Origin of the sequence: Pseudomonas sp. N40(2020), from assembly GCF_014472415.1 — a bacterium.
Taxonomy (GTDB): Bacteria; Pseudomonadota; Gammaproteobacteria; order Pseudomonadales; family Pseudomonadaceae; genus Aquipseudomonas.
Genome location: NZ_JACSZV010000046.1, coordinates 1 through 51,651, shown reverse-complemented (window position 1 = coordinate 51,651; position 51,651 = coordinate 1). Strand labels below are relative to the sequence as shown.

Genomic DNA, 51,651 nt, shown 5'->3' with positions numbered 1-51,651 from the left:
TAGTCCATTACTGTGTCCCATGACTAACTCGTCGTATCGTTTTGTCAGTCGGGCATCTAGCCCGGTCATTTGATATCCATGCCGTCCTTTTATAGACCAGGATCGGGAGATGTGTAGATACCAATGCTTATCGCGGGCAAGCCCGCTCCCACAGGTTTATCGTCGGATGCAAAATATGTGTACGACACAAAACACTGTGGGAGCGGGCTTGCCCGCGATGCTTTTAGAATCGAGTTTGCACTGCTAGCTCAAAGGTTCGCGGCGTACCCAAATAGTACGCCGGCGAAACATGCGCAAATTCGGCATACACCTCATTGGTCAAATTGCGCACTCGCCCGGTAACGGTGGTGTGCGAATCAACCTTGTAACTGAGGAAACTGCCGAACAGCGTGTACGACGGCACGGTCATGGTGTTGGCGTTATCGGCAAACACCGACGCCACGTAACGCGCATCGACCCCGCCTTGCCACTGCGGCGAGAAATCATAGGTCAGCCACAGATTGCCGACCCGGTCCGGAACGTTGGTCGGTGTGTTGCCTTTGCGCGACACGATCACGCCAGCCGCATTCTTTTCAGTGAAGTCATCGTACTGCGCGTCGACCCAGGCGAAGTTACCCTCGGCCAGCAGTTTGTCGGTGATCCGCAACGAGCTGGCAATCTCGATCCCTTTAGACGTCTGCTGACCGACCGGGATGCTGCTGGTCGGGTCCAGTGGGTCGGTGACGGCAAAGTCCTTTCGTTCAATCGTGTAAGCCGCCACGGTCGCCGAGCCACGCCCGTTCAGATAATCGAACTTGCTGCCGATTTCCCATTGCTTGCCGGTCGAGACGTCGAAGTCTTGCGTGCCGTTGGGCTGCTCGGCGGCGGTGCTGTATTGCACGTAGACGTTAGCCGATGGGATGAACTGATAGGTCAGACCCGCGCGACCGGTGATTGGCTCCCAACTGCGCTTGAGGTGCCTGGGATTGGTGGCGGTCACGGCGCGGTGGTTGGTCACGTCGAGATCGATGTCGTCATAACGCAGGCCGGTGAGCAGTGACAGTTTGTCGGTGAGCGCCAGCCGGTTTTCCACGAACAGCGCTTTGGTGGTGACCTCGTTGGTCTTATCGCTGATCAGCTTGGGATTGGTGCCGGGAATGCCATAGAAATGCCCCGGCCGGTAGTTGTTCGGGTCAACCGTGCTCGCGCCTTTGATGTTGAGCGGCGAGTTGGTGGTTTGATTGACCTTGTACTCGAAGCCGCCTGACCACGTCGTATCCAGACCCAGCAGCGTGTTGTCGTGGCGCAGTTCGAACTGGTTGCCGTTCTGCTCGCCCTGATGCCGTACCTGATACGCCGTCGAGCGATTCACCGCCGTGTTGTCGGCGTTGTACTGGTAGGTTTCCAGGTTGCGGTAATCGCGCTGGCTGTCGAGGTGATACAGGGTATTGCGCAGGGTGGTGTTGTCGTTGATCCGGTAGTCGATGATCGAGCGCACCCAGATCGTCCGCTGTTCATATCGACCGTCTTCGACGTTGTAGTTGTTGAAGCGATTGTGTTTGTCGATCTTCAACTCGCCGGCCTTGGGGTTGAGCACCGGGGTGCCCCAATACGGACTGTCTTCGTGTTCGTCCTGATATTCCAGCGCCAGGGTGTGCGACAGGTTCGGCGTGAGGTCGCTGAGCAATGAGAACGCCACGCTCCAGGCATCGCGTTCCTGACGGTCGATGTAGCCGTTACTGGTGTTGTGGCTGACGTCGAGACGTGCGTAGTGCTGCATCTCGCTGCTCGGGTCGGTCAGGGCATGGTTGAGGCCGAACGCGGTTTCGGTGGTGTCGTAAGTGCCGTAGCTGACCCTGCCTTCAACAGCCTGTTCGTCGCGGGTTGCCAGTTTGGTCACGTAGTTCAACGAACCACCCACGGAGCCTGCGCCGTTGATCAGCGATGAAGGGCCACCGACCAGTTCCACTCGATCATAAATCCACGCATCTACCGGGCGGGCGAGTCCGCCGGACACGTTGATGCCGTTGAACATCTGGGTGATCTGGCTGCTGGTGAAGCCGCGATAGGAGACGAAGCCGCCAAAGCCTGGCGGTGCGCTGGCATTGACGCCGGGCAGGGTGTTGGCGGCGTCCTGGAAGTTCTGTGCGCCGTGGCGTTCGATGTCGTTGCGATTGGCAATGGCCACCGAGGCGGGCGTATCGCGCATGCTCAAGCCGAGGCGCGAGGCCATGCCGCTGGATTGGTCGAGGCTCAGGCCCGGTTCGGTGCCGGACTCGCCGTCGATGGTGATCGGCGCCAGATCCAAGGTGGATTGCGCCCAGACGTTAACGGACAGGCAGCCGCACAGGCTCGCCAGCAGAGTGAGTTGTTTCATTGTTGAATCCTGAATGCTTGTCTAGGAGTCAGCGCACAGGCGAACGCCGCGCGTTGGCGCAGTGGGCTGACAAATCAAAAAGGCAAGAACACTCAGGCGAGCGGTGGGGCGCGAGGGTTGGCCGAGGGCCAAGTGGAGCGGGCTGGGAGGTCGGCGCTGACGATCGGCGCCAGTGGCGGGCTGTGTTGTTCCGGCAGGATCGCCAGGGTCAGGCTGGAATTGAACGCCGGGCCCATGCCGCCTGTTGAGCAAAGTGGGCAACCGAAGGCTTTGGACAGGGTTGGCAGTTTTTCTTCGGACGGGTTGGCGGCGAGCGGCGCTTGCGTCGCCGGGTCCACGGTACAGAACTGGCCGCCGATACCGTTGAGCTGCATGCCGACCATTTGCCCGTGTCCGATGCTGCAGACGAACACGTTGAACAGGACGCAGCAATAGAGCATCCAGGCCAGCAGTGAGCGATCGGAACGGGAGAATTTCATGGGGCGGCACTTTACCGTACCGCTGATCGGTCGTGCACTTGAAAAAAATGCGACTAGGATGATTTGTTCAAATCCCTTTCAAGGATTTCAACCATGACCTTTGTGTTGGCTCAATGGCTGGTGACAACGTTCGCGGTAATCGCCCTGGTACATGTGTATTTGGCGCTGGGTGGGCAATGGGCGGCGGTGGCGGCAGTGCCGCAAGTACCGGTGGAAGGTTTTGTGAAAACGGTGCGACCGGCGTTCAAACCGTCGGGCTGGATTACTTTGGTGGTGGCGGCTGCGTTATTGGCGATTGCCGCTTTGGTGTGTCTGCGGGTCGGGTGGGGAATGCCGGCGGTGCATCACAAGGCGCTGCAATGGGTGATCAGTGCGATTGCGCTGTTGATGTTTGCCCGGGCGATTGGTGATTCGAATCTGGTGGGGTTCTTCAAGGAGGTGAAAGGCTCGCGGTTTGCGCGGCTGGATACGTGGGTGTATTCGCCGTTGTGTCTGGCGTTGGGGGCGGGGTTGTTGGCCGTGGCTTGGGTTTAGGGTCGCCTGGAGAATGCTTTGGCGAGCAGGCTCACTCCTACATATGAAATGCGTTCCCCTGTAGGAGTGAGCCTGCTCGCGATAGCGTCAGTTCGGACAACTTAAATCTTCAGCTTCCGCTCTCGGTTCGCCGACTGCTGACCTCGGCCGGCACATCATCCCCAGCCATGCGCTTGCGGAACAACGCCGCCCGCGCCAGCAGCAACGTGGTCACCGGCACCGTGATCGCCAACAGAATCGGAATCAGCCATGCATGTATCACCGGCCCGGACTTCAGCGCCGAGAAGCAGATGATCGAAGCCAGCGCCACGCACCACGCTCCCAGCGTCGAGGCCAGTGCCGGCGGATGCATGCGCTGGAAATAGTCCTTCATTCGCAACAATCCGGTCGCGCCGATCAGCGCAAAAATGCCGCTCAGTACCAGCAGGATCGCCACCGGAATCTCAACCCACAGAGACAATTCAGCGTTCATTCGATCACCTCGCCACGCAGCAGGAATTTCGCCAGGGCAAACGAGCCGACGAAGCCGAACAGCGCAATCAGCAGCGCCGCCTCGAAGTAGGTGTCACTTGAATAACGAATGCCCAGCGTCAGCATCATCAACATGGCGACGATGTAGAGGTAATCCAGCGCCAGAACCCGATCCTGAGCCGAGGGTCCTTTGAACAGCCGAACCAGCGTCAGCACCATCGCCAGCGAGAACAGAAACAGCGTCAGCAAAATTGCGTTCGACAGTAATGGGCTCATTCGAAAATCTCCATCAGCGGTCGCTCGTAAGCAGTCTTGAAGTGCTCAATGAACTGCGCTTCGTCATCCAGATCCCAAACGTGCAGCAACAAAATGCTGCGATCCAGTGCCAATTCCGACCACACCGTGCCGGGCACGACCGTGCAGATCATCGCCAGCGTCGCCAGACCGTGAGCATCGCGCAGGTCGAGCGGCACTTTGACGAAGCACGAACGAGGTGGGCGGCGGCCGGCATTGAGCACGCCCCAGGCGACGATCAGATTGGACATCACCACGTCACGACCGACGAGGAGGAACAGGCGCAGCATGGTCCCCGGGCGGCGGATGCGCACTTGTTTCGGGCGTAACTTGCGCATCATCAGCGGTGCAGCAAAACCCAATATCGCACCGAGCAGCAGATTGCCCGGGCTGATCGACAAATTCAGCGTCAACCACAGTGCCCATAGCGCCAACGACAGTAACGGTGCAGGAAATACACGCTTCATGGCTGTACCTCCAGTTGGGCTGTCTTGGCTTCCGGACTCGGTACGGCGCGGGTGCCGAGCACCGCCATCACGTACTGCTGCGGGTTATTCAGAGCATCGGCGGTGGCCTGGGTATAGCGCAGCAGCGGTTCGGCCTTGAAGGTCAGGGCGATGCTCAATCCCAGCAGCAGGAAGATCGGTGCGCATTCGAGTTTGCGCAGCAACGGCGATGGGCGCTCCTCCGGTGTCCAGAAGCGTTGGATACCGAGGCGCGAGAACGCCATCAACGAGGCCAGTCCGGACAGGATCAGCAGTGCCAGCAGCGCCCACGCCGCGTTGGAAATTGGCGCGTCGGTACCGAGGCCCAGTGGATTGAGCAACGCACCGATCAGGCTGAGTTTGCCGATGAAGCCGGACAGCGGCGGCATGCCGATGATCAGCAGGGCGCAAGCGATGAAGCTCAAGCCAAGAAATGCCATCGTCCACGGAATGACCTGACCGACCACGGCTTTCTGCTCGTCGTCGAGGTTGATGCCTTTGGGCGGTTGCAGTGATTCCTGCGGACGAGGCAGCAATTCGCTTTCGTCTTCCAGCGGGATCTCATTGGCCGAGCGCGAACGTTCGATCAACTCGGAAAGAAGAAACAGCGCACTCAATGCCAGTGTCGAACTGACCAGATAGAACAGCGCGGCGCCAATCAGGTTCGGCTGGGCGAAACCAACGGCCGACAGCAGAATCCCCGCCGACACCAGAATGCTCAGGCTGGCCATGCGTTCCAGGCGTTGTGCGGCAATAATCGCCAGTGCCGCGCAGGCCATGGTCGCCATGCCGCCGTAGATCAGCCAGTCAGCACCAAAGAACGCCGAAGCTCCGGCTTGCCCTGAGAACAGCAGTGTCCACAGGCGCAGCAGGGTGTAGACGCCGACCTTGGTCATGATCGCGAACATTGCCGCCACCGGTGCGCTGGCCGAAGAGTAGGCCGGTACCAGCCAGAAGTTCAGCGGCCACATGCCGGCCTTGGCCAGGAACGCGACCGCGAGAATTCCTGCGCCCGCGTGCAGCAAGCCTCGGTCGGCTTCCGGCACCAGCGGAATTTTCAGCGCCAGATCAGCCATGTTCAGGGTGCCGGTCACACCATAGATCAATGCCGCGCCGATCAGAAACAGCGACGAGGCGAGCAGGTTGATCGAGATGTAATGCAGCCCCGACGATACCCGTGCCCGACCGGAGCCGTGCAGCAACAGGCCATAAGAAGCGGCGAGCAGCACTTCGAAGAACACGAACAGGTTGAACAGATCTGCGGTCAGGAACGCTCCATACAGACCCATCAACTGAATCTGGAACAACGCATGGAAGCTCGATCCCGCACCGTCCCAGCGCGCCATCGCAAAGAGCAGGGCACTGACGCCGATGATCCCGGTCAGCACCAGCATCAGCGCCGACAGGCGATCGACCACCAGCACAATGCCGAACGGCGCCTGCCAGTTGCCGGGCAGGTATACGCCGATGGAGCCGGGCACGCCGGTGGTCTGCGTCCATTGCAGCAGCATCACGGAAATGAACAGGCCGATGAGGCTGGAGAACAGATTGATTTTCGCCTTCAGCGGCCGGTGCTTCTCGCCGAGCATCAGCATGATGGCGGCGGTCAGCAGCGGCAGCAGAATCGGTGCGGCGATCAGGTGAGTCATCGCCATCATTCTTTAGGCTCCCGGCCGTCGACATGGTCAGTGCCGGTCAAGCCGCGCGAGGCGAGCAGAACGACTAGGAACAGCGCGGTCATGGCGAAGCTGATGACGATTGCAGTGAGTACCAGTGCCTGTGGCAGCGGGTCGGTGTAGTGCAGCAAGTCTTGCGTCACGCCGTCCTTGATCACCGGTTCCTTGCCGATGAACAGGCTGCCCATGCTGAAGATGAACAGGTTGACGCCGTAGGACAGCAGGCACAGGCCCATGACCACCTGGAATGTCCGTGGCCGCAGGATCAGCCAGACGCCGGATGCGGCGAGGACGCCGATGGCGATTGCGATGACTTCTTCCATCAGACGGCTCCTTTGCTGGCGACGGACTTGGGCAGCGCTGCAGTCTTGTGACCACGCACCGATTGGTGGGCGAGGGCGGTGAGGATCAACAGCGTCGAGCCCACGACCACCGCGTACACGCCGATATCAAAGAACAGCGCACTGGCGATATGGATGTCGCCCAGCAGTGGCAGAGTGAAATGCCAAGTGTGGGTGGTGAGGAACGGGTAACCGACGGCCATCGCACCGAGACCGGTGGCGGTAGCGAACAGCAACCCGGTGCCCATCCAGCGCAGGGGCCGTAGACTCATTTGCGCCTCGACCCACTGCGTGCCGGCGACCATGTATTGCAGGATGAACGCCACCGACATCACCAAACCGGCGACAAAACCGCCGCCCGGCTGGTTGTGCCCGCGCATGAACAGATAGCACGACACCACCAGCGCAATCGGCAGCAGCAGGCGAACCAGTACCGCCGGCACCATCATGAAACCGAGCGCGGTGTCGCTGGCCGAGCGCGGGTTGACCAGATCGGTGACCACGTCCGGCGCCAGCAGGCGTTGCTGGGCTGGCAGTTGCAGGCTTTCTTTCGGCGGGCGGAAGCGGCGCAGCAGTGCGAATACAGTCAGCGCCACGGCGACCAGTACGGTGATTTCACCAAGGGTATCGAAGCCACGGAAGTCCACCAGCATCACGTTGACCACGTTGCTGCCACCGCCCTCGGGCATGGCGCGGCTGAGGTAGAACGAGGAGATATTGTTTGGCGTCTGCCGCGTCAGCATGGCGTAGGACAGCAGTGCCATGCCGCCACCGACCGCAATAGAAAGCAGCAAGTCGCGCAGACGGCGAATGCGCGCCTTGCGCAGGCTGCTCGGCAATGGCGAGACTTCTTCGATCCGACGTGGCAACCAGCGCAGACCCAGCAGGATCAGCACGGTGGTCACCACTTCGACCGCCAGCTGCGTCAGCGCCAGATCCGGTGCAGAGAACCAGACGAACGTCACGCAAGTCATCAGCCCGCAGACACTGACCATCGTCAGAGCGGCGAGACGGTGATACTTGGCCTGCCACGCGGCGCCGAGGGCGCAGGCAATTGCCAGCAGCCACAGAGTCACGAAAACAATGGAACCAGGAATCTTCGGCCGGTCGCCCCAACTCAGGCTGCTGTGCAGCATCGGAATCAGGCCGGCGAGCACGGCAGCCAACACCATCAAGAACAGCTGCATTTGCAGGCGTCGGGTGCCGAGTCGGCGTTCTACCCGACGGGCCATGCGCATCATCACTACCAGGCTGCGCTCGAACAGGCGTTTACCGTTGAAGCGGCCCACCAGTGGCGGATATTTGAAGCGGCCCTGTCTGAACTGATTGCGCAGTAACAGGTAGAGCACGATGCCGCCGGACATGGCGATCAGGCTCATGATCATTGGCGCGTTCAAACCATGCCAGATTGCCAGGCTGTATTCGGGAAGGGTGCCGCCGACTACCGGCAACGCCGCAGCGGCCAATAATGGACCGACGATTTGTGCCGGAAAAATCCCCACCAACAGGCAGGTGAACACCAGCAATTCCACCGGCGCACGCATCCAGCGCGGCGGTTCGTGCGGGGTGTGCGGCAGGTCGGTGGCCGTTGGGCCGAAGAACACATCGACGGTGAAGCGCAGCGAATAAGCCACGCTGAACGTGCCGGCGATGGTCGCGACAATCGGCAATGCCGCTTCAACCCACGCCGTGGCGTTGATGAACACGGTTTCGGCGAAGAACATTTCCTTCGACAGGAAGCCGTTGAGCAGCGGCACACCTGCCATCGAAGCACTGGCAACCATGGCCAGCGTCGCGGTGAACGGAATCAGTTTGATCAAACCGCTGAGCTTGCGGATATCGCGGGTGCCGCTTTCGTGGTCGATGATGCCTGCGGCCATGAACAGCGAGGCTTTGAACGTAGCGTGGTTGAGGATATGGAACACCGCAGCGACGGCGGCCAATGGACTGTTCAGGCCCAGCAGCAGAGTGATCAGGCCGAGGTGGCTGATGGTCGAGTAGGCCAGCAATCCTTTCAGATCGTTCTGGAACATCGCGCAATAGGCGCCGAGTAACAACGTACAGGCGCCTGCGCCGCTGACGATGTAGAACCATTCTTCACTGCCGGACAGCGACGGCCACAGGCGCGCTAGCAGGAACACCCCGGCCTTGACCATGGTTGCCGAGTGCAGGTACGCGGAGACGGGCGTTGGCGCCGCCATCGCGTGGGGCAGCCAGAAGTGGAACGGGAACTGGGCGCTTTTGCTGAGTGCGCCGATAAGAATGAGGGGTAGCAGAATAGGGTAGAGGGCATGTGCGCGAATCTGGTCGCCGGCGGCCAGGACCTTGTCCAGGTCATAGCTGCCGACGACATGGCCGAGGATCATGACCCCCGCCAACAGGCATAGTCCGCCAGCACCAGTAACCATCAACGCCATATAGGCGCCGCGACGAGCGTCGGCGCGGTGGTGCCAGTAGCCGATCAGCAGGAAGGAGAAAAGGCTGGTGAGTTCCCAGAAAAACACGATCTGGATCAGGTTGCCGGAGATCACCAGACCCAGCATGGCGCCCATGAATGCCAGGAAAAACGCGAAGAAACGCGGCACCGGATCATCCGGCGACATGTAATAGCGGGCATATAAGGAAACGAGTGTGCCGATGCCCAATACCAGCATCGAGAACAGCCAGGCGAAGCCGTCCATGCGCAGGACGAAGTTCAAGCCGAGGCTGGGCAGCCACATGAATTCTTCGCGGATCACGCCGCCGTGGGCGATTTGCGGGTACAACATTGCCACCTGGACGGTGCCGATCAGAGCGACCAGACCAGCCAACAGGGATTCGGTATTACGCGCGTTGTGTGGCAGCACCGCTGCCAGACAGCTGCCAATGAATGGCAGAAGCAGTAGAACTATCAGGGACATAGGCTTCTAATCTGCGGAAGTTTGTGAAGCATCATACGTGCCAGCTCCCTGATCACCAAACGCGAGGATGTCTCAGAATCCTACAAAGTAGTCTGGATATTTGTGTTTGGCCTTGTTTCAACGGCGAAAAAAGATCGCAGCCTTCGGCAGCTCCTACAGGAAAACGCATTCCAATGCAGGAGCTGCCGAAGGCTGCGATCTTTTGATCTTGCTTTCAATTGCCGTTGTCGTTCTCCAGTGCGCCCTCAGTTTCAACGGCAGCTTTACCTTTGGTCTTCAACTCACTGACAATCACCGCCGCCACAATCAAACCGGCCCCCACCAGCGCAATCGCCGGCAACCGCTCACCGGCGATCCGCCCGACTATCCCGGCCCACACCGGCTCACCGGCATAGATCAACGTCGCCCGGGTCGGCGAAACACTCTTCTGTGCCCAGTTCATCGCCACTTGAATCGCCGCACTCGCCGCGCCCAGGCCCAGCGCTGACGCCAGCAACAGCCAGGAGAAGTCTGGAATCGCTTCACCTGTCGGTACCACCATCAAGAATGACAGCACCGAAGTCGTCGCCAGTTGCACCACGGTCACCCGGCGTACATCAACCTGGCCTGCGTAATTGCTGATCAGAATGATCTCGGCCGCAATGGCAATGGCGCTGATCAGCGTGGCAATCTCGCCCGGGCTGAAATTCAGTGAAGCGCCGGACGGTCCCGACAACAGCATCAACCCGGTAAACGCCAGCATGATCCCGATGCTCGGCATCAACCCCGGTCGGCGCCCCAGCACCAGCCATTGCAGCAACGGCACGAACGGCACATACAGAGCGGTTATGAACGCAGATTGACTGCTTGGAATCGTCTGCAATCCTACCGTCTGCAAGCCGTAACCAAGCATGATCGCCACGCCGATGAAGGCGCCGGCCTTGAGTTCGAACAGGGTCAGTTCGCGCAGATGACGCCAGGAGAACAAGGCGACGATGGCAGCCGCCGCTGCGAATCGCAGACCGACAAAAAACATCGGCCCACTGACGGTCATCGCGTGCTGCACCAGCAGAAAGGTGCCGCCCCAGACCATGGTGATCAGCACCAGGACGCACTCGGCTTTGCTGAAACGGGAGAAACGGAGGGAGGTGTCGGGGCGATTCACTGACGTCATAACCTTGCGCACTATAAAAGGCAGGACGCACAATGCGCCCAACGTTGCGCAGTATACTGCCCAACCCCACCGAGTGAGCAATATAGTGCCCAAAGATTCCAGCCAACGAGCCTCCGTCCTGCAACACGTCAGCCAAAATGTCCGGCGCCTGCGCCACGCGGCCGACATGAGCCAGACCGCGCTGGCGGAAAAATCCGGGGTGAGCCGGCGCATGCTGGTGGCGATCGAGGCGGGCGAAAAGAATGTCAGCCTGACCACCCTCGACCGCGTCGCCGAAGCGCTCGACGTCGCTTTCAGCGATCTGATCCAGGCGCCCGATGCTCGTGATCCGAGCCGGATCAACGAGGTGGCGTGGGCCGGCGTGATTCCCGGTAGCAAAGCGGTATTGCTGTCGAAGGCTACCGCGACCCGCGAAGTTGAACAGTGGGAATGGTGCCTACAGCCCGGTGAGGTCTATCCCTCGCAACCGGATGCCGACGGCTGGAGCGAACAGATCTACGTGTTTGAAGGCTGCCTGACGTTAATGCTGGGCGATCAGCCGCAGCCCATCGGTGCAGGGGAGTTCTTCATGTTTGCCAGCAATCAGCCGCATGCCTATCGCAATGACGGGGATGTCGCGGCGCGGTTTGTCCGTAATGTGGTGATTTGAATGAGTCTGCGCGCAGATATCCTGATTATTGGTGGTGGCCTCAGCGGCACCATGCTGGCGGTGCAATTGCTGCGTCTGCCCGGTCAGCGCAAGATTCTGATTATTGAACCGCGAGCCGAACTGGGGCGGGGCGAGGCTTACAGCGCTGTCGAATTGGGCCATACGCTTAATGGCAACGCTGCGCGGATGAGCGTTGACCCGGATAACCCGAATGACCTTACGCAGTGGCTGACCGAGCATATTACCGCCGGTGGCTGGCCGGAGTCGGCTGAGCAAGATGTGCCTGTCAGTGAACTGTTCCCGCCTCGTGGGTTGTTTGGCATTTACGTGCAGCAGCGGTTGGCCGAGGCGCGCAGTGTCGGTGCGCAACAAGGCTCGACCGTCGAGCATATACGCGCAGAGGTCGTCGACCTGCAAACCGACACCGATTCGGTACAACTCACTCTGAGCGATGGACAGCACTTACGGGGCGCATACGCGGTGCTCGCCACCGGTATGTTCCCCGCCGCGCGCACGCCGCAAAAACAATCCAGTGGCGTTAATGCTGCGGCACTTGATCCGTGGGATGTCACGGCCATGCGCGAACTCGATCCGCAATCCACCGTGCTGATCATCGGCTCCGGCCTGACCATGGTTGATGCCGTGGTCTCGCTGGAGCAGGCCGGGCATCAGGGGCCGATTGAAGTGTTTTCCCGTCATGGGCTGCTGCCCCATGTGCGGCGCCAACCACCGGTTTGGGTGGATTTCCTCGCTGAAGATCACAACATTCGTTCGCCCCGGCAGTTGTTGCGCGAATTGCGTCGACATTGCCGCGATGCCATCGCCCAAGGTATCGACTGGCAAGCACCGCTGGACACGGTACGCGCGCATATCGGACGGTTGTGGAGTCAGGCGACTGACGTGCAGCGTCGACAATTCGTACGTCATGTTCGGCCCTGGTGGGAAAGCCATCACCATCGTTCGCCGCCGCTGAGTGCGCAGTTGGTTGAGCGTCTGCATGACGAGGGACGTTTGCGGATTCAGGCCGCTTCTTTCAAAGGGCTTGAGCCGTGCGCGGAGGGTGAGGTGAGTATTCGCATTCGTCGGCGAGGCGAGGCTGAAACCTGCGTGGTGCATGGCGCGGCGTTGATCAATTCCAGTGGCATCGAGTACGACTGGCGTCGCGTCGCGAGGCCGTTACCGCAGCAATTGCTGGCGCGGGGGCTGGTGCGCCCGGGTCCGTTGGCGTTGGGGATTGCGGCGGCGATTGACGGCGCAGTGCTGGATGAGCACGGGCAGGCAGCGAACCGGTTGTTCGCCATGGGGCCGCCGTTGCGCGGGATGTGGTGGGAGAGTACGGCGGTGACGGATGTGGCGTTGCAGGCGAAGGCGTTGGCGGTGCGACTTGTGGTTTGAGGTTGTTCTGCCGGGCCTCATCGCTGGCAAGCCAGCTCCCACAGGGACTTATAGTGTTCAGAAAAATCGTGAACACCTCTAATCATTGTGGGAGCTGGCTTGCCAGCGATAGCGGATCATCGGTCAACATGGATGTTGAATTCGATGCGCTATCGCCAGCAGTTGGCTTTTACGCCACCACTCGATAGCACGGCACATACGCCGCGCCGCCCGGCAGTTTCATCCGGTGCTGGGCGACGAAGGCTTTGAGCAGAGCATCCAGCGGTTGCATGATCACCGCATCACCACGGATCTGATACGGACCGTGTTCTTCGATCAGGCGAATACCCTTGTCCTTGACGTTGCCAGCAACGATCCCGGAAAACGCCCGACGCAGGTTGGCCGCCAGTTCGTGGGGTGGCTGGTCGCGGTTGAGTTTCAGGTTGGCCATGTTTTCGTGGGTCGGATCGAACGGACGCTGGAAGCCTTCGTCGATTTTCAACAACCAGTTGAAGTGAAACGCGTCGTTGCGCTCGCGGCGGAACTGCTTAACGGCTTTCAGACCCTGAGTCATCTGGCGCGCGACTTCGGCCGGGTCGTCGATGATGATTTCGTAGTGCTGTTTCGCCGCTTCGCCGAGGGTGGCGATGACGAAGGCGTCGAGCTGCTCCAGATACGGTGCGGCATGTTTCGGCCCGGTCAGGATCACCGGAAACGGCAGACCGGCGTTATCCGGGTGCATCAGGATGCCCAGCAAGTACAGGAACTCTTCAGCGGTCCCGGCGCCGCCCGGGAAGATGATGATGCCGTGGCCAACGCGGACGAAGGCTTCCAGACGTTTTTCGATGTCCGGCAGGATCACCAGCTCGTTGACGATCGGGTTCGGCGCTTCGGCGGCGATGATGCCTGGCTCGGTCAGGCCCAGGTAGCGACCGCCATGTATCCGCTGTTTGGCGTGGGCGATGGTCGCGCCCTTCATCGGGCCTTTCATCACGCCGGGGCCGCAGCCGGTGCAGATGTCGAGGCTGCGCAGGCCCAGTTCGTGGCCGACTTTCTTGGTGTATTTGTATTCTTCGGTGTTGATCGAGTGGCCGCCCCAGCACACGACGATCTTCGGCTCGACGCCCGGGCGCAGGGTGCGCGCATTGCGTAGCAGGTGAAAGACGTAGTCGCTGATGCCTTGCGAGGTGCTCAGGTCGATGCGTTGGCTATCGAGTTCGTTTTCGGTGTAGACGATGTCGCGCAGGGCGCTGAACAGCATTTCCCGGGTGCTGGCGATCATTTCGCCATCGACGAAAGCATCGGCCGGAGCGTTCAACAGCTCCAGGCGCACACCGCGATCCTGTTGGTGAATGCGGATTTCGAAGTCCTTGTAGGCTTCGAGGATGGTCTTGGCGTTATCGACATGGGCGCCAGTGTTGAGGATGGCCAGGGCGCACTGGCGAAAGAGGGTGTAGGTGCTGCCGGATCCGGCTTCGCTCAGTTGCTGAACTTCACGTTGAGAAAGGGTTTCCAGGCTGCCTTTAGGGCTGACCGAGGCGTTGATTACGTGTCGTTGGGTCATGCAATGATCCTTAAAACGATGTCATCCACAAACCAGGCGAATGGCATCCGAATAGTGTGTATCCATGAATGAAGATGGCACGATCTGCGCTGTACCGCCATGTCCCCGTTGATTGGTGAAAAGATGAAAAGGAGCCCCAGCATAGCTAAATCCTTGGTAGAGGCGATAATGCGCGGGCCAGTTTTTTCCGTTGCCCTTTTTGTCATTCAAGGAAGTCAGTCGTGATGTTCGAGATTCAGCCAATGGACGCCGTCACTTTTCGCCAGCAGACGCGGCGCAGCACAATGATCATTGCCGTGCTGTTCCTGGTGCTGGCGATGTTGTTTTCGACGGTGGCGGTGGCACTGTTTGGCGAGCCCGGCGGCGATAACCTGCGCTTCAATGTCGGCGGAGTGTTTGCGGCGTTCCTGCTGACGGCGGCTTTGTTGCGCGGGCGCTTCTGGAATCAGACCTGGATGGCCCCGGCTATTTATAGCTGGCGGCTCAAGCGCAATCTTATGAGCGTCACCAATGTGATGCATCAGGTGACGGCGGCAGTGCAGAAGAATGATCCGACGGCGATGAAGGTATTGCGTTTCTATCACTTGGGACTGACGCAGATGCATGAGCTGGACGGTAACTCCAGCGATCATGCGCAACTGCACCGTGAAGTCGAAGCGCACAAGGAGCGGATGCAGGCGCTTGGTTTTGATATCGATCAGCCACGCCTTGATCCGGCGTGGCTGGAAGTTCTCAAGCAGACGTCTCGTTAGTCTGTATCAGACAAAAACCAGTGAGCGGTGAGTGCCGGCTCCCGCACGTGCGCCATCACCTACCGAGACGGCAACCGAACCGGCGGCGAGCGCCGCGTCCCCGCATGCAAACACGCCCGGTATGCTGGTCTGTTGCATGGCGTCGGTTTGAATGAACGGGCCCATCGGGCCGTCTTCAAAAACACAGCCCAGTTGCTCGGCCAACGGGCTGGCCATTCGAGTGCGAGGCATGGCGAACAGACCGGCAACGCTGATCACCCGGCCATCGCTGAGCACTACATCTGCTCGCTTACCGCTGATATGGCTGACCGTTTGAGATTCCAGCGTCACGCCGCGTCGATCGAGTTCTGCCAGTTGTTCGGCGTCCGGCTCGAACACGCCGTTGGTGAAGAAAGTGGTCTGGCCCCAATCCGGCAAGAGCAAGGCGTGGTGGATCGACAGCGGTGACGTCGCCAGCACGCCAATTGCGCCCTGATTCAGTTCATAGCCGTGGCAGTACGGACAATGAAACACGCTTTTACCCCAGCGTTCTTGAAGGCCCTCGATGGCGGGTAATTCATCGATGACACCGCTGGCGATGATCAGTCGTCTGGCGCTGGCTTGCTGTCCGGTGGTGGTGCGCACCTGGAAGCCTTGGTCTGTCTGACGTGCTTCCAGCGCGGTATCTGCCAGCCATTGCACAGACGGATAAGCCAGCAGTTGCTTCCGGGCGTCTTGGGCGATATCGCCTGGCGCACGTCCGTCCTGTCCGAGAAATCCGTGGGAAGTTTCGGCAAATCGGTTGCGACGCAGGCCCGAATCCAGCACTAGCACTTTGCGTCGGGCGCGGGCCAATTGCAGGCCTGCAGACAGTCCAGCATAGCTGCCGCCGACAATGATGACTTCGTACACCATGATCCAATCTCCGTGTGGGGTTTTCACGGCACACCGTAAGTTACGTGAAATATGCCTGTCAATAGTCTCGTAACTTCAGACATTGCAAGCGATACTCGGCGCGTCTTGGCAAGGGCTTGAAAAGGATCATCGATGAGAAATGACACTCGGCTGTCGCGCATGCTTCATGTATTGATTCACATGGATCGCCACGAAAAACGTGCGACCTCGGAAACCATCGCCGGCATGCTGGGCACCAATCCGGTGGTGGTGCGGCGCACCATGGGCTTGCTCAAGGAGCAGGGGTTCGTGACGTCGGAGAAGGGGCATCAGGGTGGTTGGGCGCTGGCCAAACCTTTGGGGCAGATCTCGCTGCTGGACATTCATCAGGCGCTGGGCACGCAGTCGATTTTTGCGATCGGCTTGTCGACGGATCATCCGGAGTGTCTGGTCGAGCAAGCGGTGAATGCCGCGCTGACGCGCACCTTCGATGAAGCGCAGGCGCTGTTGCTGTCGAGGTTGGGCGGCATCACCCTGGCGGATTTGGCGGCAGATTTCGATGCGCGCTTCACATCAGTCCGCGAGGGTGAGACAAGTTAAGAGTGTGCAGCGGCTCGGCGAAGTTTCCACGAGCGAATCAACCGCCCGTAGACCAGCAGGTTAACCGCCAGTACCACACTGCCCAGCGCCAGTTGAATCTGCGGGGTGAGCCCGGCGGGGTAGATGATCGGCCAGATGTAATGCTCGATGAAACCGCCGGCGTATTCGGTTTGCCCGGCGGCGTGGCGCATGAGGTTTTCCCAGTAGGTCAGCGGGCAGGTCAGGTGCAACATCTCGACCGCAAAGCCCCACGCGGCGGCGGGTATATGCAGCCACATCAGCCGCGGCCACTTGAGCACCAGCAGCCCGCCGAACAGCACGAACAGAATGAATAGCAAATGAAACAGCACCAGCCCATCGGCTGCGATTCGGTACAGCATGTCGTTTCCCTGACGCGATTGTGAATGGCGCTATGTTACGCGCAGGGCTTGGGCAGTTGCGCAAGATTATTCAAGCTTTCCAGCGGCATTTGCTGGCAGAGTCTTTGGCTGGTTTCTTCGCTTTGCTGCATTGGTGGTTTTAAGTGGGTCGATGAAACTGTTCTACGCTCTAAGGATGATGATTTCTTCCAAAAGCGAGGTGGGCATGGCAATCGAGCAGACACGTCCGGATGATGATGACGATGAGCCAACGGAAGCGGAGATAGAGGAGCAAAAAAGACGACAAGAACAGACCTGGAAACATGACGACAGCAGAGAGTTGTCGGATCGGGATCAGGAGCGTCCGCTGAAACCCTGAATGCCCCATACAAAAAGCCCCGTATCAAACGGGGCTTTTTGCATTTTAAAGGTCTTCCAACTGTGTGAAGTCCGGATGTGTTGCCCGATATCCCAAGGTTCTGTCGATCCACGCGTTGAGTTCGTTGACCATCACCGGCGCGTGACCGGGATACCCCTCGAGGGTGGTGCGCAAGATACGTTCGATGTCAGGGACTGAACTCAGGTTTCGGGTCTTGATGTAATGGCCGATAAAACAGTCGAGTTGAAAGCGTTCTGTCGTGGACAGATAGACACACTCCAGGCCCTTGGCCTGTTTGATTGCAAAATCGTCGCGCAACTTAGTTCTCTGCAAGGCTTAAAAAGAGTTGTAGGGAATTTCCTTGTTTGTTGACTCTTTGGTCAACTGGTATACCAAATGGAAATGCGGCGCGCATGCTATCCGTAGCGCATCTAAATGTATGTATGACGGTTGAAATGTCAGACAGGCGGTTAATTCACTCAAACGACTGTTTAGCGGGTTGCTGTTTCTTTGTTGAAACAGTCGTTGTAACGAAACGGAATCACTCTCGGTTAGTGCCTTTTGATAACGCGCCACGGCAAAAAATCTTTAGACCACTTCATCAATCAAGCCTGCGACTTGATTGCGTGAATTGCCCACGGCTCTGTCGACCTTGTGCCATTCGAACACCTCGGTTTTTTCACCTTCGAACAACAGCATTTGTTCGGCCCGCTCCAGCGGTGTGGCCGTGTCGAGCCATTCGCGTGCCAGTTCTGCGCCAAACACCACCGGGCGGCGGTCGTGGATGTCGAGCATGCCGCCCTCGCTGTCGGCGGTGATGATCACGAAGCCATCGTCATCCCGTGCTTGCGTATCGGGTGTCGGAAATTGACCGATCCCGGCGCAGAAAACCGGCCCGTGATCGGCCCGACGAATCAGCCAGGGTTGTCGGGTGTGATCCTCTGCATCCACCCACTCAAACCAGTTGTCGACAGGCACGATCAAGCGATGACGCCAGATCGACCGGAAGAACGGCCCGTGGGCAACTTTTTCAACGCGTGCATTGATGGGCGGTGCTCGATCCTTGGCCCAATGCGGGCGCCAGCCCCAGCGCAGATTTTGCGCATGAACCTGGTGATTGTGTTGCTGAAGGATGGCCAGCGAAGTGGTTGGCGCAGCGTTGTAGTGTGCCAGTGGTGCGTCGCCGACATGGTTGATCAACGCATCGGGAATGCTCAGCACCGCGACGAAGTCGTGAATGCCACGGTATTGCGAGAGTCTTCCGCACATGGGCTGAATCTCCTGTAGGAAATATCAGCTTAGTTGGCTCTCGGTATTTGCAGTGATGAGCTTATGCATTAATCGAATTTAAAATTCGGTGGTTAAGAGCGTTATGGTCTATGCATCCTCCATTTGCAGGACTCGCCATGAAGCTTTCCCGTTTGCTCCGCAACACGCTGACCGTTGCATTGCTCGCATCGCCTTTGTCCTACGCTGCCGAGCCTGTGGTCCTGCATGTCGGCGACCAGAATTACTACAACATCCGCGCCTCGGTGGAAGCATCGGGCGTGTTGAAGGACGCGCCGTACACGGTGGACTGGAAGCATTTCCAGGCAGCCGCACCGTTGGCTGAGGCCTTGCAGACAGGTTCTCTCGATCTGGGATTCCTCGGCGATTCAGGTTTTCTGTTTCTCGCTGCGAAACAGGCGCCCGTGAAACTGATCGGCGTGTCACGGCAGAACCCGGACACCATCGCGTTGCTGGTGCCAAAGGATTCGCCGGTAAAAACCATCGCTGACCTGAAGGGCAAGAAAGTCGCTTACTGGCCCGGCGCATGGAGCCAGCAACTGACCTTGCGCGCACTGGAGCAAAGTGGTCTGCCAGAGAACTACGTCGACTTCGTCAAGCTGATGCCGATTGATGCGGCTGCGGCTTTGCCGCAGGGCAGCATCGATGCCTTTCCGGTGTGGGAACCGTACATTTCCCAGCAGATTCTGTTCTCCGGCGCTCGTCCGATTCTGACCGCGAAGAATCTGATGCCGGGGCTTAGTGCGATTGCAGCATCAACACCGTCTGTCGATAGTAAACGTGAGGCGATAGCCGATTTTCTCGGGCGTTTAAAGCAGGCGCGCGCGTGGGTCGATAGCCATACCGACGAGTACGCTGACTTGTGGGCGAAGAAGGCCAATCTTGATCAGGAGGTTTCGCGGCACTGGTTGCGCCAGGCGCACATGACGGTCGGACCGGTCGATCAACAAGCCGCGGCCGACCTGCAAAGCACTGCGGATTTCCTGTTTAAAGTTAAAGCGTTGCCGGCACCGCTGGCCACGTCGGGGATTATCGACACCTCGTTTGAGCAGGCGCTGACTCGCTGAACGAGCGCCGGAACCAAACCCTGTGTACCTTATCCAACCTCAGCTCGCAGAACCGAGCGCAGGGATGGATAAGGGCGAGGGAGCGTTGCCGATCGACAACATGACCGCAGTGGTCGGGCTCAAGGCAAAACATGACATCCGGATTCAAGCTTCTTTGTGCGGCGGCCATCGTTTTCGGACTGGCAGGCTGTATCGCCGCGCCCATCGAAATGACTGCGAAAACCGAAACACGGCTGAAGGATCAAGCGCCGGTTCGTTTTCTGCTGACGTTCGATGACGGCCCCAGCGCTTCAAGTTTCTGGAACCCATCCGCCACGGTGCTCGACAGTCTGAAGGACAATCCGCTGCAACCGGACATCAAAGCCGTGTTTTTCGTCCAGACTCGTGCGCCTCGGGCCGGTCATAGCGAGATCGGCCGTAGCATCATGCGACGTGAGCACAATGAGGGGCATATTCTCGCGTTTCATACCGCCACTCACTGGCACACCAACCATCGCTCGCTCGACCCACAGCAACTCGAAGAGTCCCTGAGCAACGGCGCAGCGGACATCGCGGCCATTACCGGAGCGCCGCCCGAGTTGTTGCGCCCGCCATTCTGGAACTACGACAAACGTACTTTCGCCGCCTATCAGCAACACGGGCTGCACGTTTTGTTGACCGATTTGAGTGCCAATGACGGCAAGATCTGGGGTTTCAATGCCAGCCCGCGTCGACGGGCGAACCTGCTTCGGCAGTTATCGGAAGTCCGCGAGCGCATTGCCCAAGGCGAAATTCCAACCGTGGACGGGGTGATTCCGGTGGTAGTGACCTTCCATGACCTCAACCGCTATACCGCGCGGCATATGCGTGAATACCTGCAAATCCTGCTTGATAGCGCTGCGGCTACCGGCGTGAGGCTGGCGGACAAACCGTTCTATGATGACCGCGCTGCATTGGAGAAGGCTGCACTGGCGCGTACTGTTCAGAAAAGCTCTGAGTCGGTGCAGTTGCCGGGGCTCTGGAACTGGATCTGGGGCCATGACGCCCACTGAGAGACAGATGGAATATGTGATCAAGTTGGCGTTTTTCGGGCGAGCGGGGCGGTAATCGCTCATCTATGCTCATCGGATCGATCCCGCGCCTGTGAGGCGTCCGCTCATGCTCGCCATTGCCGACATTTGCCGCATTGTCGAATCCGGCTTCCCTGCGCTGAAGTGCGACTGCACGCAAGTAGGGCAGGGGTTATTGCGGATCAAGGTTTATGAGCCGGACAGCGGGCGCGTCGAGTTACTGCTCAATGGCGTTTCCCCGGAACATCTCGTCACGATCCGTGACATTTCCAATTTCATCGGCGAATTACGCACGGAAATAAGCGCGGGCCGCAGGGCTTTCGCCGGCTGAACATCATAAACGTCGTTGAAAAGCCTGGACGATGCGCAAGGTCGCGTCGCTGGTATGCAGATTGTGCACGGCATTCAGCGGGTGCCAGATGCAGTCGATGATCTCGTTCTGCGGGCGTGCCTGATCAATATTCACCACTGAGGCTTCATAGACGTGATGCCGGGTGCTGCCGCTTTGTAGTTCCATCAGGTAAAGCACGTCGTCGGTCTCCAGCCCTGTTTCTTCCCGCAATTCGCGCACGGCTGCATTCGCTCGGGTTTCACCGGGCTCGACTTTGCCTCCGGGCAAAGTCCAGCGGCATCGAGGTTTGCGCACCAGGAGAATGTGACGGTCCTGTTCGCAAATGACGGTTGCTCGTACTTTCATCTGTTACCTGTTAAATGCCTGTCACGAATTGGTAATAAAAATGCAATATTCGAGCCAAGCCATTCTTTAAAGGTTCCTGCAGGAGGCAATAATGAAAAAGCCCCGGTTTACGCCGGGGCTCGTGTTGGGTGGGACGAGTCAGTATCAGTGGACTTTGATTCGGCTGATGGCGCGCGCCTTCACTTCTCTGGCGTACAACTGCAGTCGCTCTTCATCGCTTTGCAAAACCTCGCAGGATCTCAGGACTGTCTGGGCGTCCGCTTCGTTACCGGACTTGCGCAACTGTTCGGCGATGCGTTTAAGGTCGACTGCCGACCAGCGCAGATCCGATGCGACACTCTGCAGGTCGCGTTGAAGTTCGTGTTCGTATTCGTTGAGCCGCATGATCACCTCCGGAACATTCTCGGTAGAAAAGAGTAGCCGCATTTTTCACCTGTCGCGCGTAGCTGGTCTGTCATTGGCCTGATCGATGTAAAAAATTGTCCTATGTTCATTGAGGGCGCGGTGCCACGATGGATGTGTACTACGGTTAGGCGTTACATTCGCTTTTTTTGATTAAGGGAACACCATGCGAATATGGATCGGGAGTCTGGCGTTGGCCATGTTGGCGGGATGCTCGCTGCCGACATCGTTGGTGCCGGGTGAGCCCAATGTGAGCAAAACCAGTGACAAGACGCCAAGGGACTATGCCGCTTGTGTATTACCGTTATGGCAACAGGATGTCGCCAAGACCTCGCAGACTTCGATTTCCAACGGCTATCGTATTACTGCGCCAAGCATTATCACGGCTGACGAGATTCTCGATATCGTGAAGTACAAGGACGGTAGCCGCGTGTCGTTGTACCAGGGGCCGCCATGGGCAAAATCCGGTTCGTTGCGCAAATCGGTGCGCGATTGCCTGTAACGCCATTTATGAGCGTAAAAAAAGCAGAAACCGCATCAACGGTTTCTGCTTTTTTTTGGCTTTTCAGGGGCGGTCAGTCTGAAATGTCGGTCAGTGGGATAGTACCGACATTGCCCTTTTTCTCGCGGCGATCCTGAATCCAGTCCTCCACTTGCTGGCCGAACTCCGCTGGCGCTTTGCGTCCGACTTTTCTCGCAATGTCGAGAATGGTTTGCTGTGAAAGCGCTTCTTCCATGCGGTTTTGCGCGGTCATCATGGCCGCGTGGATCGAGCAGGTGCCTTCAATCGCCCACTCCGGGGGACTGCCTTCAAACAGCGCGCAACGCCCGCGAATGTCCCGGCATTCGAAAATATTCTTGCGACCATCGATGGCTTTGACGATATCGAGCAGGGTGATTTCGTCGGCCGGCCGCGCCAGGCTGAACCCGCCGCGCACACCTTCAGACGCCACTACCAGTTTGCCTTTGGCCAGTTTGGTGAAGATCTTCGCCAGATATTCCACTGGCACGCCTTGCAATTCTGCCAGGTCACGCACGCTGGCTTCGCGGCTGTCGCCTCCGCTACCCACCAGAAAAGTCAGGCAATGAATGCCGTATTCGACGCCTGCGCTGTAAAGAGACATATATAAGTCCGACTTGATTTGTCGTAAATGCTAACAGTCTGATGCCGACTCGGCAATCTGTCAGATCAAATGCAGTTGCATACTTCTGTGTCATTTCTCCAATAAAGCTGAGGCTTTTGGCAGTTTATCAAGCGCGATCAATATCTAATATTTCGTTTAAATCTATCAGTAAATCTGACTTGTTGGATTTATATACGACCAATAGAGTCGGCGCTATTGGGTTGGCAGTGTGTGGCTTTCGGCAACATCGATCACCTTTCTTTCAGCGGTTTGGCTTTTTCTGGAGAAACACTATGAAGCAGCAGATTCTGATTATCGGCGCGGGTTTTGGCGGTATGTGGTCGGCGTTGAGTGCGACGCGTCTGGTGGATCTTCACGGTCGTGATGACGTCGAAGTCAGCGTTCTCGCGCCGCAGGCCGAGTTGCGTGTACGTCCGCGATTCTACGAGCCGAATGCTCATCAACTGGCTGCACCGCTGAGTGAACTGTTCGAAGTGGTCGGCGTTCACTTCATCAAAGGCGCGGCCGAGACCATCGATGTCGCGCAAAAAACGGTCGGCTACACCGATGCCTATGGCGTGAAGCAAGTGCTCCACTACGACAAATTGGTGTTGGCGGCCGGCAGTGGCCTGGCACAATCCGACACACCTGGTGTCAGCCAGCACGCCTTTGATGTGGACCGGATCGAAGCGGCCATTCACCTGGAAACTCACCTCAAAGCCCTGAAAGACCTGCCGGAAAATCAGGCGCGCAATACCGTTGTTGTCGCGGGTGGCGGTTTCACCGGTATTGAAACGGCGACGGAAATGCCGGCGCGTCTGCGCGAGATTCTCGGTGAGCAGGCTGATATCAAGGTTGTCGTCGTCGATCGTGGACAGAAGATCGGTGCCTCGATGGGCGAAGAAATCAGTAAATCCATCGTCGAGGCCAGCGAGGAACTGGGGGTTGAATGGCGCTTGGGCGTTTCGGTGCAATCAATCGACGCTAACGGTGTGACCCTGTCGGACGGTCAGCACATCGACGCGAAAACTGTCATCTGGACCACCGGTGTGCGCGCCAGCTCCCTGACTGGACAAATCCCCGCCGAACGCGATAAGCAAGGGCGCCTGCACGTCGACGCGCACCTGAAAGTCATCGGTCAGGACGATATCTTCGCCACCGGCGATGTGGCCTACGCCGCTACCGACGATATCGGCAACTACGCGCTGATGACCTGCCAGCATGCGATCTCGCTCGGTCGTCACGCCGGCAATAACGCTGCGGCGCAGATTCTCGGTGTTGACTCGACGCCGTACAGCCAACCGAAATACGTAACGTGTCTGGACCTTGGTGCCTGGGGCGCGGTGTACACCGAAGGCTGGGATCGTCAGGTGAAACTGGTTAAACAGGAAGGCAAAGCTTTGAAAACCCAGATCAACACTCAGTGGATCTATCCGCCGGCGGCTGATCGCGTGAGTGCTCTGGCGGCTGCCGATCCGATGATTCCTGTGGTTGCGTAAAGCCTCTTCGTTCCAAAAAAATCCCGCGCCGGTTCAATCCGGGCGGGACTTTTTTCTCATATGCCGCAAGATGCTTCGCTGAGCACGATCCGACCGAACTCGGCATTGGCATCCTGTGGCGTGATTGCGAAGAGTTGGTCGAGACGGATGTCCTGTTGCGCACCTGCCTGTTCGATAACCATGAACTCCTCTTTGTCGCTGGAGGTGCGAGTGGTGATGGCCCGGGCAACCAGCCGCTGACCATCGATCAACTCGATATCCAATTGATAGCCGCGCATGCAGGCGATTTCCAGATAGTCGTGCAAATCGCAGTTCAGTGGCTGATAGCGGGTCATGGCGTTACTCCTCGAAGCCTTGCAGAGTGATGATGAAGTAGCCTTTTTCGTTGATTGCCGCAGCGACCTGCGGATTGGCCGGTTCGCTGTGGCAGAACTGGCACTGGCTCTGGGAAATGTCCTCGTCTTGCAAGCCGTTGTCGATCAGAAACTGCCGGGCGTAGGACTTCGCCGCGTCTGCCTGGCGATCGGTGAGCACATCGAAATGCAGGTAGCGGCCATCTTTGGTCCGCACGTGGGTATCGAACACTTTGACGAACATTATTTACCCTCCTTCATTTTCCAGGTGCCCGGCAGCGAGAGGTCGCCAGAGGCAATGTCATAGACGCTGCTGACGCACAGCAACGGGTTGTGCAGGTCGGCGTTGACCTTCAGTGCTGCGGTCACACCGTCGTAATTGAAACTCTGCGGGAAGCCCACGGCCGCCAAAGGCACGCGGATTTTCGCGGCGTTTTGCGAGACGCTCAGGTCGTAACCCGGCGAGTCAATGTAGAGCGGCGCGCCTGGCCAAGTGTCAGGCAGCTTCGGTTTTGCATCTTTGGGAATGTCGCGAACCTTCAGGCCGCCAGGGCCACAGCTTTCATCCTTGCTCAGCACTACCCAGTGCGAGTGCCAGAGTCCGCCGTCGTTGTCCTTTTTGCCGTCCTTGTTCTCATCCAGTTGCGGCGTGTCGTCGAAGTCCGGGTGCGAGGTCAGGGCGAGGGCGAGAATCCCGGAGCCGGCTTCGAAACCGACGGCACCGCTGTCGAGGCTGGTCGGCCATACGTAGCTGTAGACCTCGGCACCGGCAAACGAGCCTTTGGCGCTTGGCACTCGACTGCCTGCCTTGCCATCAACCAATTGTTCGAAGACCAGGTTGCTGCCGTCCTTGAACACGCGGGTATGAACCAGATCGAAAGCCGCATCGGCTTTGCCTGGTTCGCTGTGAATGCCTTCAGGCCCGTGAGCCAAGGCTTGCGTCGCTAGCAGTGTGGTGATGGAAAGGGCGAGTGCGGTTCTCATGGTGGACTCCGTATCATTGTTTCGAATCGATACCACAAGACTAAAGCGCAACAGTTTTTTGTCAATATGGTTTTTAACCGATACTATTTATCAACCTCATAGACTTAGGCTAAAACCGTGTTGTTTGATCTGTTGGAAAGATTGTCGAGCCTGACGCGGGTGTGGTTCCGCGAGCATCCGCTGCTCACCGAGTTGCAGCCGATTCAGCTCAGTGCGCTGTTGTACCTGGCGCGCTGCAACCGCTATTCAAATACGCCGCTGGCGGTCACCGAGTACCTGGGGCTGACCAAAGGCACCGTCTCGCAATCGCTGAAGGCGCTGGAGACCAAGGGCTTTTTAAATAAGGTCGCGGACGCGCGGGACAAGCGCAGCGTGCATCTCGAGCTGACACCACCGGCGCGCGCGTTGATCGAGTCAGTGATGCCGCCAGATTTTCTGGTCGGCGCCGCCCAGCGCATGGGCGCACGCGCCAGCGATCTTGAGGGCTTGCTCCTGGAATTGCTGCGCAACATTCAGCGCGGGGAAAACGTCGCGAGCTTTGGGCTGTGCCGTACGTGCCGCTTTCATCAGACTACGGCGTCCGGTGGTTTTTGCGGGTTGACCCACGAACCGCTTGAGGCAAAGGAAGTCGATTTGATCTGTCGCGAGCATAAGATTGCCGACAATTCCCTCGGCTGAGCCTTTCTCCAGTCGTCTTCAAGGGGCCATGACTAAAAGTCATTGCCCCATGATTTTTAATGGTTACAGCCGGCTCATGGCCCGGTGTTAAAAAATCGCAAACACAGCTCATCAATAACAACCAGAGAGCGTTTGCAGCCATGTCGCATTTTCCCCGCCGCACCTCCCCATGCCCGTTATTGATCACGCTCGCCATCCGGCCCGCTTGAGCTGCCGATCACCCGAACAATCCCTCTGCATCACAAAGAGTAATGACTGATGAAAGAACTCGACCTGTACATCGGTGAAGGTTTCGAAGGCCCGGGCGTGAACGCCGCGCACATCAATATTCTGATCGGCCCGCGCAATGGTCCGGCGGGCCAGGCGTTCGCCAACAGCCTCGCGTCGCCGAGCCAGGGCCATTGCCCGTTCATGGTGATTGCGCAGCCGAACATCCCGGTCAAGCCGATGACCCTGTATGTGAACAAAGCCGCGATCAGTAGCGACTTGCACGGCAACGCAACGTGGGGCGCTTCGCAAGCCGGGATCGCTAAAGCAGTGCTTGAAGCATTGCTCGACGGCACGCTTCCACCGGAAGCCGAAGATGAGTGGGCGATCGTCACGGCCAATTGGGTCAACCCGGCCTGCGACGATCTCGACGCTGTGTATCTGAACAACTACAACGCCTGCCGCACTGCGATTCGCGCAGCCCTGACCGGCAAGCCGGAAACCGCGCAACTCAAAGATGTTGTCGCGCACATAAGCAACCCTTTCTACACGCCGAAAGCCTGAGGTCAGAGCTATGCAATACATTCGTTTGGGCAACTCCGGCCTGGAAGTTTCCCGCTTGTGCCTGGGCACCATGAACATGGGCACGCCGGACTGGAAACCGTGGATCTTCAATGAAAAGCAGAGCGAGCCGATCGTCGCGCACGCACTGGATAACGGCGTGAATTTCATCGACCTCGCAGACTTCTATTCCGCCGGTGTCGGTGAAGAGGTGGTGGGGCGCATCGTCAAGCGTCTGGCTCGTCGAGAAGAACTGGTGATCACCACTAAGGTCGGTTATGGCACTCGCACCGGGATCAATGCCAGCGGCCATTCACGCAAGCACATCATGGACAGCATCGATGCGTCGCTGAAGCGTCTGGACATGGATTACGTCGACGTGTTCATGCTCCATTACTTCGACGTGAATACCCCGGTCGAAGAAACCATGAGCGCATTGAACGATATCGTGCGCTCGGGCAAGGCTCGCTATATCGGCGTATCCACCATGCTCACCGGGCAATTGGCGAAGATCCTCATGGCTTGCGAGCGCAATGGTTGGGTCAAGCCGATCAACATGCAGCTGCAATTGAATTGCGCCTACCGCGAAGAAGAGCGCGAGATGATTCCGTTCTGCCGCGACCAGGGTATTGGCGTCTCGGTGTTCAGTCCGCTGGCTCGCGGCTTGCTGACTGGTGACGTGCAGTCGACCCGCAACCAGACCGACTTCTTTACCCAGCAGATGTACAGCGACGAAGCCTCGTTCGAGATCGCCCATTCGGTGCAGCGCGTAGCCCGGGCTCGCGGCGTGTCGAATGCGCAAATCGCGCAGGCCTGGGTGGCCAATCACCCCGGTGTCGACTGCATGCTGGTCGGCGCTGATACCACGGCGCAGTTCGACAGTGCGCTGGCCGCGCTGGAAACCAGGCTCGACGCTGACGAGTTGCATGAACTGGAACGCAATTACACGCCGTGCGACGTGATCAACGATTACACCGCTGGCAAACGCATCTTGCGCATGGCCCGTCCGGGGCTGGAGCGGTTCACCCTGCAAGGAGCGGTGGCATGAGCGATTTGATCCGGTACGGCAACTTCATCGATGGCCAATGGGGCAGGGGTGGCTCGACTTATCCGGTGCGCAATCCGGCCAATGGCGAGTTGATTGCCGAGGTGCAAAAGGCCGGTGCCGAGGAAACCGTTCTGGCCATCGAGGCTGCCAACCGTGCGTTGCCGGCGTGGCGAAAACTGACGGCGAAGGAGCGCAGCCAACGGCTCAAGCGTTGGAGTGACTTGATGCTCGCCAACCAGAAAGATCTGGCGACACTGCTCAGTCGTGAGCAGGGCAAGCCGTTGGCCGAGGCCATGGGCGAAGTAGTGTATGCCGCAAGCTTCCTCGAATGGTTCGGCGAAGAGGCCAAGCGGGCCTACGGTGATGTGATCCCGAGCCACAAGGCCGATGCTCGGATCATTGTGGTCAAGGAAGCCATCGGCGTGGTTGCGGCGATTACCCCGTGGAACTTCCCGTTGGCAATGGTCACCCGCAAGGTGGGGCCGGCGTTGGCGGCGGGTTGCACGATGATTCTCAAACCTTCGGAAGAGACGCCATTGTCGGCGTTCGCCCTGGCGGTACTGGCTGAACAGGCCGGCATTCCGGCGGGTGTGCTCAATATAGTGTCCGGCGATGCCGTCGCTATTGGTGGCGCGCTGCAAGCCTCCAGCGTGGTGCGCAAACTGTCGTTCACCGGTTCCACGCGCACTGGCAAATTGCTGATGCGCCAGGCCGCCGACACTTTGAAAAAGGTCTCGCTGGAACTGGGCGGCAACGCGCCGTTCATTGTCTTCGACGATGCCGATCTGGACGCTGCCGTCAAAGGTGCGATGGCCTCCAAATTTCGCAACACCGGGCAAACCTGTGTGTGCGTCAACCGCTTCTTCATTCAAGACAGTGTGTACGAGGCCTTCACCGGCAAACTGGCCGAAGCCGTTGCGGCGATGCGTGTCGGCAGTGCGTTGGAAGGTGATACCGAGCAGGGGCCGCTGATCAATGCTGCCGCGCTGGCCAAGGTTGAAAGCCATGTCAGCGATGCACTGGAGAAGGGCGCCACGCTGTTGTGCGGCGGGCGTCGTCATGCCTTGGGTGGCACGTTCTACGAGCCAACCATCCTCACCGAGGTCAATGGCGACATGCTGATCGCGCAGGACGAAACCTTCGGGCCGGTCGCCGCGTGTTTCCGCTTCAAGGATGAAGCCGAAGTATTGCAGCGCGCCAATGACACGCCATTCGGGCTGTCGGCGTATTTCTACAGTCGCGACATCGGCCGGGTGTGGCGCATGGCAGAAGGACTTGAGGCCGGGATGGTCGGGATCAACGAAGGGATCATTTCTACGGAAGTAGCGCCGTTCGGCGGGATCAAGGAATCGGGCCTCGGGCGCGAAGGTTCGAAGTACGGTCTGGATGACTATCTGGAGATCAAATACTTGTTGATGGGCGGTCTCTGAGCCTCAGCGAAAATCCCCCTTGTGGGAGCGAGCCTGCTCGCGAAAGCGGTGGTTCAGTCGATATTGCATCAACTGACACTGCGGCTTCGCGAGCAGGCTCGCTCCCACATAAAACAAAGCAAGAGCAATCGATTTCTCCGTCAATAACAACAATTGGAGATGAACATGTCCGCTCAACCGATAAAAATCGACGACCTGCCCATCGGTCGCTTCCACATCAAAATCGCCGGCCTGACCTTCGGCGCGCACTTCACCGACGGCTATATCCTTGGCCTGATCGGCATTGCGTTCACCTTGCTCAGCCCGCAAATGCAACTGGATGCGTTCTGGCAGGGATTGATTGGCGCTTCGGCGTTGATCGGGCTGTTTTTCGGCAGTCTGTTTTTCGGCTGGATCTCGGACAAGGTCGGCCGGCAGAAAATCTTCCTGGTCAGTTTCGTGCTCATCACTGTTGCCTCGGTGATGCAGTTCTACGTTGAAACGGCGATGAGCCTGTTTCTCTGCCGCGTGCTGATCGGCATTGGGCTGGGCGGTGATTTCAGCGTCGGTCACGCGATGCTGGCCGAGTTCTCGCCGAAGAAGCATCGTGGCGTGTTGCTCGGGTCGTTCAGCGTGATCTGGACGTTTGGTTACGTTGCCGCCACCTTCGTCGGCACCGCGATGCTCAGCCTTGGCGACGATGCCTGGCGCTGGATGCTGGCCTCGTCAGCGATCCCCGCTGCGTTGATTCTGATTGCGCGGATCGGCACGCCGGAGTCGCCACGCTGGTTGGTCAATCAAGGGCGGGTGGCCGAGGCGCGGGCGATCGTCAAAAAACATCTGGGCGATAACGTAGAGCTGGATGAAACCCGCTCCACGGAAACCCGTTCCGGCTATGCGGTGTTGTTCAGCCGCGAGTACCGCAAACGCACTGCGTTCAACTGCCTGTTTTTCGTGTGCATCGTGATGCCGTACTTTGCGATCTACACATTTCTGCCGTCGATCCTTCAGCAGATGGGCCTGGCGGAAGGCTTTGGCACCGAACTGATGCTGAACATGCTGCTGATCCTCGGTGCGCTGATTGGCATCTGGTGCACGATCAAGTTCACCCGCCGCGGATTTCTGATCAACTCGTTCATCATCCTTGCGGTGGCATTGCTCCTGCTGGCGGTGTTGCCGGGCAGCGCGGCGTGGCTGATGGTGCTGGTGTTCGGCGTGTTCACACTGGTGTTGTCGGCGGTGAGCAATCTGGTCGGGGTGTTCCCGGCAGAGAGTTTCCCGACCGAAGTGCGCGCCAGCGGTATTGGCCTGGCAACAGCAGTGAGTCGCTTGGGCTCGGCGGTGAGTACGTTCCTGCTGCCGGTCAGTGTGGCGGGGATTGGTCTGAGTCCGACCATGGGCATTCTGGCAGCGATTCTGGCGATCGGTGCGCTGCTGTCGTGGGCATGGGCGCCGGAGACCAAGTCGTTGACGTTGAGTCAGGCGTGCAAGGCGCAGAGTCCGGTGGAGGGGAGTGTCACCACAGCGACCAAAGTGGCGACACAAATCTGAATGTAGGAGTGAGCCTGCTCGCGATGAGGGACTGACATCCAAATGGATGCTGGCTGAAAGACCGCTATCGCGAGCAGGCTCACTCCTACAATGGGAGCGCGGTGTTTCAAGGATTACTGACCAGACTCAACCAGTCGGTAAACAGCTTCACTTTCGACAAGCCTTGCTTGTCATTCGCCACATCCAGCCAGTAACCGTAGGGGCCGATCACTTCAATCGGGGTGATCGGTAACAGGCTGCCGTTAGCCAGTTCCTTCTCGATCATCTGCCGATCGATCACCGCCAGGCCACCTCCGGCCAGCGCGGTGTGGATCACCTGATCCAGTGTGCTGAATTCCAGTCCCTGCCCGGCATCGATGTCCTCCCGGCCCATGGCCGCCAGCCAGTTCTCCCAAACCTTCAGGCGCTTGCCGTCGTGGAGGATGTGCAACAGTGGAAACTCCCTCAGATCCGGCGCTTGATCGCCATTGAATAACTCAGGGCTGGCCACTGCGATGTGCCGTTCCATCACCAACAATTGACTGGCGCAATGCGTAGAGGCGCAAAGGCCGAAACGGATGTGGCAGTCGATTTCTGCGGCGCTGTCGTGGCTGGCCTGATTGGTCACGCTCAGGCTGATGTCTGGATAGCGCTGACAGAACGCACGCAAGTGCGGCGATAGCCAGCGTGTCGCCCAGGTTGGCGGTGCGAGCACGCGCAGGCGTTGACGCAGGTTGGGCACGCGCACCGCTAGCAGCGCACGCTCCATGTGGTCGAACGCTTCGGCCAGATGCGGTTTGAGGTTGCTGCCGGCTTCGGTCAGTGACAGGCCTTGCGGGGTGCGGACGAACAGCGCCACGCCCAGGTAGTCTTCGAGTTGTTTGATCTGGCGACTGACTGCGCCCTGAGTGACGTTCAGTCCTTGTGCGGCTTGACTGAAACTGCGATGGCGCGCGACTTCTTCGAACACGCGCAGGGTGTTGAGCGAGGGCAGTTGACGCATGGAGGCAGAACCCCGGATCGAGCGTTTAGCTCGGTTTATTTTTGTAGGTTTTGTTGGTAGGGGCTATCTGACTATTGGTGGAGGATGGATGCAAGTGGTGTTTGGCAGGACGCCTTCGCGAGCTTGCTCGCGAAGGCTGACTTTCAGACGCAGTGAATACCGGATCAGAAGTAGTAGCCGATGTTCACATACATCTGGTTCTCCCACTGATCCAGTCCGCCGGCGCCCAGGCTCTGGGTGTAACTGCTGCCGCCGATGTACGGATCGTTCTTGCCGATCAGCCACTCAGCGGCCACCCACAACTTGCTCACCGAAAACGAGCTGCCAAGGATCATTCGTTCTGATGTCTTGAAGCCGCTGGCAGACTTGTCGAAAGCGCTGTAGTTGGCGTAGAGCTTGATCCCGCTGACTTGATCGAAAAGGTACTTGCCGGCGATGTCATAACTCACATCCGCGACGTACAAATTGCCGCGACTGGCAACGTTATAGGTGCCGTCATAGCCGCCGAGCGTCACCACTTCATCGCTGCCGGGATTGCGCGGCGACATCTGCTGTCGCGCCGCCTGAAGTTGCACGCCCCACGGGCCGTTCTTGCCCAGATAGTGGATGGCCACGGCGTTGCGTCGCCCATCGTTGTCGGTGTCTCTGTTCTGAAGGCTTGAAGTCAGGCCCGAGACGCCGACTTCGGATTTCCAGGGGCCAAGATCCATGGCCTTGGCCACCCGCAGCACCACGGTGTTGCGCTCCTGGTTGTCGCTGCCGTCAGCGACGTAGCTGTCAGCCTCGGACACTACGCTGGAATAGGTCACGCCATTGCTGGTGCCTTTGCCTTGCCACGCAGGACGCAGGTAGTAACCGGCCTGGAAATTCCAGTCGCCACTTTGCTGGATGTATTTGGCGCCGACCTGCTGCACATCTTCCAGGCCGATGACGTTGCCCAGGGTTTCGTAAAAGGTGCTGCCGAAGTAGGGCTGCAAACCGAACGGCACCGTGTTCAAGCCCACTTGCACTTGCTGATCGGGATTGAATTTGTACCCGGCCCACGCGAACTTGGCGAAGCGGATGTCGCCGTAGTTTTTGCTGTACTGGTAAGGGTAGGAGCGACCGTAGAAGCGGTATTGCGCCTCGCCGATCCAGGTATCGGAGTTGTACTTGGCGCTGAGGAACACCGTGTCGAGGCCGAACTTTTGAATGTCGCGATCAGGATCGACATCCCAGCGCGCGCGAATGGCGCCGCCCAGGTCAAGATTATCGGTGACCTGCACCGCCATTGCCGGAGCGGCAAAGCTGCAGAACAGAACGATGGAGGTCGTGCGCAGGCGAAACAAAGAGGGGAAGGGCATGGAGCGGCTCTCGATTGTTTTTATTAGAGATGCCGCGCAGTTTTGCCATCCGACAGATCTGGAACAAACGATAAAAACGACAGAAGAACCTGCGTCGAATGCATGTTACTCGGAAATTCCTGTAGGACAGTCCGTCAAACTCGTGGGATGCTTCGCGTCTTGTCAGTGGTTTTCGAGTGCCTTGATATGAAACGCAAAATGCCCGGCCTGAATGCGCTCAAAGCGTTCGAAGTGGCCGGTAGCACCGGCAGCTTCACCCGCGCCGCCGAGTTGCTCAATGTCACCCAAAGCGCGGTGAGCCGTCAGGTCCGGCAGTTGGAAGAGCAGCTCGGCGAAAGCCTGCTGGAGCGCCGCCATCATCATCTGGAGCTGACCAGTGCCGGCAAGGTTCTGCTGCGGGCGCTGCATCAGTCATTCGACAAGATTGAGCTGACGGTGCGCAGCATCCAGCAGAAAACCCACTCCAATCGTCTGCACATCAACGCGCCGCCAACCTTTACCAGTCGCTGGTTGATGCCGCGGCTGGGGCGTTTGCGCGAGCAGCACCCGGAACTCGAGTTGAGCATCACCACGCGCTTGCAGGACAGCCTGGCGGAAACCAGCAACCTGGACTGTGCGATCCGTTTTGGCGACGGCGAGTGGGACGGGCTCGACAGCTCTTTGCTGATCCAGGAGCGACATATCGCCGTGTGTGCGCCTTCTCTGTATACCCGCGAGGGTAGCGAGCAGGGCATTGATCTCAATCGCCTGACACTGCTGCATGTGTTGGCCAAGGAAGATCAGCGTTACCTGACCTGGAAACACTGGCTCGACGCGGCACGTATCAGCGGTGTCGATACCCAGGGCGGCTATGAGTTCGACCTGCTGGATCTGGCGATACAAGCGGCGACCGATGGGTTGGGGATTACCATCGCCGACTGGCACATGGTCGCCGCAGAGTTGGCCAGCGGTCAGTTGACCCAAGTGCTGAACGTGCATGTTGAGGGGCATCAGTCGTATTGGCTGGTAACCCGGCCGGAGCAGACTGAACTGCCGCAGTTGCAGGTGTTCAGTCAGTGGTTGCAGGAAGAGATCTGGTTAGCCCAGCGCCAATTAGAGCCTTCGACCGCTGCCATCTGACACGTCACAGGCTTTTGTAGGAGCGAGCCTGCTCGCGATAGCGGTATGTCAGTCACCTATTCGTTGCTGGAAAACCGCTATCGCGAGCAGGCTCACTCCTACAGGGGGGGGGCGGTGTTGTTTTTGGAGTAACCTGCATTTTTCGAATGTTCTGGCGCCCGATAAATCGTTTGTTCAACCTGCCATCGATGACAAGACTGGTGGCATTGATAAAAACAACGATGGGCGATGCACATGCGAACCGAGCGAAATTTTGTTAACGGCCAATTCATCGAGCCTGCGAGCGCGGCGCTGATCGCGGTCTACAACCCGGCCACCGAAGCGCTGCTCGGCCATGTGTCGGGCGCCACTGCTGAAGAGGCCACCGCCGCCGTCGACGCCGCCGCAGCGGCGCAAAAGGTCTGGGGCAAACTCACCAGCATCGAACGCGGCGAACATCTGCGAGCGCTCGCCACGGCTCTTGAGGATCGCGCCGAAGCCATCGGCGCCGCGTTGGCAGCCGAGTCCGGCAAAAGCGTCAGCGATGCCAGCAACGAAGCCCGCTACGCCGCACAGATCACCCGCTACCACGCCGAGTGGGCGCGGCGTATCGAAGGCGAAATCATCCCCAGCGACAGTCCCGACGAGAACCTGTTTCTACACCGCGAGCCCATTGGTGTCGTGGCCTGCCTGATCCCGTTCAACTACCCGGTTTATACCTTGCTGCGCAAAATCGCCCCGGCGCTGATTGCGGGCAATACCGTGGTGGTGCGTCCGAGCAACAACACACCGACTTCGGCGTTCGAAATCGCCAGAGCGGTGCAGCAGTCGGGCATGCCGGCGGGTGTCATCAATATCCTGATCATGGATCACGCCACCGCAGCGGCGGTTTGCACTCATAAAGCAGTGGGCCTGATTACCCTGACCGGCAGCGTCAACGCCGGGCGTATCGTGCTCGACTACTGCAAGGCCAACATCGCCAAGCCGTCGCTGGAGTTGGGCGGCAAGACCCCGGCGATCATCGAGGCGGATGCCGATCTGGAAGCTGCCGCGAGCGCGATCATTGCCTCCAAGACCACCCATTGCGGCCAGTTGTGCACGGCGGTGGAGCGGGTCTATGTGCAGGAAAGCATCTACGAGCAGTTCCTTGGTCTGCTCAAGACCAAAATCGCCAACGTCAAATTCGGCGATCGCGCGACCGACGCAAACCTCATGGGCCCGCTGGTCAACGCCAGTTCGCAAAAGAACATCCACGCCATGGTCCAGCGCGCCGTTGCACAAGGCGCGATCCTCGAAAGTGGCGGTGTACTGCCGCAAGGGCCGGGGCATTTCTACCCGCCAACGCTGCTGAGCGGCTGCCGTCAGGACATGGAAATCGTTCAGGAAGAAATCTTCGGCCCGGTGCTGCCGGTGCTCAAGTATCGGGATATCGACGAGGCGCTGGCCATGGCCAACGACCACCAGTTCGGCCTGGCGTCGGTGCTCTACACCGAGAATTATCGCACCGCGCAGAAAATCGCCAATGCCATCGAGGCTGGCGAGTTGTACGTCAATCGCACCCCGGCCGATCCGTATCAGGGCTACCACGCCGGCTGGAAACGTTCCGGTCTGGGCGGCGATGACGGCAAGCACGGCATGCTCGAATTTACCCAGACCCGACTCGTGGTCATGAAGTACTGATCCACCGCAACACGCTTCACGCTGCACCTATAAAAACAATTATCAGGGGCGCCCGGAGCACCGGGTTGCCCGAGGTCACTTCAATGTCCAAGCATGCATCCTCTGCTGCCGCTGTTCAGGGTTCCAATTCGGCTGTGAAAAGCCAAAGTGACAAGGGAAGTCGCTATTTCCAATTGATGTTGCTGGTGCTCGCCGCCGGCGCGATCTATCCGATTCTGTACCTGCGCCAGGTCTACCAGACCACGATGCTCGAGGTGTTTCAGATCAGCCACAGTGAACTGGGCTATCTGTACTCGATGCTCGGCACGATCTTCCTGCTCAGCTATTTGCCGAGCGGCTGGTTGGCCGACCGAATTGCGCCACGCTTTCTGATTTTCTTCTCGCTGGTTGCCACCGGCGCCTTGGGGCTCTGGTATTCGACCGCGCCGTCGATGACCGGGCTGATGATCATCTTTGGCTGCTGGGGCCTGACCACCGGTTTGACCTTTTGGGCCTCGGTGCTCAAGCGGGTGAAGATGATTGCTCATCACACCGAGCAGGGTCGTTTCTTCGGCATCCTTGATGGTGGTCGCGGTCTGGTTGAAGCGTTGCTGGCGACGGTTGCATTGGCGTTGTTTGCGTTCGCCACCGAGACCCGTGGTGAGTCCACTGCCGAAGGTTTCAAGCAGGTGGTCTACCTCTACGCCTTTACCTGTATTGCCATCGGCTGTGTGCTGGTGTTGATCAAGGATCCGAAATCGATGGAGGACACGCCAGCGGTGGAGAAGGGCAAGTTCAACCTGCTCCAGGATCTGACGACGCTGGTGAAAATCCCTGAGTTGTGGCTCGTCACCGCCATCGTGTTCTGCGGTTACCACATCTTCTGGGCCACCTACAGCTTCTCGGATTACCTGCAAGGTGGCGGTCTGACGGCAGTCATGGCGGGCACCATCACCACGATCAAGTTGTGGATGCGCCCGCTGGGTGGCATTGGCGGGGGCTGGTTGGGCGACAAGTTTTCCAACATCTCGGTGCTGATCGTTGCTCTGCTGCTGGCCTCGCTGGCGATGATCGGGCTGATCGTGTTTCCAGCGCTCAACAGCATGGGCTTGTTGATTGCCACGGTGATTTTCATCGGCTTGATGACCTACGCGATTCGTGGTCTGTACTGGGCGATCCTCGACAGCTGCGACATTCCGCTGCGCATCACAGGCCTGGCCATCGGCATCGTCTCGGTAGTGGGTTACATGCCGGATGCCTTTATTCCGCTGATCAATGGCTACCTCACCGAACACTACCCGGGCGCCCTCGGCTACCAGCTGTATTTCGGCTACATCGCCTTCGTCGGTCTGCTCGGCACTTTTGCCGCGCTGACCCTGCGTGCCCGGATCAACCGCAAATCACTGAAAAAGACAGGTGCCTGAGATGAAAGTCATCGCCCTTGAAACTCACATCGTCGCCGTACCGCCACCGCACATCGGAGGCATGTACTGGCTGTTCGTCAAACTCAAAACCGATTGCGGCATCGAAGGCGTCGGCGAGATCTACGCCGCTACTTTCGGTCCCAAAGCCATGCTGCCGATCATTGAGGACGTGTTCGAGCGCTATCTGCTCAATCAGGATCCGCACCATATCGAACGCTTCTTCCGTCAGGCCTATTCCAGCGGTTTCACACAGCGTCCCGACCTGACCATGATGGGCGTGGTCAGCGGCCTGGAGATGGCTTGCTGGGACATCATCGGCAAGGCGGCGAACAAACCGGTTTACGAATTGTTAGGCGGCAAAGTCAACGAGCGCCTGCGTTCCTACACCTATCTGTACCCGCTCAACAGTCGTGGCGAATACGACTACGACGATGCGGATCTGGCGGCCGAATGCGCCATCGACAATATGAACAAAGGCTTCACTGCCTTGAAATTCGACCCGGCCGGGCCGTATACCGCGTACTCCGGGCACCAGATCTCACTGGAAGTGCTGGAGCGCTGCGAAACCTTCTGCCGCAAGATTCGCGAAGCAGTGGGCAACAAGTGTGACCTGTTGTTCGGCACCCACGGGCAAATGGTGCCGTCGTCGGCGATCCGTTTGGCCAAGCGCCTGGAAAAATACGATCCGCTGTGGTTTGAAGAGCCGGTACCGCCGGGCCAGGAAGAGGCCATGGCGCAAGTCGCGGCCAAGACCAGCATCCCGATTGCTACCGGCGAGCGTCTGACCACCAAGTACGAATTCTTCAAGTTGTTGCAGGCGGGTGGTGCATCGATTTTGCAGATGAACGTCGCACGCTGCGGCGGCCTGCTCGAGGCCAAAAAGATCGCCAGCATGGCCGAGGCCTATTACGCGCAAATCGCCCCGCACCTTTACAACGGGCCGATCGGTGCGGCGGCGAGTTTCCAGTTAGCGACTTGCACGCCGAACTTCCTGATTCAGGAAAGCATCGAGACCTGGGGCGGTTTCCACGCCGAGGTGCTGACCAAACCGTTGCAGTGGGAGGACGGCTACATCATCCCGTCCACCGAGCCGGGCCTGGGGGTTGAGCTGAACATGGACGTGGTGCGCAAGCACTCGCCTTACACCGGCGAGCGTCTGCACCTGCAAATGGCGCCGACGCCGGTGGATGTCAAAGACACATCGCCGGCCCGAGGCTGACACGGTTCCTGTAGGCCTTCGCCTGCTCGCGATAGCTGTGTGCCAGACATGCAAATGTCGACTGACACGCCGCCATCGCGAGCAGGCTCGCTCCTACAGGGGATCGCAGTGTTCATTCCGATTTTTGTACAACGACTTACGCGGTAACCGTGCATGACATACGACTACATCATCGCTGGCGCAGGCGCCGCGGGTTGCGTGCTGGCCAACCGGCTCTCGGCCTCGGGGAAACACACCGTGCTGCTGCTGGAGGCGGGCGGCAAGGACAGCTCCCTGTGGTTCAAGATCCCGGTCGGGTTCGCCAAAATGTATTACAACCCGACCTTCAACTGGATGTATTACAGCCAGCCCCAGAAGCAGTTGGGCAACCGCGAAATCTATGCACCACGCGGTAAGGTCCAGGGCGGTTCGGGCTCGATCAACGCCATGATCTATGTGCGCGGCCAGGCTCATGATTTCGACGATTGGGCAGCCAATGGCAATGACGGTTGGGGCTTCAAGGATGTGCTGCCGTACTTCCGCAAACTGGAAAACCATCCGCTGGGCGACAGCGAATACCACGGTGGCAGCGGCCCGATCAGCATTACGCCGATGAAGGGCCAGACTCATCCGATTTGTGATGTATTCCTTGAGGGCTGCTCTGAGCTCGGCTACCCGCGTAGCGAGGATTTCAACGGTGCGAAATTCGAAGGCGCCGGCCTTTATGACGTCAACACCAAAAATGGGCAGCGCTGCTCCAGCAGCTTCGCCCACCTGCATCCGGCACTGAAGCGGGCGAACCTGACGGTTGAGCATTACGCGTTGGTGGATCGGGTGTTGTTCGACGAAACCCGACAGCGCGCGACGGGCATTGCCATTACCCAGCACGGCGTGGTGCGAACCTTCACAGCGCGCAAGGAAGTGATCCTCTGCGCGGGAGCAGTCGATACACCAAAAATTCTGCAACTGTCCGGTGTGGCTGACCGCGCGTTGCTGGCCAGGCACCAGATTCCTCTGGTCAAACATCTGCCGGCGGTCGGGCAGAACCTGCAGGATCACTTGTGCGCCAGTTACTACTACAAGGCCAATATCCCGACGCTCAACGATGAACTGAGTTCGCTGTTCGGCCAGTTCAAGCTCGGTGTGAAGTACCTGCTGACGCGCAAAGGTGCACTGGCGATGAGCGTCAATCAGGCAGGCGGTTTCTTCCGTGGCGACGAGCAACAGAATCATCCGAATTTGCAGCTCTATTTCAATCCGCTTTCGTACCAGATCCCGAAAAACAACAAGGCCAGTCTCAAGCCCGAGCCGTATTCCGGTTTCCTGTTGTGTTTCAACCCGTGCCGCCCGACCAGTCGTGGGCACATCGAGATCGCCTCAAAAAATCCCCGTGATGCAGCGCTGATCGATCCGAATTATCTGAGCACGCAGAAGGACATCGACGAAGTCATCCAGGGCAGTCGCCTGATGCGCAAAATCATGAACGCCCCGGCGCTCAAGAGCATCACCGTCGACGAAGTTCTGCCAGGACCTGCGGTAGAGACCGACGAACAGATGTTGCAGTACTTCCGCGAGAACTGCGGCTCAATCTATCACCTGTGCGGCTCTTGCGCGATGGGCGCGGACGAGCAGACTTCAGTGGTCGACAAGCGTCTAAAGGTGCATGGTTTTGAAGGATTGCGGATTGTCGATGCGTCGATTTTCCCGAATGTGACGTCGGGCAATACTCACGCGGCCGTGCTGATGGTGGCGGAGAAGGGAGCGGATCTGATCTTGCAGGATGCTTAGGTTTTTCGGTCTCGGGTAATGACCTGTGACAGTTGGCGGCGAGCATTTTTTCAGCGTGCACTAGGCTTTTAAGTGCCAGCCCTCAATCGGGGGCGGCATGTCTTTCAAGGAGCCGCAGATCATGGATGATCTGGTCAAAGAAGTTATTCCGTTGCTGCAGTACCTCATCCCCGGATTTGTCTCAACCTGGATTTTTTACACGCTTACCGCATTCAAGCGGCCTGATACCTTCGGGCAGATTGTGCAGGCGTTGATATTTACGTTTTTGATTCATGGGGCGGTAACAGGTATTGGTGTGGTCTGTTTGTGGTTGGGGGCGAAGGGACTTTCTGTAGGAATATGGGATGGCAAGGCGCAGACGTCATGGGCATTCCTTTCTTCGCTGTTACTTGGATTGCTGTCCTGTTATTTTGCTACCAATGACAGGTTGCATGGCTGGTTGCGTCGCAGAAACGTAACGAAACAATCTTCCTACCCGAGTGAGTGGTTCTGCGCATTTGCGCAATTTGATCGGCTCATCACCCTGCATTTGCATGACGAAAGGCGCGTCGCTGGCTGGCCGGCCGAGTGGCCGCCGGAGTCAGCCAATGGGCAGTTCCTGATCCATAATCCGCGTTGGCTCGATGGCAATGGCCAAACGGTGCCTTTTGGCGCTGAGTTTTTGCTGATAGATTCCGCGAAGGTTAAATGGGTTGAGTTCAGCCCGGCATCAGAGGGTTCGTCATGACCGCCAGAGCTATGCAGTTAATGCCAAAGAAATACGAATATCTATTCTTTGGGCCCGACGGAAAGCCGTTGGAGAAACCACTGTTCAAGGGGCCGAGTGCGCCTCCACCGCTAAAGCGCTGATGCGGGTCAGAGCGTATCCACCAACCAATCCCGAAACGCCTTCAGCGATGGCAGCGCTTCATTGCGCGGCGGATACACCAGGTAATAGCTGCGACGACTGGTGATCGGTTCTCCGAGTTGCAGCAGCTCACCGCTGAGCAACTCATCCTCGACCAGAATGCGCGGCACCAAGCCAACACCAATATTCGCCCGCACCGCCTGAATCAAGTGCGAGGTCATTTCAAAGCTCGGGCCGATGCGCATGCTGCGGTGCGGCAGGCCGTGATGAGTGAACCACTCGGTCCAGGCTTGGGCGTTACTGCTGACGTTGAGTAGCAATTGCCCGGCGACGTGCTTTTCGGCGTCATCGCGCTCGGCGACGGACAATTGCGCACTGGCAATAACTACCAGTTCTTCAGTGTGCAGGGGCAGGGCGCTCAGCCCCGGCCAGTCCCCCGCGCCCACACAAATCGCCGCATCGATTTCACTGGTATCAAAGTCGATGGCTTCAATGCGTGAATGCAAGTGCACGGTCATGCCGGGGTGGGCGGTGTAGAAGTCCTTGAGTCGCGGCAGCAACCATTTCGAACCGAAGGTCGGTAGCGTCGCCAGCCGCAAGCTGTGGATGCCCGAACCAAACGCCATGGCTTGCAGAGTGGCGCTGCGAATTTGCCCAAGGGCCTCGGCGAGTTCGCGTTGATACATGCGTCCGACATCCGTCAGGACGACTTTGCGGCCCTCCCGATTGAACAGGCGCATGCCGAGCATCTTCTCCAGAATCTGCACCTGACGGCTGACCGCACTTTGCGTCAGCGACAGTTCATGGGCGGCACGGGTATAGCTTTCGTGGCGCGCGGCAGCCTCGAAGGCGAGCAATAACGACATGGAAGGGGTGAGCGTTCGCGGATTCATTCGTAAAAGTCATTAATAACGGGTCGAATTTACGGTTGTCCCAAGAACCTTCAGCAATGAATATGGACAACATGAGATGGCGGAGCCTGACGCAATCATTCGTTGCGTACAACTGTTCACCGCCACACGGCCTGATTTTGACCCGAGATACCCTGACCGATGATTGCCCAGCTGTCGCCCGCTACCGCTCTGACCTCCGATTATCAGCAGTTCCTCAAAGCCCTTAAGGCCAGTGGATTTCGCGGTGAAATCAGCGCCGACTACGCCAGTCGCGTGGTGCTGGCCACCGACAACTCAATCTATCAGCGCTTGCCGCAAGCTGCGGTGTTTCCCATGGACGCCGACGATGTGGCGCGTGTTGCACGACTGATTGCCGAACCGGCCTACCAACAAGTGGTCATCACCCCGCGTGGCGGTGGAACCGGCACCAATGGCCAATCGTTGACAGACGGCATCGTGGTCGACTTGTCGCGGCACATGAACCGTATTCTGGAAATCAATGTTGAGGAACGCTGGGTGCGGGTGCAGGCCGGGGTGGTCAAGGATCAGCTCAACGCCGCGCTGAAATCCGCCGGACTGTTTTTCGCTCCAGAATTGTCGACCTCCAACCGTGCCACCGTCGGCGGCATGATCAACACCGACGCCAGCGGCCAGGGCAGTTGCACCTACGGCAAGACCCGCGACCACGTACTCGAGCTCGACATGATTCTGCGTGGCGGTGAGCGTCTGCACGGTTTACCGCTTGAGGACAGCGAACTTCAGACACAGTGCGCGCGCGAGGATCGGGTCGGCGAAGTCTATCGTTGTGCGCGGCAGATCATTGATGAGCAGGGCGCACTGATCAAAGAGCGCTTTCCCGACCTCAATCGATGCCTGACCGGTTACGACCTCGCACATCTGCGCGAGGCAGACAATCGTTTCAACCTCAACAGCGTGTTGTGTGGCGCCGAAGGTTCGCTGGGTTTTGTGGTCGAGGCCAGGCTCAACGTGCTGCCGATCCCCAAGCACACGATGCTGGTGAACATCCGCTACGCCGGGTTCATGGACGCGTTGCGCGACGCTCGCGCCTTGATGGCACTCAAGCCGCTATCGATTGAAACCGTGGACTCGAAGGTGTTGCTGCTGGCAATGCAGGACATCGTCTGGCACGGCGTTGCCGAGTATTTTCCGCAGAGCGCCGAGCGACCGACCCTGGGGATCAACCTCGTCGAATTTTGCGGTGATGATCCCGAGGATTTGCAGAAAAGGGTCGAAGCCTTCATCGAGCACCTGGCCAGTGACCGCACTGTCGAGCGACTCGGCCACACCCTGGCCGTCGGTCACGCGGCAGTGAACAAGGTCTATGGCATGCGCAAACGTGCGGTCGGTCTACTCGGCAACGTCGCCGGTGAAGCACGGCCGCAGCCGTTTGTCGAAGACACCGCCGTGCCGCCGCAGCACCTGGCCGAATACATCGCCGAGTTGCGCGAGCTTCTCGACAGCCACGGTTTGCAGTACGGCATGTTCGGCCATGTTGACGCGGGCGTGCTGCACGTGCGGCCGATTCTCGACATGAAAGATCCACAGCAAGCGGCGCTGGTGCGTCCAGTGTCCGATGGCGTTGCGGCGCTGACCCAACGTTACGGCGGCCTGCTCTGGGGTGAGCACGGCAAAGGCCTGCGCTCGGAATACGCGCCCGCGTTTTTCGGCGAACTGTATCCGGCCCTGCAAGCGTTGAAGGCGGCATTTGACCCGTTCAACCAGTTCAACCCGGGCAAGATCGCCACCCCAGCCAACACCGGCGCGGCGTTGTTGAAAATTGACGAAGTGACTCTGCGTGGCGAACTGGATCGGCAGATCGACGAAAAAGTCTGGCAGAGCTACGGCGCGGCCATGCATTGCAATGGCAACGGCGCCTGCTACAACTTTGACCCTGACGATGCGATGTGCCCGTCATGGAAAGCCACCCGCGAACGCGCGCAATCGCCCAAGGGGCGGGCATCGTTGATCCGTGAGTGGCTGCGGTTGCAGGGCGAGGCGGGTGTAGATGTATTGTCGGATGCCGTTCGCCGACCGGCATTTTTTTCTTCGTTGTGGCAGCGCTGGCGCAATAGCCGCGCGCAGTCCGAAGACTTCTCCCATGAGGTCTACGACGCCATGGCCGGTTGCCTGGCGTGCAAGTCCTGCGCGGGGCAATGCCCGGTGAAGGTCAATGTGCCGGAGTTTCGTTCGCGGTTTCTTGAGCTGTATCACAGCCGGTATCTGCGCCCGGCGCGGGACTATCTGATCGCCTCGCTGGAATACACCATCCCCTGGATGGCGCGAATTCCGGCGTTGTACAACGGTTTGATGGGCGCCTCGTGGGTTCGCGGCATGCTTGAGCGTGTCGGAGGAATGGTCGATGTGCCGTTGCTCAGTCGCTTTGATTTTCACGCGGCGATGCGTCGTTGGCAGGTGCAACCGGCGACGGTGTCGACCCTGTCTGGCCTGACCCAGGCACAGCGTGAACGCAGCGTGGTGCTGGTGCAGGATGCGTTTACCCGCTATTTCGAAGCGCCGCTGCTGGCGGATCTGGTCGAGCTGATTTCGCGTCTGGGTTATCAGGTGTATCTGGCGCCGTTCAGTGCCAACGGCAAACCGCTGCATGTGCAGGGCTTTCTGTCGGCATTCAACCGTGCGGCGGTGCGCAACGCGCGGCAATTGCGAGCGCTGGCGGATGTCGGCGTGCCGCTGATAGGGCTGGATCCGGCGATGACACTGGTTTATCGCCAGGAATATCAGAAAGTGCCGGGCATGGAGCAATGCCCGGAGGTCGCGCTGTTGCAGGAATGGCTGCTCGACGTCATGCCGGAACAGACCAGCCAGAGCAGGGCCGAGACCTTCCGTTTACTGGCGCACTGCACCGAGAAAACCAATGCCCCGGCTGCCACTCGGCAATGGGAGCAAGTGTTTGAGCGCGTGGGGTTGAAACTGGCCACTCAGGCCACCGGTTGCTGCGGGATGTCCGGCACCTATGGTCACGAGGCGCGTAACCGCGAAACCTCGGCGGTGATCTACGAACAATCGTGGGCGCGTCAAGTCGATGCACCGGCAGAGAACGGCGAGGCATTGGCGACCGGTTATTCGTGCCGCAGCCAGGTCAAGCGCCAGTCGGATCGGGCGCTACGCCATCCATTGCAGGTGCTGCTGGCGCTTCTGCGTCGCTGAGCGGTTCGTCGTCGGGGGCGTTGTCCCAGATCAGCCGCGGGTCAAAGCTCATTGCCGAGAGCATGGTGAACACCACCACCATGCCGAAAAACAGGATGCCCGGGCGTGGCTCGATATCGCCCAGCGCCTGGAATTTCACCAGCGCCGCGACCAGTGCGACCACCAGCACGTCGAGCATCGACCAGTAGCCGATCAACTCGACGAAACGGAACATTTTCGAGCGCTCGCGGCGTGCCCAGCCACTGTCGCGTTGCACAGTAATCAGCAGCAACGACAGTGCGACGAACTTGACGCCCGGCACGGCGATACTCGCGATGAAGATGATCAGGGCGATGTCCCAGGCGCCGTGCTGCCAGAACTCGAGCACGCCGCTCATGATCGTGCTGTCGGAGCCACTGCCAAGCATGGTGGTGTTCATCACCGGCAGCAGATTGGCCGGGATATAAAACACCAGCGCAGCGAGTAAATAGGCCCAGGTGCGCGTCAGTGAATTGGTCTTGCGCCGGTGCAAGGGGGCGTCGCAGCGCGGGCATTCATGCGGTTCGTCGGTCATGTCGCAGGCCAGGCCGCAGCTGTGGCACAGGCACAGATTGAGTTCGCTGGCGGTCGCTGGTCGATTCATGGCATGTCCCAGAGGTCACGGATATCGCGGCCGGCAATACGGATCATCATCAGGCTCAGCACGGCCAGCGCAAAAAGGCCGATACCGGGCAAGACATCGAGCAGTCCGGCGAGTTTGAACACTGCCACCATCGCTCCCAGCAAACACACTTCAAGCATGCTCCACGGGCGCAGGGTTTCCAGCCAGCGCATGCACACCTTGAATCCCGGTGCGCGGCGCGACGACAGGGCGAAACTCAGCACCCAGATCAGCAGCACCAATTGAAAGGCTGGAGCAATGATGATCGAGATCGCCGCGACCATCGCCATGAACGTGATCGGCCCCTGACTCAGCGCGAGCACCGAATCCCACAGCGTCGCACTGTTTTTCAGGCCTTTGAGGCTGATGCTCATCACCGGATAGAAATTGGCGAACAGCCACAGCATCGCTGCCGTGAACGTCAATGCCAGACGCTGTTCAACCGTCAGGCCGTTGTAGCGCTGGAGCACGCCGCCGCAACGTTGGCACAGGGTTTTCTGATGTTTGGCGAGCGCGACTTTTTCATACACGCAATCGCAGTGTTCGCAAATGATCAGGTATTCGGTGTTGACCATGGACAGCGCTCGACAGCAGGCCACGAGGGCAATGGATTAATCCACTATAGACCTTCACTTGACGGTAGGTGCAGCGTCGGCACACACAGATAAAATTCGGTGTCTACTGTCAGACCTTACAGTAGACGGAAAAGACTGATGGGTAGCTACTTGAGTCGAGATCCCCCCTCAAGGAGCGCTCCATGAGCCACTCGAACAACACTGTGCGGACCCCCGGGTCGCTTGATGAAAGCTTTGCCGATGCCGGTATTTTTCGCCTGGATATTCCTCGTGTAGGGTCGCGAACCTTAATCCATGACGTCGCAGTGCAACGCTCTACAAACCTTGAATACCTTTATTTTGCGGGCTATGCGATCGGAGGCGCTTTCGGTTATCCGTACGTATTGGGCCGCTTGATGCCGGATGGAACACTGGATGAATCCTTCGGTGTGGATGGCATTTCCAGCGGCTCATTTGCCCTCAACATGAACTCTGCGGGTAGATCCATCGCGTTGCTCGCTGACGGCAAAATTCTCCTGACAGGACAGGTGGGCACAATCCCCACACTGGCCCGTTTCCTCTGCGACGGCACGCTGGACAGCGATTTTGGCTCCGAAGGCCTGGTTATTCTCCGATTGCCCGAAGACATTCAGGCGCAACGCGCCCCGCAATCGCAAGGCGAGACTCAAGACCATGCGTGTAGCCTCACGGCACTGGATAGCGGAAAAATCCTGGTCGTGCACAACTATGTCGTCTCTCATGAGGCGGACACCCGTGCGTTGATCTTTTTGCTGAACAGCGATGGCTCTGCGGACGAATCTTTCAATCAAAAAGGCCATGTCCAAGTGGTTTACCCGGAAGGCGCCCCGGCGGATGTGAAACTGCGCAACGGCTTCATTGATCCCGATGGCAAGATCGTGGTCGGCGGCAATCTGGCGCCCCGTTCAGGTACGCCGGCGCCGTTATTCGCGCGCTATAACATCGATGGCCACCTTGATCGAACCTTCGGCGATGACGGGTTTGTCGTTGTGTCATCGCCGACACTGCAGACCCCTACGATCAACGCGATGATCGGGCAACCGAACAAACGGCTATTGGCGATCGGGAGAACGGCTGCGGGTCAAGGCCTGCTGATCAGCCTCGAGCCGGATGGCAGCCCCAATATTCAGTTCAACCGTGGTCAACCGTTGCTGACCCGACTGGATAACGTCGACACCCTCTGGCGCCGCGCCGCCATGCAACCTGACGGAACCCTTGTTTTGCTTGGCAAGATCCAACGGCCAGAAGAGCAAGGGGAATTGGTTGTAGCCAGACTGCTTAGCGATGGTTCGCTTGACACCACGTTCAACGGCGTCGGCTGGGTCAGCACTTCACTGGAGCGGGTCGGCTCTTTTGACGGCATAGACCTGCAGGACGATGGAAAAATCGTGATCGCAGGCTTTCTATCAACGCCAGCTTCCCAAGGCCTGGTACTCCGTTATCACGGGCGAAATTGAATCAGGACAGATCATCGCGTCGGCTAAACGCGCAGGCAATATCAAGGAGTAATCAGCATGAAAATCGACGCATTTTTTTTGCGCGATGAAGGTCAGCTCGACCCGACGTTCGGGGAGGGCGGGTTGGTGTTGTTGAAAGGCCCCGATGAGCCAGGAGACAACATTTCCCCCCGAGGTATGGCTGTCGATTCTGCGGGTCGATTTTACGTCTGCGGCAGTATCCGCACCTCTACCAGGCGATTTGCCTACTACTGCGTCAGGCTGAAGGCAAACGGGGCGATCGACCCGACGTTCGGTCAGGCGGGCTATGTGATCGCAGAGTTTGTCCAAAATAACGGCGGGCGCGCTTATTCACAGATCAACGAAGTGGTCGAGTTGCGCGACGGAAAACTATTGCTGATCGGCAACTACCACGACGGCACTTTCAATACCTGGAAAGGCCTGATCCGTCTGCACCCTGATGGCAGTCCGGACCAGACGTTTGGCAAAAACGGGACAGTGCTGATCGCGCTCGGCAGTATCGGTGAGGGTCAGGATGACAGTTTCGGCAGCTTGCACAGCTCGTCCATGGCGCGAGCCACCGGCAACAGCGCGATTTTGCCCGACGGTAAAATCCTGTTGCATGAGCTGATTTATGACGGCATAGAAGAAACTCAAACCGCGATCATTCGACTGACACCTGATGGCGTACTTGATCCGGATTTCAACGAGAGCGGCATTATCTGGGTCGCTCATCCGGACTTTACCCATACCCAAGTCACGAACATTCTGCTGGCGGACGATGGGAAGTATGTGCTGGTCGGTAACTGCCAGGAAATGTACATCCCGCACGCCCGGGCACTGTTCACGAGGTTGCATTCCACGGGTAAAACCGACACCTCATTTGCCGACAATGGTTATCTGTTGATTGAACCGCTAAGTGGCGAAATGAACTTTCTGATGGAAAACCTTGTTAAGCAGACGAACAAACGTCTATTGGGGATTGGTTACACCTCTGATGAGGATGATTGCGGGCTATTGATCAGCCGGGAGTCTGATGGCAGTGCAAACATCCAGTTCAATCGCGGCAAACCATTGCTGGTGAAACTGGGCGACCGCGAAACCAGTTGGCATAACGCTTGTGTCCAGAAAGATGGCAGCATTCTGGTGTACGGACATCTTTATGGTCCCGGCCAGGTAGTGGTCGCGAAATTCACTGATGCGGGAGTTCTGGATAACACCTTCGGTGGGGGCAAAGGTTGGCTGCAATTCAGTGTCAGCCCCGCCGGGATGGCTTCGGCCTTGTTCACTGACGACACGTTGCTGTTTTTCGGAGCTGCCACCGTCGATGGTCAACAAGTGCCGTGTGTCGCCCGCGGTCTGATTGCTCAGAAAGTCTGAGTAAGCGGTTGCTGAACCCAAAGCCCCGTCATGTGAAGGGTTGGGCTTTTCACTGTTCGAAGATCAAAAGATCGCAGCCTGCTACAGCTTCTGGCTGGTTTGGGGGCGGTTGCGGGCGAAGTCGATGAAAGCCTTGAGCGGTGCCGGCACATGGCGGCGGCTCGGATAGTACAGATGCAGGCCGGGGTAGTAGGGGCACCAGTCTGCCAGTACCTGGACCAGACGCCCGGAACGCAGATGTTCGCTGACCATTTCTTCGAACACATAGGCCAGCCCCAATCCTTGCAGCGCGGGGCCGACCATCAGGCTGACATCGCCCAGGGTCAGCGGGCCATTGACTTCGATTTCCTGGCTGATGCCGCCGCGTTCGAACTCCCAGCGGTACATCGCGCCGCTGGGGAAGCGGTGGCGGATGCACGGCAGATCATGCAACTCCTCGGGTTTTTGTGGCGTGGCGTGGCGCTGAAAAAATACCGGCGAACCGACCACCACCGAGCGCATCGTCGGACCAATCGGCAGGGAAACCATGTCGGCCTCCAGTCGATTGCCAAAGCGCACGCCGGCATCGAAACCGCCAGCGACGATATCCAGCAGTGCATCGCTTTCGACTACTTCCAGACGAATATCCCCATAGACCTGCAAAAACTCACTGGCAATTGGCAGCAGCACCAGCTCACAGGCCTGGCGGCCGGCGGTGATACGCAGGTTGCCGGAGGGTTTGTCGCGAAAATGGTTGAGGTCTTCCAGTGCATCATCGATGTCGCGAAACGCCGGTTTCAGGCGCGCATAGAGGCGTTCGCCAGCCTCGGTCAACGCCACGCTGCGGGTTGTGCGGTTGAACAGTCGCACGCCGAGACGATTCTCCAGCGCTTTGATCGAGTGGCTCAGGGCCGACGGCGTCAGGCCAAGTTCAATTGCTGCTTTGCTGAAATTCAAATGCAGCGCCGTGCACAGGAATACCGAGAGGTCAGCCGCTGAGGGTGATTTCATCTGTGAATGCCTTTCACAAAGTCATGCAAAATTGCTGGGATTATCACATCAGTAGCACGCGCTTAAAGTCGCATCAACTCATCGAGAAGACCCGGCACCATCGCCAAGGGTCGCTGACAGGAGGAGTTGCTATGCGTACCTGGTTCATTACTGGAGCTTCCCGTGGTTTTGGCACACTCATCGCAGAACGCGCCTTGCGTTTTGGTGACGCCGTGATTGCCACTGCCCGTAACCCACAAGACATCACTGATCGCCTCGGCGATCACCCTAATCTGCTGGCGGTGCGTCTCGACGTGACCCGAGAAGAGGAAGCGCATCAAGCGGTCGCGGAAGGGATCAAGCGGTTCGGCCGCATCGATGTACTGATCAACAACGCCGGGTTTGGTGTGCTGGGCGCGGTGGAAGAAACCAGCGCGAGCGAGACCGAGCGCCTGTTCGCCACCAACGTGTTTGGCCTGCTCAACGTCACCCGCGCCGTTCTGCCACATATGCGCTCGCAACGCAGTGGCCATGTGATCAATATCTCGTCAATTGGCGGCTATCAGGCGTACATGGGCTGGGGCGTTTACGGTTCCACCAAGTTTGCGGTGGAAGGCATCAGCGAAGCGCTGCATCAGGAACTGGCACCGCTGGGTATTCATGCCACGGTGGTCGAACCGGGTTTCTTCCGCACAGACTTTCTGGATGAACAGTCGCTGATCAAAACCGCACTGATACTGCCGGATTACGACGAAACCGTGGGCAAAATGCGCACCTTAGCCGAGGCCGCGAACCACTCGCAGCCGGGTGATCCACTGCAGTTTGCCGAGGCGATCCTCGCGCTGGTCAACGCACCGAATCCGCCACAACGCCTGGCGTTGGGTAGCGACACGGTTGCGCGAATCGAGGCGAAGAATCGGTGGGTGGCGCAAGAACTGGCCGAGTGGAACGAGTTGGCACTGTCTACCGACTTCAAAAACTGACGAACCTGTGGAGCTGCCGCAGGCTGCGATCTTTTGCTCTTGCCGTTGATCAGCTC

The 51,651-nt window shown here is 58.6% G+C and carries 52 protein-coding genes; 26 read left to right on the top strand and 26 right to left on the bottom strand.

From position 1 onward, the window contains the following. Positions 1–223: 223 nt before the first annotated feature. Positions 224–2,356: a TonB-dependent receptor gene (locus IAI51_RS23935; protein ID WP_187680717.1), complete on the bottom strand. Its 2,133-nt coding sequence runs from the start codon at positions 2,354–2,356 to the stop codon at positions 224–226. Positions 2,357–2,448: 92 nt separating this feature from the next. Then, positions 2,449–2,835: a DUF2946 domain-containing protein gene (locus tag IAI51_RS23930; RefSeq protein ID WP_187680716.1), complete on the bottom strand. Its 387-nt coding sequence runs from the start codon at positions 2,833–2,835 to the stop codon at positions 2,449–2,451. 93 nt (positions 2,836–2,928) lie between these two features. On the opposite strand from IAI51_RS23930, the gene IAI51_RS23925 reads away from it, so the two are divergent. After that, the gene (locus IAI51_RS23925) at positions 2,929–3,369 is read left to right on the top strand and encodes a DUF3995 domain-containing protein (RefSeq protein WP_187680715.1); all 441 of its coding nucleotides are present in this window, start codon (positions 2,929–2,931) and stop codon (positions 3,367–3,369) included. A 109-nt stretch (positions 3,370–3,478) separates the two neighbouring features. Here IAI51_RS23925 and IAI51_RS23920 read toward each other — a convergent pair whose 3' ends face one another. From IAI51_RS23920 to IAI51_RS23890, 7 genes are all read right to left on the bottom strand, one after another. After that, on the bottom strand, positions 3,479–3,841 hold the full coding sequence (locus IAI51_RS23920; protein ID WP_187680714.1) for a Na+/H+ antiporter subunit G: 363 nt from the start codon (positions 3,839–3,841) through the stop codon (positions 3,479–3,481). Continuing rightward, a complete protein-coding gene (locus IAI51_RS23915) occupies positions 3,838–4,116 on the bottom strand; it encodes a K+/H+ antiporter subunit F (protein WP_007910754.1) in 279 nt (92 codons plus the stop codon). Before IAI51_RS23915 ends, IAI51_RS23920 begins: the two co-directional genes overlap by 4 nt. After that, the gene (locus IAI51_RS23910; protein ID WP_187680713.1) at positions 4,113–4,601 is read right to left on the bottom strand and encodes a Na+/H+ antiporter subunit E; all 489 of its coding nucleotides are present in this window, start codon (positions 4,599–4,601) and stop codon (positions 4,113–4,115) included. Before IAI51_RS23910 ends, IAI51_RS23915 begins: the two co-directional genes overlap by 4 nt. Further along, complete coding sequence (locus IAI51_RS23905) at positions 4,598–6,277, bottom strand: monovalent cation/H+ antiporter subunit D (protein ID WP_187680712.1); 1,680 nt, start codon at positions 6,275–6,277, stop codon at positions 4,598–4,600. Before IAI51_RS23905 ends, IAI51_RS23910 begins: the two co-directional genes overlap by 4 nt. Next, entirely contained in the window at positions 6,274–6,618 is a 345-nt protein-coding gene (locus IAI51_RS23900; protein ID WP_007910763.1) for a Na+/H+ antiporter subunit C, read from the bottom strand. The genes IAI51_RS23905 and IAI51_RS23900 overlap by 4 nt, the downstream gene beginning before the upstream one ends. Continuing rightward, entirely contained in the window at positions 6,618–9,536 is a 2,919-nt protein-coding gene (locus tag IAI51_RS23895; RefSeq protein WP_187680711.1) for a monovalent cation/H+ antiporter subunit A, read from the bottom strand. Before IAI51_RS23895 ends, IAI51_RS23900 begins: the two co-directional genes overlap by 1 nt. Positions 9,537–9,750: 214 nt before the next feature. Beyond that, positions 9,751–10,689: a DMT family transporter gene (locus IAI51_RS23890; RefSeq protein ID WP_187680710.1), complete on the bottom strand. Its 939-nt coding sequence runs from the start codon at positions 10,687–10,689 to the stop codon at positions 9,751–9,753. A gap of 85 nt (positions 10,690–10,774) precedes the next feature. Here IAI51_RS23890 and IAI51_RS23885 point away from each other — a divergent pair, with 85 nt between their 5' ends. Beyond that, positions 10,775–11,338 carry a helix-turn-helix domain-containing protein gene (locus IAI51_RS23885; protein ID WP_187680709.1) on the top strand — a complete coding sequence of 188 codons (564 nt, stop codon included), beginning with the start codon at positions 10,775–10,777 and terminating at the stop codon, positions 11,336–11,338. Then, positions 11,339–12,733, top strand: coding sequence for an FAD/NAD(P)-binding protein (locus IAI51_RS23880; RefSeq protein WP_187680708.1), 1,395 nt, complete (start codon positions 11,339–11,341; stop codon positions 12,731–12,733). Positions 12,734–12,902: 169 nt separating this feature from the next. Here the strand turns inward: IAI51_RS23880 and ppnN are convergent, their stop codons facing one another. Then, positions 12,903–14,276 (bottom strand): nucleotide 5'-monophosphate nucleosidase PpnN, encoded by a 1,374-nt coding sequence (gene ppnN / locus IAI51_RS23875; protein WP_187680707.1) that lies wholly within the window; start codon positions 14,274–14,276, stop codon positions 12,903–12,905. Positions 14,277–14,500: 224 nt separating this feature from the next. Between ppnN and IAI51_RS23870 the strand changes: the two genes are divergently transcribed. Next, complete coding sequence (locus IAI51_RS23870; RefSeq protein ID WP_187680719.1) at positions 14,501–15,028, top strand: DUF3087 family protein; 528 nt, start codon at positions 14,501–14,503, stop codon at positions 15,026–15,028. A gap of 6 nt (positions 15,029–15,034) precedes the next feature. Here the strand turns inward: IAI51_RS23870 and IAI51_RS23865 are convergent, their stop codons facing one another. Beyond that, positions 15,035–15,922, bottom strand: coding sequence for an NAD(P)/FAD-dependent oxidoreductase (locus IAI51_RS23865; protein ID WP_187680706.1), 888 nt, complete (start codon positions 15,920–15,922; stop codon positions 15,035–15,037). A 132-nt stretch (positions 15,923–16,054) separates the two neighbouring features. On the opposite strand from IAI51_RS23865, the gene IAI51_RS23860 reads away from it, so the two are divergent. After that, entirely contained in the window at positions 16,055–16,501 is a 447-nt protein-coding gene (locus IAI51_RS23860) for an Rrf2 family transcriptional regulator (RefSeq protein ID WP_187680705.1), read from the top strand. Here IAI51_RS23860 and IAI51_RS23855 read toward each other — a convergent pair. Next, the gene (locus tag IAI51_RS23855) at positions 16,498–16,881 is read right to left on the bottom strand and encodes a DUF2784 domain-containing protein (RefSeq protein ID WP_187680704.1); all 384 of its coding nucleotides are present in this window, start codon (positions 16,879–16,881) and stop codon (positions 16,498–16,500) included. The genes IAI51_RS23860 and IAI51_RS23855 overlap by 4 nt on opposite strands. A gap of 151 nt (positions 16,882–17,032) precedes the next feature. Between IAI51_RS23855 and IAI51_RS23850 the strand changes: the two genes are divergently transcribed. Then, positions 17,033–17,239, top strand: coding sequence for a hypothetical protein (locus tag IAI51_RS23850; protein ID WP_187680720.1), 207 nt, complete (start codon positions 17,033–17,035; stop codon positions 17,237–17,239). 45 nt (positions 17,240–17,284) lie between these two features. Here IAI51_RS23850 and IAI51_RS23845 read toward each other — a convergent pair whose 3' ends face one another. Then, positions 17,285–17,557: a hypothetical protein gene (locus IAI51_RS23845; protein WP_187680703.1), complete on the bottom strand. Its 273-nt coding sequence runs from the start codon at positions 17,555–17,557 to the stop codon at positions 17,285–17,287. 270 nt (positions 17,558–17,827) lie between these two features. After that, positions 17,828–18,508, bottom strand: a complete 681-nt coding sequence (locus IAI51_RS23840) for an SOS response-associated peptidase (protein ID WP_187680702.1) — start codon at positions 18,506–18,508, stop codon at positions 17,828–17,830. Between the two features lie 137 nt (positions 18,509–18,645). On the opposite strand from IAI51_RS23840, the gene IAI51_RS23835 reads away from it, so the two are divergent. The 3 genes from IAI51_RS23835 (at position 18,646) to IAI51_RS23825 (ending at position 20,973) form a co-directional block, all read left to right on the top strand. Continuing rightward, the gene (locus IAI51_RS23835) at positions 18,646–19,593 is read left to right on the top strand and encodes an ABC transporter substrate-binding protein (RefSeq protein WP_187680701.1); all 948 of its coding nucleotides are present in this window, start codon (positions 18,646–18,648) and stop codon (positions 19,591–19,593) included. Positions 19,594–19,724: 131 nt separating this feature from the next. Next, positions 19,725–20,624, top strand: coding sequence for a polysaccharide deacetylase family protein (locus IAI51_RS23830; protein WP_187680700.1), 900 nt, complete (start codon positions 19,725–19,727; stop codon positions 20,622–20,624). Between the two features lie 106 nt (positions 20,625–20,730). Next, a complete protein-coding gene (locus tag IAI51_RS23825; protein WP_187680699.1) occupies positions 20,731–20,973 on the top strand; it encodes a DUF1652 domain-containing protein in 243 nt (80 codons plus the stop codon). Positions 20,974–20,976: 3 nt separating this feature from the next. Here IAI51_RS23825 and IAI51_RS23820 read toward each other — a convergent pair whose 3' ends face one another. Both IAI51_RS23820 and IAI51_RS23815 read right to left on the bottom strand, forming a co-directional pair. Next, positions 20,977–21,339 carry an NUDIX hydrolase gene (locus tag IAI51_RS23820; protein ID WP_187680698.1) on the bottom strand — a complete coding sequence of 121 codons (363 nt, stop codon included), beginning with the start codon at positions 21,337–21,339 and terminating at the stop codon, positions 20,977–20,979. 144 nt (positions 21,340–21,483) lie between these two features. After that, positions 21,484–21,723, bottom strand: coding sequence for a hypothetical protein (locus IAI51_RS23815; RefSeq protein WP_187680697.1), 240 nt, complete (start codon positions 21,721–21,723; stop codon positions 21,484–21,486). Between the two features lie 184 nt (positions 21,724–21,907). Between IAI51_RS23815 and IAI51_RS23810 the strand changes: the two genes are divergently transcribed. Continuing rightward, positions 21,908–22,243: a hypothetical protein gene (locus IAI51_RS23810; RefSeq protein WP_187680696.1), complete on the top strand. Its 336-nt coding sequence runs from the start codon at positions 21,908–21,910 to the stop codon at positions 22,241–22,243. 73 nt (positions 22,244–22,316) lie between these two features. On the opposite strand, the gene IAI51_RS23805 is transcribed toward IAI51_RS23810, so the two are convergent. Further along, complete coding sequence (locus IAI51_RS23805; RefSeq protein WP_187680695.1) at positions 22,317–22,865, bottom strand: RrF2 family transcriptional regulator; 549 nt, start codon at positions 22,863–22,865, stop codon at positions 22,317–22,319. A 293-nt stretch (positions 22,866–23,158) separates the two neighbouring features. Between IAI51_RS23805 and IAI51_RS23800 the strand changes: the two genes are divergently transcribed. Next, positions 23,159–24,364, top strand: a complete 1,206-nt coding sequence (locus IAI51_RS23800) for an NAD(P)/FAD-dependent oxidoreductase (protein WP_187680694.1) — start codon at positions 23,159–23,161, stop codon at positions 24,362–24,364. A gap of 56 nt (positions 24,365–24,420) precedes the next feature. On the opposite strand, the gene IAI51_RS23795 is transcribed toward IAI51_RS23800, so the two are convergent. From IAI51_RS23795 to IAI51_RS23785, 3 genes are read right to left on the bottom strand one after another with little or no spacing between them, the layout of a single operon-like run. Beyond that, positions 24,421–24,699, bottom strand: a complete 279-nt coding sequence (locus IAI51_RS23795; RefSeq protein ID WP_187680693.1) for a Rho-binding antiterminator — start codon at positions 24,697–24,699, stop codon at positions 24,421–24,423. A gap of 4 nt (positions 24,700–24,703) precedes the next feature. Further along, complete coding sequence (locus IAI51_RS23790; protein WP_187680692.1) at positions 24,704–24,961, bottom strand: DUF2024 family protein; 258 nt, start codon at positions 24,959–24,961, stop codon at positions 24,704–24,706. Beyond that, a complete protein-coding gene (locus IAI51_RS23785; RefSeq protein WP_187680691.1) occupies positions 24,961–25,701 on the bottom strand; it encodes a hypothetical protein in 741 nt (246 codons plus the stop codon). Before IAI51_RS23785 ends, IAI51_RS23790 begins: the two co-directional genes overlap by 1 nt. A 117-nt stretch (positions 25,702–25,818) precedes the next feature. Here IAI51_RS23785 and IAI51_RS23780 point away from each other — a divergent pair, with 117 nt between their 5' ends. From IAI51_RS23780 to IAI51_RS23760, 5 genes are all read left to right on the top strand, one after another. Then, complete coding sequence (locus IAI51_RS23780; protein ID WP_187680690.1) at positions 25,819–26,379, top strand: MarR family winged helix-turn-helix transcriptional regulator; 561 nt, start codon at positions 25,819–25,821, stop codon at positions 26,377–26,379. Positions 26,380–26,637: 258 nt separating this feature from the next. Next, positions 26,638–27,150, top strand: a complete 513-nt coding sequence (fae, locus tag IAI51_RS23775; protein WP_093437400.1) for a formaldehyde-activating enzyme — start codon at positions 26,638–26,640, stop codon at positions 27,148–27,150. A gap of 10 nt (positions 27,151–27,160) precedes the next feature. Continuing rightward, entirely contained in the window at positions 27,161–28,195 is a 1,035-nt protein-coding gene (locus IAI51_RS23770) for an aldo/keto reductase (RefSeq protein ID WP_187680689.1), read from the top strand. Then, the gene (locus IAI51_RS23765) at positions 28,192–29,625 is read left to right on the top strand and encodes an NAD-dependent succinate-semialdehyde dehydrogenase (protein ID WP_187680688.1); all 1,434 of its coding nucleotides are present in this window, start codon (positions 28,192–28,194) and stop codon (positions 29,623–29,625) included. Before IAI51_RS23770 ends, IAI51_RS23765 begins: the two co-directional genes overlap by 4 nt. A gap of 165 nt (positions 29,626–29,790) precedes the next feature. Further along, positions 29,791–31,155: an MFS transporter gene (locus IAI51_RS23760; RefSeq protein WP_187680687.1), complete on the top strand. Its 1,365-nt coding sequence runs from the start codon at positions 29,791–29,793 to the stop codon at positions 31,153–31,155. 106 nt (positions 31,156–31,261) lie between these two features. Here IAI51_RS23760 and IAI51_RS23755 read toward each other — a convergent pair whose 3' ends face one another. Continuing rightward, positions 31,262–32,137, bottom strand: a complete 876-nt coding sequence (locus IAI51_RS23755; RefSeq protein WP_187680686.1) for a LysR substrate-binding domain-containing protein — start codon at positions 32,135–32,137, stop codon at positions 31,262–31,264. Between the two features lie 164 nt (positions 32,138–32,301). Beyond that, positions 32,302–33,480: a hypothetical protein gene (locus tag IAI51_RS23750; RefSeq protein WP_187680685.1), complete on the bottom strand. Its 1,179-nt coding sequence runs from the start codon at positions 33,478–33,480 to the stop codon at positions 32,302–32,304. Positions 33,481–33,666: 186 nt separating this feature from the next. Between IAI51_RS23750 and IAI51_RS23745 the strand changes: the two genes are divergently transcribed. From IAI51_RS23745 to IAI51_RS23720, 6 genes are all read left to right on the top strand, one after another. After that, positions 33,667–34,599, top strand: coding sequence for a LysR substrate-binding domain-containing protein (locus tag IAI51_RS23745; protein ID WP_187680684.1), 933 nt, complete (start codon positions 33,667–33,669; stop codon positions 34,597–34,599). A gap of 234 nt (positions 34,600–34,833) precedes the next feature. Next, a complete protein-coding gene (gene aldA, locus IAI51_RS23740; protein ID WP_187680718.1) occupies positions 34,834–36,258 on the top strand; it encodes an aldehyde dehydrogenase in 1,425 nt (474 codons plus the stop codon). Between the two features lie 83 nt (positions 36,259–36,341). Continuing rightward, entirely contained in the window at positions 36,342–37,661 is a 1,320-nt protein-coding gene (locus IAI51_RS23735; RefSeq protein WP_187680683.1) for an MFS transporter, read from the top strand. Between the two features lies 1 nt (position 37,662). After that, entirely contained in the window at positions 37,663–38,880 is a 1,218-nt protein-coding gene (locus IAI51_RS23730) for a mandelate racemase/muconate lactonizing enzyme family protein (protein WP_187680682.1), read from the top strand. A 153-nt stretch (positions 38,881–39,033) separates the two neighbouring features. After that, entirely contained in the window at positions 39,034–40,647 is a 1,614-nt protein-coding gene (locus IAI51_RS23725) for a GMC family oxidoreductase (RefSeq protein WP_187680681.1), read from the top strand. 121 nt (positions 40,648–40,768) lie between these two features. Continuing rightward, positions 40,769–41,374, top strand: coding sequence for a DUF6338 family protein (locus tag IAI51_RS23720; RefSeq protein ID WP_187680680.1), 606 nt, complete (start codon positions 40,769–40,771; stop codon positions 41,372–41,374). 128 nt (positions 41,375–41,502) lie between these two features. Here IAI51_RS23720 and IAI51_RS23715 read toward each other — a convergent pair whose 3' ends face one another. Further along, positions 41,503–42,387: a LysR substrate-binding domain-containing protein gene (locus IAI51_RS23715; protein ID WP_187680679.1), complete on the bottom strand. Its 885-nt coding sequence runs from the start codon at positions 42,385–42,387 to the stop codon at positions 41,503–41,505. A 159-nt stretch (positions 42,388–42,546) separates the two neighbouring features. Between IAI51_RS23715 and IAI51_RS23710 the strand changes: the two genes are divergently transcribed. Beyond that, positions 42,547–45,573, top strand: coding sequence for an FAD-binding and (Fe-S)-binding domain-containing protein (locus tag IAI51_RS23710; protein WP_187680678.1), 3,027 nt, complete (start codon positions 42,547–42,549; stop codon positions 45,571–45,573). Here the strand turns inward: IAI51_RS23710 and IAI51_RS23705 are convergent. Continuing rightward, on the bottom strand, positions 45,506–46,195 hold the full coding sequence (locus IAI51_RS23705; protein ID WP_187680677.1) for a paraquat-inducible protein A: 690 nt from the start codon (positions 46,193–46,195) through the stop codon (positions 45,506–45,508). The genes IAI51_RS23710 and IAI51_RS23705 overlap by 68 nt on opposite strands. After that, positions 46,192–46,788, bottom strand: a complete 597-nt coding sequence (locus tag IAI51_RS23700) for a paraquat-inducible protein A (RefSeq protein ID WP_187680676.1) — start codon at positions 46,786–46,788, stop codon at positions 46,192–46,194. Before IAI51_RS23700 ends, IAI51_RS23705 begins: the two co-directional genes overlap by 4 nt. 182 nt (positions 46,789–46,970) lie before the next feature. Between IAI51_RS23700 and IAI51_RS23695 the strand changes: the two genes are divergently transcribed. Together IAI51_RS23695 and IAI51_RS23690 are read left to right on the top strand one after the other, a co-directional pair. Next, positions 46,971–48,263, top strand: coding sequence for a hypothetical protein (locus tag IAI51_RS23695; RefSeq protein WP_187680675.1), 1,293 nt, complete (start codon positions 46,971–46,973; stop codon positions 48,261–48,263). Positions 48,264–48,320: 57 nt separating this feature from the next. Beyond that, positions 48,321–49,643: a hypothetical protein gene (locus tag IAI51_RS23690; protein WP_187680674.1), complete on the top strand. Its 1,323-nt coding sequence runs from the start codon at positions 48,321–48,323 to the stop codon at positions 49,641–49,643. Positions 49,644–49,724: 81 nt separating this feature from the next. On the opposite strand, the gene IAI51_RS23685 is transcribed toward IAI51_RS23690, so the two are convergent. After that, the gene (locus tag IAI51_RS23685) at positions 49,725–50,633 is read right to left on the bottom strand and encodes a LysR family transcriptional regulator (protein WP_187680673.1); all 909 of its coding nucleotides are present in this window, start codon (positions 50,631–50,633) and stop codon (positions 49,725–49,727) included. Between the two features lie 131 nt (positions 50,634–50,764). Between IAI51_RS23685 and IAI51_RS23680 the strand changes: the two genes are divergently transcribed. Then, positions 50,765–51,595 (top strand): oxidoreductase, encoded by an 831-nt coding sequence (locus IAI51_RS23680; protein ID WP_187680672.1) that lies wholly within the window; start codon positions 50,765–50,767, stop codon positions 51,593–51,595. The last annotated feature ends 56 nt before the right edge of the window (positions 51,596–51,651 follow it).

Excerpts from the sequence above, each read along its gene's own strand:
- IAI51_RS23815 (WP_187680697.1), bottom strand. The coding sequence starts at position 21,723 with ATGCGGCTCAACGAATACGAACACGAACTTCAACGCGACCTGCAGAGT.
- IAI51_RS23895 (WP_187680711.1), bottom strand. The coding sequence starts at position 9,536 with ATGTCCCTGATAGTTCTACTGCTTCTGCCATTCATTGGCAGCTGTCTG.
- IAI51_RS23860 (WP_187680705.1), top strand. The coding sequence starts at position 16,055 with ATGAGAAATGACACTCGGCTGTCGCGCATGCTTCATGTATTGATTCAC.
- IAI51_RS23900 (WP_007910763.1), bottom strand. The coding sequence starts at position 6,618 with ATGGAAGAAGTCATCGCAATCGCCATCGGCGTCCTCGCCGCATCCGGC.
- IAI51_RS23710 (WP_187680678.1), top strand. The coding sequence starts at position 42,547 with ATGATTGCCCAGCTGTCGCCCGCTACCGCTCTGACCTCCGATTATCAG.
- IAI51_RS23795 (WP_187680693.1), bottom strand. The coding sequence starts at position 24,699 with ATGACCCGCTATCAGCCACTGAACTGCGATTTGCACGACTATCTGGAA.
- IAI51_RS23785 (WP_187680691.1), bottom strand. The coding sequence starts at position 25,701 with ATGAGAACCGCACTCGCCCTTTCCATCACCACACTGCTAGCGACGCAA.
- IAI51_RS23910 (WP_187680713.1), bottom strand. The coding sequence starts at position 4,601 with ATGAAGCGTGTATTTCCTGCACCGTTACTGTCGTTGGCGCTATGGGCA.
- IAI51_RS23760 (WP_187680687.1), top strand. The coding sequence starts at position 29,791 with ATGTCCGCTCAACCGATAAAAATCGACGACCTGCCCATCGGTCGCTTC.
- IAI51_RS23840 (WP_187680702.1), bottom strand. The coding sequence starts at position 18,508 with ATGTGCGGAAGACTCTCGCAATACCGTGGCATTCACGACTTCGTCGCG.
- IAI51_RS23825 (WP_187680699.1), top strand. The coding sequence starts at position 20,731 with ATGCTCGCCATTGCCGACATTTGCCGCATTGTCGAATCCGGCTTCCCT.
- IAI51_RS23830 (WP_187680700.1), top strand. The coding sequence starts at position 19,725 with ATGACATCCGGATTCAAGCTTCTTTGTGCGGCGGCCATCGTTTTCGGA.
- IAI51_RS23915 (WP_007910754.1), bottom strand. The coding sequence starts at position 4,116 with ATGAGCCCATTACTGTCGAACGCAATTTTGCTGACGCTGTTTCTGTTC.
- IAI51_RS23680 (WP_187680672.1), top strand. The coding sequence starts at position 50,765 with ATGCGTACCTGGTTCATTACTGGAGCTTCCCGTGGTTTTGGCACACTC.
- IAI51_RS23750 (WP_187680685.1), bottom strand. The coding sequence starts at position 33,480 with ATGCCCTTCCCCTCTTTGTTTCGCCTGCGCACGACCTCCATCGTTCTG.
- IAI51_RS23705 (WP_187680677.1), bottom strand. The coding sequence starts at position 46,195 with ATGAATCGACCAGCGACCGCCAGCGAACTCAATCTGTGCCTGTGCCAC.
- IAI51_RS23925 (WP_187680715.1), top strand. The coding sequence starts at position 2,929 with ATGACCTTTGTGTTGGCTCAATGGCTGGTGACAACGTTCGCGGTAATC.
- IAI51_RS23850 (WP_187680720.1), top strand. The coding sequence starts at position 17,033 with ATGAAACTGTTCTACGCTCTAAGGATGATGATTTCTTCCAAAAGCGAG.
- IAI51_RS23790 (WP_187680692.1), bottom strand. The coding sequence starts at position 24,961 with ATGTTCGTCAAAGTGTTCGATACCCACGTGCGGACCAAAGATGGCCGC.
- IAI51_RS23700 (WP_187680676.1), bottom strand. The coding sequence starts at position 46,788 with ATGGTCAACACCGAATACCTGATCATTTGCGAACACTGCGATTGCGTG.
- IAI51_RS23880 (WP_187680708.1), top strand. The coding sequence starts at position 11,339 with ATGAGTCTGCGCGCAGATATCCTGATTATTGGTGGTGGCCTCAGCGGC.
- IAI51_RS23855 (WP_187680704.1), bottom strand. The coding sequence starts at position 16,881 with ATGCTGTACCGAATCGCAGCCGATGGGCTGGTGCTGTTTCATTTGCTA.
- IAI51_RS23735 (WP_187680683.1), top strand. The coding sequence starts at position 36,342 with ATGTCCAAGCATGCATCCTCTGCTGCCGCTGTTCAGGGTTCCAATTCG.
- IAI51_RS23730 (WP_187680682.1), top strand. The coding sequence starts at position 37,663 with ATGAAAGTCATCGCCCTTGAAACTCACATCGTCGCCGTACCGCCACCG.
- IAI51_RS23770 (WP_187680689.1), top strand. The coding sequence starts at position 27,161 with ATGCAATACATTCGTTTGGGCAACTCCGGCCTGGAAGTTTCCCGCTTG.
- IAI51_RS23870 (WP_187680719.1), top strand. The coding sequence starts at position 14,501 with ATGTTCGAGATTCAGCCAATGGACGCCGTCACTTTTCGCCAGCAGACG.
- IAI51_RS23685 (WP_187680673.1), bottom strand. The coding sequence starts at position 50,633 with ATGAAATCACCCTCAGCGGCTGACCTCTCGGTATTCCTGTGCACGGCG.
- IAI51_RS23715 (WP_187680679.1), bottom strand. The coding sequence starts at position 42,387 with ATGAATCCGCGAACGCTCACCCCTTCCATGTCGTTATTGCTCGCCTTC.
- IAI51_RS23935 (WP_187680717.1), bottom strand. The coding sequence starts at position 2,356 with ATGAAACAACTCACTCTGCTGGCGAGCCTGTGCGGCTGCCTGTCCGTT.
- aldA (WP_187680718.1), top strand. The coding sequence starts at position 34,834 with ATGCGAACCGAGCGAAATTTTGTTAACGGCCAATTCATCGAGCCTGCG.
- fae (WP_093437400.1), top strand. The coding sequence starts at position 26,638 with ATGAAAGAACTCGACCTGTACATCGGTGAAGGTTTCGAAGGCCCGGGC.
- IAI51_RS23800 (WP_187680694.1), top strand. The coding sequence starts at position 23,159 with ATGAAGCAGCAGATTCTGATTATCGGCGCGGGTTTTGGCGGTATGTGG.
- IAI51_RS23745 (WP_187680684.1), top strand. The coding sequence starts at position 33,667 with ATGAAACGCAAAATGCCCGGCCTGAATGCGCTCAAAGCGTTCGAAGTG.
- IAI51_RS23690 (WP_187680674.1), top strand. The coding sequence starts at position 48,321 with ATGAAAATCGACGCATTTTTTTTGCGCGATGAAGGTCAGCTCGACCCG.
- IAI51_RS23810 (WP_187680696.1), top strand. The coding sequence starts at position 21,908 with ATGCGAATATGGATCGGGAGTCTGGCGTTGGCCATGTTGGCGGGATGC.
- IAI51_RS23725 (WP_187680681.1), top strand. The coding sequence starts at position 39,034 with ATGACATACGACTACATCATCGCTGGCGCAGGCGCCGCGGGTTGCGTG.
- IAI51_RS23805 (WP_187680695.1), bottom strand. The coding sequence starts at position 22,865 with ATGTCTCTTTACAGCGCAGGCGTCGAATACGGCATTCATTGCCTGACT.
- IAI51_RS23865 (WP_187680706.1), bottom strand. The coding sequence starts at position 15,922 with ATGGTGTACGAAGTCATCATTGTCGGCGGCAGCTATGCTGGACTGTCT.
- ppnN (WP_187680707.1), bottom strand. The coding sequence starts at position 14,276 with ATGACCCAACGACACGTAATCAACGCCTCGGTCAGCCCTAAAGGCAGC.
- IAI51_RS23905 (WP_187680712.1), bottom strand. The coding sequence starts at position 6,277 with ATGATGGCGATGACTCACCTGATCGCCGCACCGATTCTGCTGCCGCTG.
- IAI51_RS23820 (WP_187680698.1), bottom strand. The coding sequence starts at position 21,339 with ATGAAAGTACGAGCAACCGTCATTTGCGAACAGGACCGTCACATTCTC.
- IAI51_RS23920 (WP_187680714.1), bottom strand. The coding sequence starts at position 3,841 with ATGAACGCTGAATTGTCTCTGTGGGTTGAGATTCCGGTGGCGATCCTG.
- IAI51_RS23835 (WP_187680701.1), top strand. The coding sequence starts at position 18,646 with ATGAAGCTTTCCCGTTTGCTCCGCAACACGCTGACCGTTGCATTGCTC.
- IAI51_RS23755 (WP_187680686.1), bottom strand. The coding sequence starts at position 32,137 with ATGCGTCAACTGCCCTCGCTCAACACCCTGCGCGTGTTCGAAGAAGTC.
- IAI51_RS23930 (WP_187680716.1), bottom strand. The coding sequence starts at position 2,835 with ATGAAATTCTCCCGTTCCGATCGCTCACTGCTGGCCTGGATGCTCTAT.
- IAI51_RS23890 (WP_187680710.1), bottom strand. The coding sequence starts at position 10,689 with ATGACGTCAGTGAATCGCCCCGACACCTCCCTCCGTTTCTCCCGTTTC.
- IAI51_RS23720 (WP_187680680.1), top strand. The coding sequence starts at position 40,769 with ATGGATGATCTGGTCAAAGAAGTTATTCCGTTGCTGCAGTACCTCATC.
- IAI51_RS23695 (WP_187680675.1), top strand. The coding sequence starts at position 46,971 with ATGAGCCACTCGAACAACACTGTGCGGACCCCCGGGTCGCTTGATGAA.
- IAI51_RS23765 (WP_187680688.1), top strand. The coding sequence starts at position 28,192 with ATGAGCGATTTGATCCGGTACGGCAACTTCATCGATGGCCAATGGGGC.